Raw genomic sequence first — 57,671 nt, forward strand, 5'->3', positions numbered from 1 at the left:
AATCTCAATTATGATCACACAACAATTGCACTGCCAATTTCTCAAAAGCAACTGACTGACTGGCAAAAGTACCACAATCCTAATGCAACGCTTTTCACCCAGAATGCCTTTCTCTTTAACGGTCTATCGATTGATGAAACCGCCGCTGAAGCGTTATTGTAACATCCGCTTAATATTTCACTTAATATATACAAAATAGCCATCCTATCCGTTCAAACTTGATAGGGTGGCTATTTTCAACTTGTTTTCAATTTATATCCATGTTTGTACTACCAAAAATGCGTTGCTAAATTCTCATTTGCACAGTTTTTGCTCATTTATACGTAACATGTTTGTCATTTATCGCTTACATATTTCAATTCGTAACAGTCATATGACAAAATTTCAATTATATTTCCCATTTCTAAATTAATGTAGTGAGTTTGTTACTGAAAAGGTAATTTAGCATGTTATAGTAGCACTCGTGGCATGAATAACTAATAGTTTACTTATGCACACATTAACTCAATTCCTATGCTTCGGCATAAAATCGAAAGGTTGGAAATACACAATATGTTACAGAAAACATTTGTTACACGTAGTTTAGTCCTATTTGGTACCTTAATTGGTCTTGGTTTTGCTACTACCTCTGCATCCGCTAAAACATACACGATTAAGGCTGGCGACAGCCTTTGGAAGATTGCCGACGCCAATGACACAACGCCTAATGCCATTGCTAAGGCAAACGGAATGGGTTCGGTTAACGCTGTGATTTTACCAAACCACAAGCTCACTATTCCAACTAGCAGCAAGACTGCTAAAAACACGACTGTGAAGTCACTAACTGAAAGTGACACCAGCACGACAACCAAAACCACGAGTCAATCAACTGCCAAGAGTGGTTGGACGACAATGGTCGCAACTGCTTATGATCCACAAGTTGCTGCCGGTGGACAAGGTACTTCAATTCCTACTGGAACTGGCGTTGCTGCTGCTTTGGATCGTTATCCAAAGGGCACCCAGCTTGAAATCAAGTTCCAAGACGGGCATACTGAGAATCGGGTTGTCAACGATACCGGTACTTTTGCCGCAAGTAACCCTAACCAATTGGATATCTCAATGACAAATGCCGAAGCAATGCAATTCGGTCGTCAATCAATCCAAGTTCGCGTTGTCGGTTAATATGACACAGATGATCCGCTGACCAGCTCCACATTCCTCCCCTGATTACCGATGGTTAGGCGCGTCATCCTCATCCTTTAAAAATCAAACAGCGAGTGTGGGACAGAACTCGTTTAAGTCCCAGAATAGAAGTGAGAAAATCGTGGATTCCTGATTTGTAGGAATCCACGATTTTTTCGCTTCTATGACCGGGGCTTGAGTTCTGTCGCACGATTAGGCTAGATAATAGTCTTGAAATTAGTGAAAATTTTTAATTAACTTGAAGCTAAGAAACTAGTTCAATTTTTGACAATATAAACTTTTTTCCTCAGACTCACTGTTTTTTGAAAATATTACCTAATAGCTGATATCTCGTGCACCAATTTAGTCTCAATGCCAAAGACAACTCATCAACCTCACCCCGCACAAACCAGATTTACAAGAATTCTGCAAAAAAGTGCTACAATAGTATCATTATCTTTTTAGGAGGCACTACAATGGGAAAATACATCGTCCATTCAACCCTGCGGCCCGCAGGAACACAAGTCATGAACCGCACAGGTAGTCACAGCTACATTGCCGATGAGCCAATTGTCGCTCGTGGTACCGATGCCGGCCCCAACCCCGTTCAATATCTTTTAGGTGCCGTTGGCAGTTGCATGAGCGTTACAGCTCGTGATATCGAAAACGACGAAGCCAATTTAACGATCAAAAAATTTCAAGTGGATGTTTCGGGTGAAACAACCCATTATCAAGACGGCAGTTCCAAAGTAACCAACATTGATATCAAAATCACCGCTGAAACCAACCTTTCACCGGCTGACCACCAATTTTTCTTAAACGAAGTCGTTCGGAAGTGCACCGTTCACGAATCTCTGATCGGTTCGATTCCAATGACCATTAACTTCGTTTAATCGTAATTAAACGCCAAAGCCCCATCAAAGACGATTGTTCATCGTACTTTGATGGGGCTTTTTGAATTATAGCGCCATTTTGAGTGTTTCAAGGACCCCGCTATGGTTATTATCAAACTGTGTGACATGAGCAGCTGCGTTTTGAATCTTAGCGGCTGCATTTTTCATCGCATAACTATTTGGCGTCATTGTCAGCATACTTAAATCATTCTCATTATCACCAAACGTCATCAACTCATCGTCTGCCACTTGATAATGTTCTTGCAAGGCCCGGATACCGGACCGTTTATTCGCATTGGCAGAGCCGACTAGATCCGTGTTAAATCCCGAAGTTTCACTACTTAACTTCTGTGGTAATAACTTAGCCAAACGACTAGATGCCTGATCAAAATCAACTCCTGGTGTGAAACTGATTGCCAACTTAGTGAACTGATCCTTAACAGCTCTAGCGGCAATTTGGCGCAAACTCGTCACACCGATAACTGGTCGGTAGTAATATTTGACGATTTTAAGTGCCTCTGGATCCATATCTTGGTTAACGTATGTTGCATTTAAACCAGCCACAACTTCTTGATTAATCTCGCCTGGCGCAAATGTTTGACTCAACAATTGCAAAACATCGTGAACCTGGTCATCACTAATAGCCTCAATGTGTTGAAGGTCGTGACCACGATGAACAATTGCGCCATTTTGCGAGATGTAATCCATTTGATCAGCCACTTCAGCAAACTCGTGCCGGAGCCGTTGATACTGCGACCCGCTGGCGGCGACGAAGTGGACGTTGTTTTGTTTCATCCGTTTAAATAACGTTAGAAACGCCTGTTTATCATACGTCCGCTCGTCATTTAAGAACGTGCCATCCATATCGACCGCTACCATTTTAATCATCTGAATACCTCGCTTTGTATTTTTCTCAATACCATATATGATAGCGAAATTTCAGACAAATTGCATGTGCAAAATCAAAAACTTAAGCTTCTGGCCAGACTTTTTCGGCAATCGTTTTAACTAACGTCAATTTTGCCCACTGTTGGTCTTCCGTTAATTGGTTACCTTCTTCGGTAGAAGCAAAACCACACTGTGTTGACAACGCGAGGTTTTCTAGTGGTACAATCTTGGCCGCTTCCTTAATTCTGGCAATCACGGCATCCTGATCCTCTAATTCTGGGAACTTAGACGTCACCAGACCAAGTACTAGTCGCTTGTGTGCATCTTGATTCCAGATGCGTGCAAGGGATGCAAAACTACCTGCACGTTCGCTATCATACTCAAGAAACAGACCATCGTAGTGTAATTGTCCTAATTGATCAGCCACGTCATCATAACTACCTGAGAAAAGATACGTTGATTTAAAGTTGCCGCGACAAATATGGGTCGCAACGGTTAAATCAGCTGGTAAGCCTGCCAAAAAGGCGTTGATTACACGAACACCGTCATTAGCGAGTTGCTCGTATTTCGCGTGTTCTGCTGGCTGATCCTTAGTTTCATTTAGTTTACTAATCAAAAAGGCCCACGTCGTATCATCAATTTGTAAGTAACGACAACCTAAAGCATAGAAGTGTTCGGCCGTATCGTGATAAGCCTTAGCGACATCGTCCAAATAGGCATCCCAAGTTTCGTAAAATTCGTGCCAGCGGTCACTTCGATTATCGCGGAACAACATGGTTGGGGACGGAATCGTCTGTTTAACTAACACACCGTCAGGAACGATTGACTGAAGGTATTTGAAACTATCGTAGAAGGGATGATTGGGGTTCTCAGAAACGTGACCGGTCAGCTCAACATTATCGGTTCTGGTCGTGTCACCCTTGAACTTATAACTCTTATGGTAATCGTACTTATCCACACCAGTAAGGTTCCATAAGAAATCCAGATGCCACCAGCTACGGTTAAATTCACCATCTGTAACCGCCTTAAAACCGAGAGCGACTTGTTTTTCAACGATTCGTTTGGTTTCTTGACGCTGAATGCGAGTTAATTCTGCCTGATCAATTTTACCAGCAGCAAAATCTTGGTGGGCTTGTTTTAAATCTGCTGGCCGTAATAAACTGCCAACGACGTCGTAACGATATGGATACTGCGTTAAAGTAGATGCTGTCATAATTATATTTCCTCCTGAGCGTTAATGATTGAATAAAAAAAGCGCCCCTTGTTCAATTGAACAAGGGGCGACGAGTCGCGGTACCACCCTAATTTTACACTACTTACAGTGCCTTCCAGTACAATGACTGGACCGTTAACGGTGGCTACCCGGAAAGTCAGCCTGATGACCGACAATCAGCTACTCAGAGTTCATCTTTGCAGACCTTCTGAATGCTCCCTTTCAGCTACCGGAGTTCTCTGTAATCAGTCATTCTGCGCTCTTCTCTTCAAAGCAATCGATTAACAAATTAAAATTTAATGATAAATATAATCGCTTCTGTCCGGAATGTCAAGCCGGCAGCCAACTCAAATTAAACGCGTTTGGCCAAATCCATTAGATACCAAGTGTCACAAGCACCATGCCCTGACTGAGGCAGTGGCGCTGCCAAAGACTGAAACCCCACTTTTTGATAAAGTTGATTAGCCGCAGTCATCGTTGCAAACGTTTCTAGGTAAAGGGACTGATAGTGAGCCTTGGCATAATCAAAACACGGCGGCAGTAACTTGGTCGCCGTACCGTGGTGCCGAAAAGAAGGGTCAACGTAAAGCTTTTGGAGCTCTGCAATCCCATCATCAGGCGCAATCGGCCCAACCCCACAACCACCAACAACTCGTTGCTGATCGGTTACCGCTACGAAATAACGTGCTGCCGGTGTTTGACCATACCACTCACTCAAATGATCCACAAACGGATCAAAATACGCCGTTCCTGGTAAGTTGAGGTGTAATTGTTCCAGACAAGACCGTAATATTGTCGCCATCTGAGCGTCATCTCGTGATTGAATCTCTCGAATTTCCATATGTATATCATCTTCCTCTATGTTTGTTTCAGATTATAACAAACGCAGGAGAAGATGAACATCCTTTACGCCGTTGCCCGCCAATTTTGTTTATCCATCGCCATTTGCCAAAAAGCTAGCTCGTAAGCACTGCTTCGTACAAAGGCTGTTTGCATCTTATCACGACCGGCTGCATCGACCTGAGTGGCTGCCTCATTAGTTAACGCAATCATTTGATCCACACTTTGGGTATAGTCGTCACTATCGTACGTTTCAATCCAGCGCTGATACAGTTGATCAGGCGAGCCTTGAGCAACAAGTTGTTGCCCAATTTGATTATATAACCAGTAACATGGTAATAGCCCGGCAATCGCTTGTTGCGGTGTACCACGGTAAAGTTCCGCATACATATGATTCACGTAGTTGTAAGCTGTTGGCGCAATTGGTGTGCTGGCCAGTTCGTCATCCGTAATCCCAAGTTGCTCAAAGAAGCCTTCGCGCACCGCTATTTCACCATCTTTAAGGCCCTGTGCCCCCGCCAGCAAAAATGCCTTGTCCTGCGCGTTATCCACCTGCTGGGCGATCAATTCATGGAGCTTGCCAAACTCACTAAGGTAATAGCGGTCTTGGATCAAGTAATAACGAAAAACGTCAGCTGGTAACGTGCCAGCTTGTAATTCATGAATAAAAGGATGTTCAAAGCTCTTTTGCCATAGCGGTGCTGCACTTTGATGAATTTGATCGGTAAAGGTTGTCACAAGAATCCCTCCTGTTAGAGCACATATGACTTGAACTAGAAAAAACCGACCGGAGAAATTCCCCAGCCGGCAGTTTTAGACGTTATTTAACAACGTTAACTTTCCTACGCGAGGGTTAGCTCACAGGTTCAAAGGGTTCGGTCGGTCACCGTCTCAGCAATATGCGCCCCTAGTTAATTGATTTATTTAATCAAGTATACCACAGCTCAAATGATTCGTTCGGGAATTGTATTTGCCCTTTAGAGGATTCCGATGGCTTCTCCAGTCAGCGATTATTTCAAACCGTAATTCCTGAATTAGGGTAGCTTTTGGCGAAAATAGCTAGTATGATAAATTAAACTTTTCAAATAATTACATTAAATTCGTTTTAATTTTTCACAATAAACTGAAATTCGAATGAAAGCTGCTTATTAAATCGTATGATTTAATCGCTCACTTCCCATGAAAAAAGCTTTCATTCAGAATAGCTCGTTTATTCTTCCCGTTCAAAGTTCAACCGCTATCGCGTTGAACTTTTTTCCAAATGAAAACTATTTCAATCACACACTTACAATCCTTTAATTTTCATCCAGCCAATTATTTTTTCAATAAGACGTTGTAAATAACGTTGCTGGTGTGTTTTCAAGTCCAATTATTGTCATGAAAATAAATTGATATTATCAATTTTATAAGCTATACCATTTAGCAGTACATGTTTGACATATTGGCGCGATTACCTTATATTTTCAGGACATAGGAGCGTGATTTGAATGCAAAATAGTAACCTAGACCAAAGATCAATTAATGCCTTACGATTTTTGAGTGTTGATATGATTGAAAAGGCAAACTCGGGTCATCCCGGTTTACCACTTGGCGCCGCACCAATGGCGTACACCCTTTGGACAAAACATCTAAACATTAACCCAACTGATCAAAAATGGGTTAACCGCGACCGCTTCATTTTATCGGCTGGTCATGGTTCCGCTTTACTCTATAGTTTGTTACACCTTTCTGGCTTCCAGCTCTCCATTGAAGATCTGCAGAATTTCCGTCAATTAGGGAGTAAAACTCCAGGACATCCAGAATACGGTGTCGTTGACGGTGTTGAAGCAACCACCGGCCCACTGGGTCAAGGCTTCGGCATGGCTGTCGGGATGGCAATGGCTGAAAACCATTTAGGCGCGCAATATAATCGGCCTGGCTTCGACATTATGGACCACTATACTTACGCACTGGCTGGCGATGGTGACCTAATGGAAGGTATCTCTCACGAAGCTGCCAGTCTCGCTGGTCACCTTAAATTAGGTAAACTCATCGTGCTGTACGATGACAACAGTGTGTCACTTGATGGCCCAACTGATATGGCCTTCACCGAAGACATTACCAAGCGGTTTGAAGCCTATCATTGGCAAGTACTTCACGTTGCTGATGGTAACGATACCGCTGAAATCAGCGCAGCAATCGAATACGCCAAACAGCATACTGATCAACCAACCCTGATCGATATCAAAACGGTAATTGGATTTGGTGCACCAGACGCCGGTACCAACGCTGTCCATGGCAAGCCACTTGGTTCGGCCCACATGTCTTACGCCCGCGAAAAACTCGGCTGGGATTATGAACCATTTGAAATTCCTACTGACGTTCGTGAAGGCTTTGACATCAACGTTAAGCAACGCGGAATTGCAGCTGAAGATAAGTGGAACGCACTATTTGAAGCGTACACGGTTCAATTCCCAGAATTGGCAACCAAGTTCTTACAAGGCTTCCGTCCAGTTCACGCCAAACTTGATTTGCCCGTTAGCCACGTCGGTGAATCCGAATCAGGCCGTAATACCAGTCAACGTGTGATTGCCGCGCTTTCGGATCAATTGCCGAGTTTCTGGGGTGGTAGTGCTGATTTATTCGCTTCCAACAAGACGAACGTCAAAACAGCTGATGCGTATGAAGCTGACCAACCCCTTGGTAAAAACATCTGGTTTGGGGTTCGTGAATTCGCTGAAGCTGCCGCCGTTAATGGCATGATCCTCCATGGCGGGATCCACGCCTTTGGCAGTACCTTTTTCGTGTTCTCAGACTACATGCGTGCCGCCATTCGTTTGGCTGCCATTCAAAAAATTCCAGCAACCTATATCTTCACCCATGATTCAGTCGCTGTTGGTGAAGATGGGCCAACCCATGAGCCGATTGAGCACTTAATGAGTTTCCGTGCAATGCCAAACGTTAACGTGATTCGCCCTGCCGATATCAACGAAACAACGGCTGCCTGGAAAGCCGCTTTAGCCTCTGCTAAAACGCCAACCCTGCTCGTTTTGACCCGTCAAAACCTGCCAACACTGCCAGACACTGAGACACTCGCTGACGAGGGCGTTCAACGTGGTGGTTACGTCTTATCACCATCTCAAGGAGATACACCGGAAGGCATTCTTATTGCGACCGGTTCTGAAGTCAAAGTTGCACTGGCTGCACAAGCTCAGCTCCGCAAAACTGGCCAAGACGTCTCCGTGGTCTCACTACCGTCATTTGAACTATTTGACGCCCAGTCAGACGAATATCGCGAAGAAGTATTGCCAAGCCACGTTACCAACCGTGTTTCCATTGAAATGGGGGCAACCTTTGGCTGGGAACGCTATGTCGGCTTGAAGGGCAAGAAAGTGGGTATCACGAACCGCTTTGGTGAATCTGGTAACCCAGATCAAATCATCAAGCAATTTGGCATCACGGCTGAAAATGTGACGGCAACGTACCTAGATGCTTTCGTTGGTCAACGTGCTGATATTAAAGCTTAATTTGTTTCAAAAATAAATTTAGAGGTGACTCAATTTGGCTACACCAACATTTAAAACGAAAATTTACTCTGATGGCGCTGACTTAAACGACATGAAGGCCATCAACCAGAATGCATTTGTCACAGGTTTTACGACTAACCCAAGTTTACTCAAGAAGGCTGGCGTTACAGATTATTTAGCCTTTGCTAAAAAAGCCGTTGCAACATTCCCAGATGAATCCATTTCATTTGAGGTTTTCAGTAACGACCCCGCTACCATGCAAAAAGAGGCTGAACTGCTCCATGAATTAGGGCCAAACGTCTACGTTAAGGTGCCAATTCGGACCACGGCTGGCGAATCTACCGCCACCCTTATCCACGACTTAACCGCTGCCGGTATCCAAGTTAACATCACAGCCATTGCGACAACTGAACAGGTTAAGGAAAGTGTCGCTGCAATTGTGCCGGGTACACCAAGCATCGTTTCAATCTTCGTTGGTCGTGTTGCAGATACTGGTGCCGATCCAATGCCATTCGTCAAAGAAAGTGTCGCTTTAACAGCGGATCGCGACGAAATTGAGCTGTTGTGGGCCAGCACCCGGGAAATCTATAACATTACCCAAGCTGAAGCCTTGGGCGTTGACATTGTCACCGTGCCACCGACTATTTTGACCAAGTTGGTTTCAAAATACGGACAGACTGGTGATGAAGTCACCATGAACACTGTTAAGGGCTTTGAAGCTGATATTAAAGCGACTGGCCTTAATATTTTATAATCTTTTTATGGATTCTGACGTTTTTGCGTCAGGATCCTTTTTTTGCTTGTACTGCACGTTGTAATAGTCTGTCACTACCACTACGTGCTAGCGGGTTGTTTCAGCTGCTGTGGGACCGGCTTCAGCCACGCAGAACACGTGTCTTCCGCCTCGTTTCTGAGCCCCGCTAAGCCCGCGAGTCTCAGAAACGTCCAGTGCCACTAAACGCTAAAGCGTTAAGTGGCACTTATCACTGCAGCAGAAACAACCCGCTAACCCTCCGTTCCCGTTACATTTAAATGAAGTATCATCAATCAGTTTATTAAATATTCTTGTCAGCATTGAAGTAAACACTCTGTGTAATCCTGGTTGATAAAACTAGCCATTTTATTTCACTAGACGATTAACTTCTGGCACTAAACCTGGCTCATTTAACTTGAAGTGGTTTATGTTGTAAGGCACAGAAACACCACATCCTACAAATAGGCGTTCATGTCCTTTTAGTCACTTATCCTTTCACCACTATTTCAGCCGTAGCGCCACCGATGCTTTTTCGCCTGGTGGCAGTGATAAGTGGTAGTTGGCGCTTTAGCGCTTACTATCCACTGGACGGTTCTGAGACTGGACTTTAGGCTCAGAACCGCGGCGGAAGACGCGGAGCGGCTGCAGCCGGTCCCACAGCCTCCAGGTGAAAAACATCGGTGGTCGAAGGCGGCATGCTACCTTTAAATAGAGGCTATATAAATAACAAAAATAGGCTGGGACAAGAAACATCCCAACCTATTTTAATCAATCATGATTATTTATTAAAAGCACTAAATGGCTTCAAGTCTTGTGCGTCATACTTCTTAACGAAGGCAGCAATCTTGTCCTTATCTTGCCATGCAGGATCAAGGAACATATGCTCCGTCGTAAATGGCATGTCGTGTGTAAACTTAACGTCGATGACACTTGGCTTGTCAGACTTCTTAGCAGCTTCAATGGCATCCTTGAATTCTGCCTTAGTCCGAACAGTAAAGCCGTTTGCACCGTAGCCTTCACCAACTTTAGCCCAATCAGTATCTGGCAAATCAACACCAGAAAGTGGTTGATGCGTATCATCGGTTTGTTCTGCTTCAATGTAACCTAACGTTTCGTTTGAGAAGACGATGTTGATGATGTTCAAGCCGTACTTAACTTGCGTCAACAATTCTTCAGATAACATGGCAAAGCCACCATCACCGCTCAAACTGTAAACGTCGCGATCTGGGTAGTTGACCTTTGCTGACAAAGCAGCTGGTACACCAAAGCCCATCGTTGCGTAAATCCCTGAAGTAGCCCACTTTTGGTCGTCATGCATCTTGATCAAACGTGAGAAGTTAATGTTAACGTTACCAACGTCAATAGCCCAGACAGCTTTGTCACTGGCTTCTTGATTCAAAACATCAAAGATAGGTTCTGCACGGACGGGTGTTTCATCGCTATCCTTGAAGCTGTCTTGCCAAGCTTCCCAGTTTTGTTTGTCTGCTAAAGCAGCCTTGTAGAAGGTCGATTCTTCGCGGGCTTCACCAGCTTCAGTCAATGCAGCTAAGGCTTTCTTAGCATCAGCCAACATTGCAACGTCAGTGTGGTGACGCTTACCAAACTTTTCTGAGTTAACATCAATTTGGATAACCTTAGCCTTCTTGTTGAACAAGAAGATACTAAATGGCACGTTGTTGCCGACCCAAATAATCAAATCAGTACTAAAACCAATTTCAGCACCAGGTTTTGGTGCAACCCGGCCAGTTGAACCAAGGTATGCTGGGTAATCGTCTTCAACGACACCTTTAGCCAATACAGATGAAACAAGTGGCATCTTGAACTTTTCGGAAGCAGCCTTTAATTCGTCAGCTGCGTTCTTGGCACCAATCCCAAAGTAGATCATTGGTGACTTAGCAGCCTTGATCAACTTAACGGCTTCGTCAACTGATTCAGGCGTTGGTGCTGGATAGTTCACGGTGTGTAAGTCGGCGTTGGTCTCGAAGTTATCTTCAATTTTAGCCCAACCAAAGTCCTTAGGAATTGTCAAAACGGCAACACCCTTGTGTTCATAGGCTTGACGAATAGCTTCGTCAGTCAACATTGGCAAGCTTTCTGCAGTCATTGCAGTCCGGTTCCAAACTGACACGTCGTCAAAAATTGGTTCCTCATCCATCGCCTGGAAGAAGTCCATGTTCATGCGACTTGATGGTACTTGCGCCACGATGGCTAACATTGGAATACCATCTTCCTTAGCATCGTACAACCCGTTTAACAAGTGAACGGCACCAGGACCGGCTGAACCGAAACAAACACCGATCTTACCGGTTAATTTGTAGTCAGCTGAAGCGGCAATCGCACCAGCCTCTTCATGACGAACTTGCACGTACTGTAATTGATCCTTTTGGTTATGAATCGCGTTCATGGTTGAGTCAAACGAACCACCTGGTAAACCATAGATGTGTTTAACACCCCAATTTTCAATAACTTTCAAAACTGCGTCTGAACCACTAATTTCATTAGCCATATTCAGAAACGCCTCCTTATTTTTTAGCAATCATTTGCCTTTCGGTTGATTAGTATAAGAGCGACTTTGTGAAATGTAAACGCTTTATTTTGAATTTTATTTCGTGAAATAACAAATGAAAAAATGAACAACCGTGAAACAACTACGGCGCGTAGTGCGTAACATTTTTATTAAAAAATTTCAAAAAAGTAATAGAAATTTTCAATTTATCAAATTCAAGTATTTATTAATTCTTGAAAAGATGGTTAGTTTTCATGATGATTCTAAAAATGTCTAAAATGAAAGTTCCCACTGCTTGACCGTTCACAGTGAGGTTCAATCTATGGTATGCTAGTTAAACAGTAATAATTATCGTTTAATTGGAGGCTCAGGGATTCTATGAACAAGCAACACGCTAGATATTTCAGTTTAATTGTCATCATCGGGCTACTGTTGCTCACCTTGACCGGCTGCCAAACTCAGTCGGCTGCAACTAGGCATCCCCACCGAATCAATGTGGTGGCCTCACTAGATTTTTACGGTGAGGCGGCTACGGCCGTTTTGGGTAACAAGGGCACCGTCACTTCAATCATTGATAAACCAAGTATGGAGCCTCATGAATTTGAAGCCACAACCAACACTGCCAAAGCCGTTAGCAACGCAAGTGTCATCGTTTATAACGGCCTTGGTTATGATAGCTGGATGACACGCTTAGCAGCTGATAACACCGGTACGGCTAAAATCAATGTCGCAGGTGACATCTTACATAAGCGAGATGGTGACAATGAACACGTCTGGTATGACATGCAGACCATGCCAAAATTAGCGAATGCGCTCGCGAAACAATTTGCCAAGCAGCAACCACAAAACCGGGCCTACTTTGAAGCCAACGCAAAGCGTTACATCAAATCACTGGCACCGTTAAAAGCTGAAATTGCTAAGTTAAAAAAGGGTAGTCACCATGAGCGCGTCAACGTCAGTGAACCGGTTTTTGACTATGCACTCACCGCAATGGGCTACCGTCAAAACAATAACCACTACGCACAAGCCGTTCAAAATGATACGGATCCGTCACCTAAGGACATCAAACAAATGCAGGCTGACATTAAGCAGCGAAAAATTACCTTTTTCGTTGTGAACACCCAAGAAATTAGTAAAATGACGACAAACCTATTACAACTTGCCAAAAAAAGCCACGTACCAGTCGTGCGAGTAACCGAATCACAACCGGCTAACACCACTTACGAACAATGGATGATGCGGCAATTCAAACAAATTGAACGGATTCAGCAAAAATAATCTCAGTATTTTTTAATATTCTTTCGTTGTTTTGATTACTTACTGATACTTGATAATTGTAATTATCGTGTAATGACGGTATTATTGAGGAAAACAGAGCGATACATAAGGAGTATTGAAGAATGATAGATCTCGAAAACATTAAAAAAACATTAACAACCGCAATCAACGAATACTTTGATCAAGTCACTTTACCCACTAATGGCCTTTTTGTCTTGGGTTTTAGTTCTAGTGAAGTTATGGGCGACTGGATGGGCCAGAACTCTAATCAAGAAGTCGGTGAAGTCGTCATTAACACCCTGCTACCGCTTTTAACACAGCACCACGTTAATTTAGCGGTGCAAGGTTGCCAACATCTCAACCGGGCGTTACTCGTGGAGCGTGAAGTCGCTGATCGTCGTGGGTATGAAATTGTGTCAGTTGTGCCACAACTTCATGCTGGTGGTGCCGGTCAAGTAGCTGCGTATAAAGCATTCAAGGACCCCGTTGAAGTCGAGCACATCGTGGCTGAAGGCGGTATGGATATCGGTGATACACAAATCGGTATGCACGTAAAGTTTGTTCAAATTCCAGTCAAAACCAGTGTCAAAGAAATTGGTGATGCTCACACCACGTTCCTAACCTCTCGACCAAAGCTCATTGGTGGCGAACGGGCCATCTATAGTTGGCCTGAATAATGACTTCAAGTGATTAAAAACGGTACCAGCGTCAACTTCGTGAATGAAGTTGATGTTGGTACCGTTTTTGCTATTCAGAAAACATTCCCGTCTTAACGTCGTCCTCGTTATAGCTAACGTGGTAAGACTCAATGCCGTGAGCTTCAAAGGCCGTTTCTAAAATCTGCGCAATCTCAGTCATATCAACCGATTGAGGTAGCTGAATGCGAACCGATTGTTGTTGTGCCATTACCATCACTCCCGTTCATTAATTAACTTTTATTATACGAACATACATTCGATTTGGCAATCGTTATTTCCAGCTTTCTTCCTATTAGTAGAAAATATTGCCTGAATTGATGCGTTTTTACGTGTTTTTCTGTCAAATAAGTGTACAATAATACGTTGCATATGTGTTTTATCGTCAAGAAACTTAACAATTGAAAGGGGATTTTGCAATGTTAAAAATTGCCAAGGGTCGTGTCTCGTACCTCGCTGTCATCGGCGCCATACTATTCATGATCGTTCAGGTGATTGCCAACCTAAACCTCCCAAGCTTAACGTCAGATATCGTTAATAACGGGGTTGCAACTGGGAATATTAGTTACATTTGGAAAGTCGGCATGAAAATGATCGGCTTTTCACTGCTTAGTATCTGCGCAGCGATTTGCAACGTTTTCCTCGCTGCAAGAACCTCACAAAAACTAGGTCAAAATCTAAGAAGCGATATTTATCGCAAAGTGATGGGCTTTTCAACTGATGAATATAACCAGATTGAAACCTCATCCCTCATTACTCGAACAACCAATGATGTGGTCCAAATTCAAAACGTAGCCATCATGATGTTGCGGATGATGATTATGGCGCCAATTATGTTAATTGGTGCTAGCTTCTTAGCTTACAGCAAAGATCACACTTTAACGCTTGTGTTCGTGGTCTCACTGCCACTATTAGCTATTTTTATGGGCATCATGTTAAAGTTTGCCATGCCATTATTCCAAGCGATGCAAACTAAAACCGACCGGATCAACCGGATCTTTCGTGAGGGATTAACTGGCGTCCGTGTCATTCGGGCCTTCCGTCAAGATCAGTTTGAACAAGATCGGTTTGAAGACGCTAACGTTGACTACACAAAAAACGCCATCAACGTTAACACGATCATGGCGCTGGCACTTCCCGTCATGACGCTGGTCATGAGCGGCACAAACGTTGCCATTATCTTTTTTGGTGCTAAATTAATTGGCAGCCAAGCCATGCAAGTGGGTAATTTGATTGCCTTTATGACGTACGCCGTTCAGATTTTAATGAGTTTTATGATGCTTTCAATGGTCCTCATTTTCATCCCACGTGCACAAGCGTCAGCCAAACGAATTCAGGCCGTCTTCAATCTTAGATCAACGATGACCATCGCTGATAATCCCGAGACATTATCCGCAGACACGCACCACTCACTCAGTTTCGAGCACGTCACTTATCGTTATCGAAACGCTGAACAACCAGCTCTGACCGACATCGACTTCAGTGCTCAGAGTGGTCAAACTGTTGCAATTATCGGTGGGACTGGTTCGGGTAAAACGTCCCTGATCAACTTAATTCCACGTTTCTATGATATTGAAAAGGGTCAGATTAAATTGGATGGTACCGATATCACCAAGCTATCTCTCGCTGGCCTACGTGATGCCATTTCCCTAGTACCACAAAAAGCGACCCTCTTCACGGGAACGTTGCGGGAAAATATGAAGTACGGTAAGCCTGATGCGACCGACGATGAAATTTGGCATGCCTTGGAAATCGCACGAGCACGAGACTTTGTCGAAGCCGAACCCGAGGGCTTAGATCTCCATGTCGAACAAGGTGGGGGTAACTTCTCAGGCGGTCAACGGCAACGACTTGCGATTGCGCGTGCACTGGTTAAGCAATCTGCCGTCTACGTCTTTGATGATTCATTCTCAGCTCTCGACTTCAAAACTGATGCTGATTTAAGAGCTGCTTTGCGCCAAGATCCACATATTCAACAAAGTATCACCGTCATCGTAGCCCAGCGAATCGCAACTGTTGCCGATGCCGACCTTATTTTAGTTTTGGATAACGGTCATTTGGTTGGTAAAGGCACTCACGCCGAACTTCAAGCAAACAATGAAGTTTATCAACAAATTATTAACTCGCAAATTCGGAAGGGGGATAACGACTAATGGCTGAAAAAGAACGTAATTCTCGTCCTGCTGGTGGCCCCGGTCGTGGCGGTCACGGCGGTTTTCAGGGTGTCGTTGAAAAGCCCAAAAACTTCTGGCAAACCACTAAGCGGTTAATGAGCTATATGTCCGATCGGGTCGTTGGCCTGATTTTCGTGATGATTTTTGCGATTGCTAGTGTTGTCTTTCAAATCAGAACCCCAAAGATTTTAGGTCAAGCAACGACTGAAATCTTTAAGGGTGTGATGAAAGGTCAGTCTCAACAAAAGGCTGGGTTCAATATTGCGCACCTCCCCATCAATTATGACAAAATCGTCCACATTATTATTATTGTGGGTGTGATGTACCTTGCTTCAGGCGTTTTCAGTTTCTTACAGCAATGGATCATGACGCTGATTTCACAAAACACCGTCTACCGTTTACGTAAAAAAATGAAGCAAAAAATGCGTGTCGTCCCAATTAAGTACTACGACACCCATAGTAATGGTGACATTATGAGTCGTGCCATTAATGATATGGATAACATTGCCAATACGCTTCAGCAAAGCTTAACCCAAGCCGTTACGAGTACCGTCACCTTCATTGGGACACTTTGGATGATGCTGACAATCAGTTGGAAATTGACTTTGATTGCACTGGTCACGATCCCACTTAGTTTAATTATTGTGGGCATCGTTGCCCCCCGCTCCCAAAAATTCTTCGCAGCACAACAAAAGAGTCTGGGGTTAATGAACGATCAAGTCGAAGAAAACTATACCGGCCAACAAGTGTTAAAGAGTTTCAATAAAGAAGCCGATACGATTGAAGACTTCGAAGAACAAAACAAGAACTACTATCAAGCTGCCTGGAAAGCCCAATTCATTTCTGGTGTTATCATGCCATTAATGATGTTTTTAAATAACATCGGTTACGTGTTCGTTGCCATTATCGGTGGTATTTCGGTGGCCAATGGGACCGTTACCCTTGGGAACGTTCAGGCCTTCTTACAATATACCAACCAGTTCTCACAACCCATCTCACAACTGGCCAACTTGATGAACACCATCCAGTCCACGATTGCCTCCGCTGAACGGGTTTTTGAAGTGCTTGACGAAACTGACATGCCCGACACCAAGCAGGATCGACCAGCAGTCAAGACCGACAACTTGTTGGAGTTATCCCACGTAAAATTTGGCTATAACGATAATGACCTCTTAATGACCGACTATAACCTTGCCGTTAAATCAGGCCAACAAGTCGCCATTGTCGGGCCAACTGGTGCTGGGAAAACGACCATTATTAATCTGTTGGAACGCTTTTACGATGTTAAGGGCGGTGCAATCTTACTAAATGGTCAAGACACCCGTGATTTGGATCGCGAAACGCTGCGGTCGCACTTCGCGATGGTGCTACAAGACACCTGGTTATTTACAGGCACCATCTTTGATAACATTAAGTATGGTCGTGAAGATGCCTCCCATGACGAAATTATTGCTGCCGCTCAAGCTGCTCACGTTGATGAATTCGTTCGCAAGTTGCCTGATGGTTACGACACGATTTTGAACGAAGATGCTTCTAATATTTCTCAAGGACAACGACAATTGGTCACCATTGCGCGGGCCTTTGTTGCTAACCCTGAAATTTTGATTTTAGATGAAGCAACCAGTTCGGTTGATACTCGGACCGAAGTTCAGATCCAACACGCCATGAGCGAGTTGTTGAAAAACCGAACCAGTTTCGTGGTGGCTCACCGACTATCGACCATTCAAAATGCTGATAACATCATCGTGATGAATCACGGTTCAATTGTTGAAACGGGTACACATAATGAATTGCTGGACAAGGGTGGCTTTTATGCCGATCTTTACAACAGTCAATTCGCTGACGGCGTATCATTTGGCTAGGAGGACGCTATGCATAAGAAAATCAGTTTAATCGTATCGGCCACCCTACTTAGCCTCGTGTTAGTAGGCTGTGGCAAAGCCAGTCTCACGGTAGCGCATAAAACCTATTCTCCAAGTGGTATGACCGCTATCGTTAAAGGCCACAGCAACCAAAAAAAGGTGACCTATCAAGTAAACGGCGCAAAAGCTAAAACTCAGACTGTTAACGGTGGTGGCTATGCCATTACCTTACCCGCAAAGCCTTATCAACAACGTGTCAAAATTAGTGCTGGTAGTCAACACGTGACGACAGTTGTTAAAAAGAGTCCAGCTATTAAGTCGTACACCGATTTTAAAACTGCGTATAATCAAGTTTTAATGGTCACGGCACTTTCCAAAAAAAATCAAACTGCTGTGACCCAATTACAGGCTCAAGCAGCTAAGCTCAAGCAACAGCAAGCTCAAATTACGACGGCAATGAAATCAGCAGAAGCTAAGTTGAAGGCTGGTGACACGTCAGCAACGGCGACGATTACCGCTGAAACACAAAAAGCCACCCAGCTCAAGGCAAGCGCTGCTAAATTACAGCAGGCTCAAGCTAAATTGGCACCTGCCCTAAAAAAGGCAAAGGCTCAAGTGGCTGACCAAACGATCACTGCAACCGGTAAAACGGGAATTTATAATTTAAAAAAGACGTCAACTGCAACGGTTCGCGGTAACATCGACCATGGCAACGTAATTGGACTCACGTTGATGGTACCAACATCTGCGTTGAAATCAACGAAAGCAGCCAAGTCGTTCATGACTGAATTAGCCGTCTTAACCAACAGTGTTGGGGCTAACACCAAAACCGTTTTAAACGGCTTTAAAAATAAAGCCAACAAGAAGAACAGTAACCAAACCACAACCAGCACGATTCGTTCAAATCACATTGATTTTGATCTGGGTTACTCAACTTCAACACTTTATATTTACATCACGCACCATTAAGGAACCCTTTGAACGTCAGGCAAAAATCTAGGTTGGTAAATATCGAACTCATTTCGTAATACCAAACGAGTTAAAATTCACAATTAACTTTTAAACTATTATCTAGTCTAAACCTGTGATAAAACTTAGGTTCCGGCCATATAAGCAGATGCCCCCGCAAATTCCAGAATCAGGAATTTACGGGGGCATTTGCTTATTTTCTGGGACCTAACCGAGTTTTTAGCTCACTTTTTGTAAAAAGCCATTACCCCAGCGTTCACTCTGGTGTAATGGCTTTATTCATACCTCTTAATAATAACGTCTTAAAAGTTCACAACGCCAACTTCAAAGTCAGCGGTAATCTCAGTTAGTCCCTCTTCAAGGATGGCCGCTTTACGGTCGGCGGCCTGCCAAGTTAACGGCGTCATTTCAAACAAAGCGCGAAACAGCGCTGGCGTTAAGTGGAACGATTGACGTACTGAAGTGAAGGCTACTTCGCCATAATGTTCAATAAAGTGCTGTTTAACTGGTGAATTATCGTAGGTAGCATGTTGTCCTTCTGGATAAACTAAAGCCCGTAATTCTTTTAAATAGTCACTATTTGGAATGACTTTGATCAAACGACCACCAGGCTGAATAACACGGTCAAATTCTTGGTAATTAGCTGGTGAGAGGATGTTTACGATTGACGTGACCTGTTGATCACCAAACGGCAATTTAGCCAAATCACCCACCATAAACAGCGGTTGGGGGTCGTTCAGCAAACCAGAACCAGCAATATTAATTGCGGGCTTCGAGATATCTAATCCGACATAGTGGTCATTACGATTTTGACTGGCAAGCCACTTCGTAGTAGTGCCCTCACCGCAGCCTGCATCAAGAACAAGGCCACCGTGCTTAATGTGACGGTAAACTTCCGTCAACATTGGCTCGAAAAAGCCGGCCGTCAAGACCTGTTGACGATACTTAAGCATCTCATCAGTGTACTCGGTTTTAACCGGCGCATTAATCAAAAAGAGGGTCCCCTTCTTGGCAATATCAAAGGTGTGCCCCTGATCACAATAAATGGTTTGATCAACAACTGACACCATCTCAGCGCCACACACCGGACATTGGAACTGGTTTAAATGCTGGGCGATAAACTGACTTGCGATTTCTGATTTCTTCAAAATACCCTCCATTACGCGATGTGGTGTGCCTTAATTTTAACAGCAAAGGTCAACAAATACGAGGCTGCTAAGAAAACCGACACAACAACGTATGGGTAGTGCGTATTCATATCAAGCAAGGCACCTGACATCAGCGGCCCAATCACGTTCCCAACGCTGGTCAGTGACATGTTTAACCCATTGATCAAGCCTTGGTTCTTTGCACTTAACTTGGTTAGCAGCGTTGTGATTGCTGGCCGAAGTAGGTCAAACGCAGTGAAAACAAACAGTGTCGCAATAATGACTTCAATCTTAGAATGAGCAAAGATGATCCAAATGGTTCCCGCGAAGGCGAGAAAGAAACAGTACCGTATTAACTTGGTCTCGTGTAAGCGAACGACTAATCGATCGAATAGCATCACTTGGAAGAACAGCGAAATTAAACCATTTAAGGTCAAAACTAACGCAATGTTGCCAATACTAAAGTGGAAAACTTCGTTCACAAACAAACTGTAGATACTTTCAAATCCTTGGAGGCCAAAGGATGAAACTAAAATCAGCACAAATAGTAAAATCACGGGTTTGATCAACAAATCGTGCCAATCACCCTTCATCGTACTAATGTCATGTTGCATCTGAGCCACATCGTGATTCGGTTGCTCAATATCATCATCCTTGGGTAGCATCGTTAAGAGTGCAATCGTACTTAATAAGCCTAACGCACCAGCAATCCAGAATGGTGCTTTATAGTTAATCCCTGCTAAAATACCACCGATACCGGGGCCTAAAATCAACCCACCACTAAACGCTGCTGACAACCAGCCAATCACTTTAGCTCGTTGCCGTTTGGTTGTGATATCAGCCGCTAACGCCATCCCTGTGGGTGTTACCATTGCGGCTGAAATACCGCCAATAACCCGGGAAATATCAAACATGGCTAAGTAATTTGTTAGCGCAAATAACACTTCTGAAACCGCGTAGAGTGCCAAGCCAATCGCCAAAATCGGCTTACGACCAACTCGGTCTGAGATACGACCAATAATTGGCGAGGTGATAAACTGCGCAAAGGCAAATAGTGATGTCATAATTCCCATATCAAAAGCTGATAGATGGAGTTCGGTTTTTAAAAACGGCATAACGGGTATGACTAACCCAATCCCGAGACAAACCAAAAACTCACTGAGAATTAAAATGAAGATGGCGCGTTTCACTTTAGTTGACATATATTCATACCTCCACGTAATTTTTTAATCGACAAATAACAAGTATATCAGGTCTGAAATAAGTTTGCACCTACTGTGACTTTAAGGTCAACCTTGTTTCAGAATTATGGCCGGCTTATTTGTCGATTTTGCCACTTAAAAAACGTTTCACTGCTTGCCTCCGGCCAGCGGTGGTTTGCACCTGAAGTGGGGACCGGGACGAGCCAAAGAGCGGTCTCGTCCCTCGCATTTGAGCCTCACCGAGAACCATTGTGAGTCTCAAATGTCGTCCCGTGATATCAGGAATACCACCTGATATCACCGCCACCACAGGTGCAAAACCACCGCTGGCGCTCGGCTTCAAATCGACCATAATTTTTAACTTGTGCTAATTAGTTAAATTGAATTAAAGTCGGCGCCAAACCTAATCAACGATAATAGACTGATTGCAAAAAATTCAATTTGTCATACGTATCACTGACTTAATAACCACATTTAATTTCTTAATCACGCGTAGTCGGAAGTTACCAGAAATCGGGGGCTTGCCGTGAAATGACTGGTGGGTTATACCAGTCAGGGTCGAATTGAAGACTCGCACGATTTTTAGCGAGGCTTGAATTCGAGGTTCGAGACCGCACTCTGGCTCGGACCGACCCCACGGCAACGCCGCCCCCGATTTCTGGTAACTGGAGACGGCAATGTCAGCATCTAAATTCAATCATCAAGCAAAGCGTTAATCCTCAATCCAACAAAAAAACCGGCACAATGGCCGGTTTCGTAATTAATTGATGTTATTCCTGACTTTCAGCAAACTTAGTCTTGATGTAGTCAGCTGAAATCTGAAGCTTCTTGAGTTCCTCTTCAGTTAAATCAAGCTGCAACTGTTCCTGAACCCCGTCACGACCAACGATGGCTGGATATGAGAGGTAAGTCCCATATTCTTCACGGTAGTTTGAAACTGGTAATTCAGTTTCTGAACCACTTAAAATAACGTTCGCTAAACGGACAGCTGCGGTAGCAACACCGTAGTTCGTGTACTTCTTACCATGGAACACTGTGTGACCACCAACACGGGCAACATGGTCAAGATCATCCAAATCGAGGCCTTTCTTTTCGGCAATTTCAGTAATTGGTTTGCCTAAAACTCGAACAGTCGACCATGCGGTAAATTGTGAGTTACCGTGTTCGCCTAAGTTATAACCAAGAACCGAACGTGAATCAATATTTAATTCATCCGCTACGGCACGCTTCATACGAGCTGAATCAAGTAACGTCCCCGTACCCACAACGTGGTTCTTAGGTAAGCCAGTGACTTGTTGATAGATAGAAGTAATCACATCAACTGGGTTGGTAATAACCACCATCTTACCGTGGAAGCCAGAAGCTTTAATCTGTTGGCCCACTTCACGAGCGGCCTTACTTGTAAATGGTAATTCAGCAAAACGGTCATCGTTAGCATTATCCTGTAACTTAATGTTACCAACGGCTGAAATAATGACATCGGCATCAGCTAAAGCTGAGTAGTCGTTCACCGTAATGTTTGTATGTACTGGTAGGTTAGGCATTGCATCTTGGAAATCAAGTGCGTCCGCTTTGACTTTGTCTTCGCGAATATCAATTAAAACTAAGTCATCGGCAAAGCCATTTGCCACAATATAATGGGCTGCGGTTGCGCCAACATTACCCATTCCAATAACACCAATTTTTCGAGTCATGAAAAAAACACCTCATTTTTTAATATTTGCTTCATCAAGCTGTTATTATCTTAACATTTTTTAATCAAATAAAAAAGCAAATCGGAAATTATTGAAATAGTTTAAACTATTCTAATAATTACTGACTTGCTATCGTTTAATTCTGTCTAGGTTCTTGGTAATACGTGATAATGCCCCAAATACCTGGGATCAAGTACAAAAAGCCGCCGAGAAATGTCAAAACAATCAATAACACCGGCCAAGTTAAATTAGTTCGATCATCCAGATGTCGAATTGCAATATACGCCACGATTTGGATGACAACTCGCCAGAGTAACCAAAAGCCTCCAGCTAACATGCCTAAGCCAAACAGCCATGAGCTGCCAGACATCATCGAACCACCAAACCACTGATGGCCCATCATGCCGCCCATGCCACTCATCATGGCAGAGCCAAACCAAGTTAAGCCCATACCGCCTACCATTAAAACGGTTTCGACCCACCAAATAATCCAACCCACTAATTTAATCGGATCTTGCTTATTCATTTTGAACACCCCCATTGTTGTACTTTTATTCTACCCGTTTAGGCCGAAAATACAATTCGCTGAACCACGTTTTTTTAATCAGTACTCAGTACCCAGCTAACCTTTCAAGAGCGTTCCTAAGCATTCAATTTGAACGCCAATAGCGTCTAAAAAAATCGCATCAAGAACGTTGTTTAGCGTTCTTGATGCGATTTTAAGTTTAACTGCTCAAACTACATTTTTTCCAATCGTGCGATGCGCTCATCCATCGGCGGGTGCGTATCAAATAAATGCGTTAACGACCGTTTCTTTTTAAAGGGATCTGAGATATACAGTGACGCACTGCTTGGATCAGCCGCCTTCATTGGGTCAGCGGTTGAAATCTTCTCCAATGCTGAAATCAGCCCTTGTGGATTACGGGTCAATTCAACACTCCCAGCATCCGCTAAATACTCCCGGTTACGAGACAGTGCCATTTGAGCAATCGTGGCCGCAATCGGCCCTAAAATGACCAAGACAATGGATACCACCATCATGATAATCTGTAGCGGACCGCTCCCATCGTTGTCATTACTGCGTCGACGACCACCGCCCCACCAAAAATAATTGGAGGCCAAGTTTACTAACCCGGTAACCGCAGCAGCTAAAGCTAACGCAATGGTTTGTAGCCGAATATCGTAATTACGCACGTGGGTCATCTCGTGACCCATGACGCCTTCGAGTTCTTCTCGGTTAAGCCGTTCCAAAATACCAGTTGTGGCTGCCACTGCCGCATGCTCTGGGTTATTGCCAGTCGCAAAAGCATTTGGGCTAGGATCATCAATAATGAACACCCGTGGCATTGGGACTCTAGCAACAAGTGCCATATCTTCAACAATGTGCCATAATTCAGGCGCCTGTTCCGCAGCCGTAATTTCACGACCATGGTTCATTGACATCACAATATTGGTTGAATTGCCAATCATAATCATGGCGTACACACCTGCAAAAACCACCGCTAATGCAAGGCCTGCCCAATAACTATTCCAAAAAACATAGCCAATTGCGGCACCAACTGCCAGCACCAACAGGACAAAACCAGTTAAAACGTAGACGGTTCGTCGTTTATTTTGTGCAATCTGCTCATATAACATCCACCGTCACCTGCACTTATTTATCAAACGAAACTTTTGGCGCCGCTTTTTCTTCCTCAGGCACTTGCAGATATTCGCTTAACTTGAAGTGGTGAATCGAGGCCACGATGTTACTTGGAAACGACTGAATTTTCAAATTAAAGCTGGCTACACTAGAGTTATAAAGTTGACGGGAGTACGCCAATTTATTCTCAGTGTTAGTTAACTCTTCCATTAACTTCGTGTATTCTTGATCGGCCTTTAGGTCCGGATAAGCTTCCGCTACGGCAAAGATACTCTTTAATGAATTACTCAGCTGATCTGAAACGGCCATCGTTGCTTGATGGTCACTCTCCGAACCGTTCACCAACTGGTTACGGAGACCAACGACCTTTTCAAGGGTACTTTGTTCATAGTGGCTGTACCCCTTCACCGTTTCAATCAAATTAGGGATCAAATCATTACGACGCTTCAATTGGACGTCAATTTGGCTCCATGATTCTTGAACGTAGGTCCGGCCCTTGATCAAACCGTTATACGCGCTGATATAAGCAATAATCAAGATAACAACGACTACTGCAACGATAATTCCTGCAATCATATTTACTCTCCTCCAATTAACTGTCTAGACTACCCTCATTCTAACAGAACTAGTCCGGCCCGCCTACCTGTTGCACGTAACTTAATGGCTCCCTAAAACATTAAAAGTTTTATCATTATTTTCTCATTTATCACTTGAAACAATTGCCACACGGTCGTATACTACGAGTAATACATATAGATCAGGGGATGTTAATTTGAGTTTTAACTTTTATCGTAAACTTCGGTTAACCGCTATGGTAACGGGTGCCGTAGTCGCAGGCCTTAGCATTGTTTTTTAACTGAATAACCCGCGTGGGACAGTTAAAGTCCCGTTAAATGATTAAATCGTGGCTTCCATTTTCTGGAAGCCACGATTTTTTGCGTCACGCTGTATTCATCTCAAAAACGACCAACACCAAAACCAGCGTACCAGTCAGCCGGGAAAAACTGATCAGTACGCTGGTGTATTTTTACAGGAGTGTGTGTGAAAATTAGGATTACTGCATGATTAAGCTTGGTTCAATTCATTGTCTAGCGACCAACCGCCTCCATTTCCGTTTCAGTTTGTGCACTAGCTTCAACTTGGGTCACTGCTCGGTGCACGTTAACGCCATTTTGATAAACGTCTTTTTCACGTTGAATGACTGAGATATCATCCATTGGATTTTCAGTCATGGCAATGAAGTCGGCGTACTTGCCTACCGCAATTTCGCCGTATTCTTGATCAACGTGCATGGCACGGGCGCAGTTAATGGTAGCTGTGTCGATTGCCTGTGCAGGTGTCATGCCGGCCTTATCAACGTATAGTTGGATCTCGTATGCACTTTCGCTTTGGAATCCATTGTAAGGTGTCCCAGCATCCGTCCCCATTGCGATTGGAATCCCCGCAGCAGCGGCTTTCGTGATGCTAGCAAAGTGTTTTTCAATGTTAACGATTACCTTTCGGCGTGCCCATTCTGGAACTGTTTTTTCACCGTATTTATAAATGGCGTACATGGCATTCATCGTTGGTACAACTGTTGTGCCGTGTTCTCTGAAAATTTTGATGGTCTCGTCATCAATGTTAAAGGCGTGTTCTACAGTGTCGACACCGGCACGAGCGGCCTCCTTAACACCTTCTGCCCCTTGAACGTGGGCTGCAACAGTTTTGCCCTTGTGGTGTGCCTCAACAACGGCGGCACGGACTTCATCTTCATTGAATTGAATATCATCCGGTGTTTCACCGTTTTTAAGGACACCACCAGTCACCATGAGTTTAATATTGTCGACGCCTTTCTTCATGGCGGTCCGTACGCCTTTGACAATTTCGTCGACGCCGTCTACTTCATGTCCACTGCCAGAACCATGCCCCCCAGTCATGGTAAAGGCACGCCCTGAAGTCATCACTTTCGGGCCTTTGATCATACCCTTTTCTTGCATTTTTTTAATTTCAATGTCAATGTCATACGCTGCACCAACGTTACGAATATATGTAATCCCGTTATCAATGGCATCTTTCATGTTTTGGATCGCGTACATCGTGTTAAATTCACGCGAATCTGAATGACGATCTTCTTCACCATCGTGCCACCAGTACGTTGGAATGCTCGTAATATGTGTATGGGCGTTCATGATGCCTGGCATCACATACTTGCCTTTCATATCGACAGTTTCGTCAACTTGAACGGCGTTGCTAACGTTTCCTTCACCAGTTTCAATGACCTTACCTGTTTGCGTATCGACGACAACATAGTGGTTAGCTTCAAAGTCTTGGGCGTCATGGTTGTAGATTGCTGCGTTGGTATAGTTGATTTTTGTCATAATAATTTCTCCTTCTATTATAAAGCGTTAATAACTGTAACGGACCATCATCTGCTGTGCTGACTAACTGATATGACATGATCCTCACCACCTTTCCTGAATGTGCTGGCTATTTTTTATTTCCAATAAGCGTATTGTAGTTGACCTGATGCCCCTGACAGGGTATCCCACTTCAGACCGCCAACTTTGCTGTTGACCAAGTGGGCTTGTGCAGTTTGGAACGTTGGTGCAACTGCGGTAATTGACATCAACCGCTTGTCGGCCTGCTTTTCAAATTCGTAACGTTGCGCTGCGGTGTACTTGGTTGTTTCGTTGACCTTTGCCATCAAGGCATCGTACTGAGCGTCCTTGGTTTTAGCAAAGTTGATGGAGTTACTGCTCTGCATACCGTCCAAGAAGTTTTGAGCATCTGGATAATCTGGACCCCAACCAACAGTTGTGATATCAAAATCAGTGGTGAAGTCGCGTGAAACGTGAGTAGCGTGTGGCACTGACACGATGTTGACGGTGACACCCTTCAGGTTCTTCTCAACTGTTCCTTGAACGTATTCAGCAACCTTCTTTTCGGTGTCAACATCATCTACCAAGAAATCAATTGATACTTTTTGTTTACCGATTTCTTTTTGTGCCTTAGCCCAGTATGCTTTGGCCTTTGTGACATCAGTTGGCGCAAGATCACCAACTTCGTCAACAAAATCCTTACCGTTAGTTGGGTTCTTGGCATAATCTTTTGGCACAATGTTCGTTGATGCCGTTGAGCCATCTTGCAACACATTGTTGGCAAGTGTCTTACGATCGATTACCATGCTGACGGCCTTGCGGAAGTTTTCGTTGGCAGTCGTCGTATGTTTTGAATTGAAGTAGATATAGTTATTTCGACCGTTCTTAGAAACAACTTCTTCCTTATTATTGGCATTGGCCTTAACGTACTGACCACTGATACTTGTCAGTTGAACGGTTCCGCTCTTAAACAAGTTTTGCGCGGTGTTATCATCCTTAACGACTTGAACATCAATGTTTGAAATCTTAACGTTCTTGGCATCCCAATAGTATGGGTTTTTGACGTAGTGCCATGAATCGTTGGAACCAGTCCAGCCTTTCATGACGTAAGCACCATTTGCAACCGTTGTCGCTGAACTTGAACCGTACTTGCTACCATATTTTTTAACGGCTGCTGTATTCAGTGGCCGGTATCTGACGAATTCATAGTTCATGTAAGGTACTGGTCGAGACAACTTGATGTAGAAGGTTCGGTCGTTAACGGCATGAACCCCAAGCTTACTCTTGTCCATCTTGCCACTATTAACGGCATCAAAATTTTCAATGTACTGGGTATCGGTTGTTGCTTGTGACTTAGTTGCTGGATCTGCGTTGCGTTGCATCGACGTTACAAAATCCTGTGAGGTGATAGCTTTACCATTTTGCCACTTGGCATTCTTTTTGATTGTAAACGTGTACTTTGTGCCGTTTTCTGTTGGCTTAACGATTTTCTCTACAACCCCCGGCACAATTTTATTATCTGCGTTGCGACGGTAAATCCCTTCGCTAATCTGATCAATCACTGCGGCCCCATTAGTTTCAATTGACTTGTTCGGGTCAACGGTCATCGGCTCGCCGGGAATAGTTACGCTGAGCGTTTTACTGGCATTGCCGGCTCCACCGACAACGGTCGACGCGCAGCCACCTAATAAGGCACTCATCATCCCCATTGCGATACTTACGATGACGATCATTCCTTTATGTGTGCTCATTGCTATTCCTCCTAGTAGCGCGTGTGGCGAAAAATGTTTAACGATTAATTGAAGTCGTCGCACCCAATCGCCATAACGCTTAAAATTTTTATTTCATATCGATGAGAGGCCCGCTACCGCTTTTTTCTCGGCCAAGAAAAAAGCGTCCTTTTAGAAAGTTTTCACTTTCTAAAAGGACGCTTAAGCGCGGTACCACCTTTTTTGTTGTGCAACTGCACAACCACTCACGTACGGCCGGTCGACTCGGCATAACGTTGGCGCTATATTGGGCGCACCCTAATCACTCTTTACAAGTGATCTTGCTCGGACTTAACTTTTGAAAAATAAGACGTTACGTCATCGCAGTCCCTGACGCTCTCTGAAAACCTCTTATTTCCGACTCCTTAAATCGTCTCAGCAATTTCTCATCGATATTTAATGATGCTAACTATAATCACTTTTTCAACTTCTGTCAACAGTTTCTAAAAAGTTTTTTCCAATTCACCAACATCATGAAAATTAACTTCTATAAGACATGACTAAAATTGTTTGACCATTTTTTCTGTTATAAAATTACGCTATAATTAAGCAAATATCAAAAGGGGGAGCGATCTTGCAAGGCGATTATCTGTTTTACCTACAAATCGGCTGGTTAATGGCCGGCATCTTTTTTATTATTTTTAATTTGAGCTACTGGTATGACCGAACGTGGTTACGTAACGGCATTTGGTTTAGCCTGTTCTTCTATACCTTCTGGGCGGACGTTGGGTTGACCATCATCGCCTCCGGCAACAATGCTATTATTTTCCCAGTCGGCTTTTTGTTTTTATTTTTACTCTTCTGTATTGCTGCGATTTTTTCGCTTCAGGCGATCTTACTGCTTTGGAATGCCGCCATTGTTTGGCGCCGAGAAAGTCATTCGCTTGCTAATTCTCTGACACTTTACTTAGGTATTTTGATTGTCATCATGCCGTTTGTCGTCAGTTTGATCAATCAACATTTACCAACTTTTTGGGCGGCGTTATTGATCACTTTTCCAGGCCTATGTGTGTTGTATGCCATCTTTTGGTTTTATAACTACCTCACTGTGTTAGTGTTGTATCAAGCTTACTGGCCCCGACACAACAAGGACTTCATCATTGTGCTGGGCGCTGGACTGATGAATGGTGATCAGGTCACACCATTACTGGCGCAACGAATTGATAAAGGCATCCAGTTTTATCAGAAACAACGGCAAAAAAACGGCAAAACACCAACTATTATTTTATCCGGTGGTCAAGGTGGCGACGAAACTGTCCCCGAGGGTGAAGCTATGCGTCGTTACGCCGTTTCACATGGCGTTGCTGAATCAGACGCAGTGGCTGAATCGGCCTCACGGAACACACTGGAAAACATGGCTTTTTCCAAGAAAATCATTGATGCATCAGGCGTTAACAAACCAAAAACTATCTTTGTCACCAATAACTACCACACCTTCCGAGCCGCAATGTTTGCGAAGGCCGCTCACCTCAAAGCCTCTGGCATTGGTTCTAGAACGGCCCGGTTCTTCTTGCCGAACGCCATCATGCGTGAATACATTGCAATCGTTATGCGTCAGCGTAAATTACACCTGATCATGGTCGTTTTAATGTTTATCTTCGCCCTATTCTGGGCAATTTTAACGGCCCATTCAGATTGGGTTGCCGGCTGGTTAAGAGCTTTTCAAAATTTCTTAAATAACCTGTAGCAAACATCAAAAAGCAGTTACTGTTGAGTTAAATTAACTCAGTAGTAACTGCTTTTTTGGCCCATTAAGTAACCTTATTTTTCTGTCACAATCTTAACACTGAAGCCATTACCCGCCAGAATTCGAGTGGCATTGTATGGCCCAAGCCCCTTTCGATACAAAATATAGATTGTTCGGTCTTTCGGTAGTTCATCAAGCAGATCCCGCAGCGTTGTCAGCGGAATCACCACGTCTGGTTTTAAGGATCCCGAAGCCTGCCGCCCAGATTCGCGAATATCAAGAAAGACACCGTTTTCCCTGTCAGAATCGGTTAAGTCACCATAACTCACTGTCGTTTCGGCCTGGTTACGTTGATTGATGCCAACATACCCTGCCATGTTAAGTGGGTCTCTCGGCGCAGAATATGGTGGCGAATATGGTAATTCAATGCCAGGCAAATCGTTAATGGTCAAGCCACCTGCAATCGCAGCCGAAAGTTCACCAGCTCGTTTATCCACACCATTCTCACCGACAAATTGGCCACCAAGAATTTTACCGGTGCTTGGGACATAAATGAGTTTAATGTTTAACCGTTTAGCATTGGGGTAAAAATAAGCATGGTCAAACGGGGTAATGAATAGCGACTCATAGTCGGTAATTCCAGCTGCTTGTAACGACTGTTCCGTATACCCTACCATGCTAGCGGTTAAGTCATAAACTTTCACTGCGCTTACGCCGGTAAAACCAGGATACTTCAGTGACTCACCGTTCAAAATATCGGCTAAGAGGTGTCCCTGTCGGTTAGCAGCACTTGATAACATACTTGGAATTGGTAAGCCCGTGATTCTGCTCGTCGTTTCAATCACATCACCGATGGCATAGATGTTTGGGACATTAGTTGCGAGCTGATCATCCACAATGATATGACCATCATCAGCAAGTGCAATGCCCGCGCTGGCAGCCAGTTCATTATTAGGTTGGACGCCCGTTACGACAATCAACATATCCGTGTTGACCTCACTACCATCATCGAGCTTAACCACTTGACCCTGCTGTGTCACTTCTGTCACGTTAGTTTCAAGCAACACCTTAATCCCATGCTTAGTCAATTCAGTCGTTAAAAATGGTGCTAATTCATGATCATAGGGGGCTAATACCTGTTTTTCACGATCAATCAACGTCACTTGCATCCCGCCACCCTGCAAGTTTTCAGCGAGTTCAACACCGGCAGCGCCAGCACCTAAAATGGTGACGGTCTTGGGCTGATTTTCTAACATATAATCTTTGATATAATCGCCATCTGACATACTCCGCAACACAAATTTATTGGTGGCATCCGCCAGTCCGGCAATATCCGGCCAAACCGGCCGAGCCCCCGTTGACAGCACTAGCCGATCATAGCTTTCCTCATACGCTTCACCAGAAACTGCGTTGGTCACTTGTAAAATTTGGCGTTGCGGGTCGATTGCCGTAACTTCATTTCGCACCCGGACGTCAATATTATTTTTACGTTTTAAAGTTGCTGGCGTTCGCTCGATCAGTGATTCCCGATCCGTGATGACATCCCCCAAATAATACGGTAATGCACAACTAGCAAAGGAAATATGTGCCCCGCGTTCAAACAAGATAATCTCATTTTGCTCATTTAACCGTCGAAAACGCGTTGCAAACGACGGTCCGCCTGCCACGCCACCAACTACAACAACTTTCATGCTAGTTCCTCCTTCAATGTAAGCGCTCACTTATTTATTTTAGAGTACAGATTCATGCTCGCAGACGCAAGTATTTTACCCTACACATTGTTATATTTGACACTTTGTTAGTCCCACTACTACTCCGACTAGGGGCGTTTTCGTTACAAAATGGTGACTAATTACAAAGCAATTTTCCCAAGTTAAGCAAACTACAACGTATAGAGGGACCGATGATAAACTGACAACGGTCACATAAATCACCAACGGTAAAACCGCATTTACCAACTTCCCACCATCACAAAAAAGCGCCAGCCTCCGAGAATATCGGAAACTGACGCTTTTCAAATCATTAAGCTGTTTGCGTAACCCGTTCGCTAATTTGAATCTGATCATCTACCAAAGTAGCCTGAAGTTCAGTCACGTCCAAGTGATCGAGGTAAAAATCAGTGACCTTGTCACGAATTTGCTGCTCAATAACCCGGCGGAGTGGTCGAGCACCCATTGCTTCATCGTAACCTTCTTCCATCAACCAGTTCTTAGCGTCATCGGAGACCGTTAAAGTAATCCCTTTCTTAGCTAAGGTCGTGTTGACGTCGCTTAACAATAGGTCAACGATTTGGCTTAAATCATCCTTATCGAGGTGACTGAATTCGACAATACCATTAAACCGGTTTAAGAATTCTGGTCTGAAGTATGGTGCCAAACGCTCTGACAACTTCTTATCAGCCGCCTGATCACCAGTCAACGCTTCGTTACCAAAGCCGGCGTTAGAGGTTGCAATGATAATCGTGTTCTTAAAGTTAACCACATTACCTTGACCGTCCGTTAATCGGCCATCGTCCATCACCTGTAACAATAACGTCAAGACTTGTGGATTGGCCTTTTCAATTTCATCGAGTAACACAATTGAGTATGGGTTACGACGAACTTGTTCAGTCAACGTGTTACCGTTATCTTCGTAACCAACGTAACCAGCACTGGTTCCAATTAACTTAGAAACGGCAGTTCGATCACTATATTCACTCATATCTAAGCGGATAATCGCGTCTTTGTTGCCAAACATGTCTTTCGCTAATTGTTTAGCCAATTCCGTTTTACCGACCCCGGTTGGACCGACAAATAAGAAACTGCCAATTGGCCGATTACCTTCATCAAAACCGGCACGGTTACGACGGATTGCCCGTGCAACCATATCAACGGCTTCGTCTTGTCCAATCACCTTTGACTTTAACCGATCGGCAATACCCTTGAGTCGTTCAATGTCGTTACTGCCCATTTTAGCAACGGGAATGCCAGTCAAACGTTCAACGGATTCTGCAACGTCGTTTGGTGTTGCAACGACTTCAGTTGCGGTCTGGTCATTGGTTTGCTTCAACTTCTCTTCCAGCTGTTCAACCTGCTTTTTAGCCTGAGCCGCTTTTTCAAAGTTTTCGGCTTTCGCAGCCGTCTCCTTTTCCTGCTTAGCAGCCTTCAGTTGCTCCTTCAGACTAGTTTCATCCGTGCCTGAGTGACTGGCAGCTAAGTGTGCTGCCGTCATATCCAACAGGTCAATTGCCTTATCTGGCAAGGTTCGTTGAGGCATGTATTGAACCGAATAATCGACAGCTGCCTTTAAAACATCATCCGGTAACGTAACGTGGTGGTGCTTTTCGTATAACGCTTTGATACCTTTCAAAATGGCCAAAGTGGTCTCAGGTGTTGGTTCGTTAATGACAACATCGTTAAATCGACGTGCCAGCGCCGTATCTTTCAAAATCGTGTTACGGTACTCGTCTTGTGTCGTCGCACCAATCACAGTAATATCACCACGCGAAAGCGCTGGCTTAATAATATCAGCTAAGCCCTTACCGCCGTCTTCGCCACCGGTTGATCCGATACCTAAAATCTGGTGAATTTCATCAAAGAACAAGATGACGTTACCAGCTGCTTTAACTTCCTTCACTAAGTTCTTAATATTATCTTCGAAGGAACCACGCAACTGCGTTCCGGCTTCAAGTGAGGATAAATCAATGGAATAAATTTCCTTACCCTGCACCGTTTCAGGCACCTTACCATCAACGATGGCTTGCGCTAAGCCTTCAACAACCGCCGTTTTACCAACGCCGGCATCACCAACCAAAATTGGGTTATTTTTAATCCGTCGACTCAAAATTTCGGCGGTTTCTTGAATTTCTTTGTCACGGCCAATAACTGGATCAAGCAGACCATCTCTGGCTTCTTGGGTTAAGTTACGACCTAATTTTTCTAGAATACCGCCCTTTTTAACAGCGTGGTCGCCAGCATCATTCACTTCGATTTCATGCTCACGATCGGGTAACTTACCAGTTGCACGGTATTGTGCGAATTCATCTGGCGTTAATTCGTGTCCGTTAACTTCATAACGGGCCGTTTCGCCATTCCCCATCTGACGAAAAACTTGATTAAATAAATCATCCATATTGTTGTTGAAAAATGGATCGTTAAAATGATTTGCCATAGACATGCACTCCCATCCTATTTTTATGCCAATGCAACGCAAAGGCACCGTCTAGTCGACGATGCCCCGCTGATTGCTATTGAGTTAGTTGTTTTAGTCAGTCAAGGCGGATAGGCTAGCTATATAAAACATACGTCTTATAAAGTCTTACTATCCTCGTCAACAATTATATAATACCACCTTTTTAGCACTCGTGCAAGTAGAGTGCTAAAATATTTTGAGGTTTCTTTTCAACGGGTAATCCGGGTATAATAGGGGTGTTAAATCAAACGCTTACAAGGAGGAATCGTCATGTCGAATACAGTTCAAATTGGCAAATCAGAAGTTAACGCAGTCCCACTTGGTCTTGGCACGAACGCCGTGGGTGGCTACAACCTCTTCCCTGATCTCAGTGATCAAGATGGGTTGCAGCTTGTCAAAGCCGGTCTTGAAAGTGGTATTACGTTACTTGATACCGCCTATGTTTACGGGCTGGGTCACTCTGAAGAACTAGTGGGTCAAGCCATTAAAGACTTCAACCGCCACGATTTAGTGATTGCAACTAAGGGCGCCCAAGACTTTACTACTGGTGAACAAGTCATTCGCAACGATCCCGATTTTATTACCCAACAGGTTGAGGCTAGTTTAAAACGCCTCAATACTGACTACATTGATATTTACTATCTGCACTTTCCAGACCACGACACACCTAAAGCAGAAGCGGTTGGTGCCTTACAGCGTCTAAGAGAACAAGGTAAGATTCGCGCCATCGGTGTTTCAAACTTTAGCCTGGACCAAATCAAAGAAGCCAACGCAGACGGTTACTTGGATGTGGTTGAAGACGAATTCAGCCTACTTCATCAAGATCACGGTGCGGACATGTTACCCTACCTAAAGGAAAACAACATTAGTTTTGTTCCATACTTCCCACTTGCCAGTGGCTTGCTCACAGGTAAGTACACTCAAGACGTTACTTTTCCAGCTGACGATATTCGCAGTCAAATTGCAGATTTTCAAGAACCACGTTATAGTGCAATTTTAAAAGCCGTAGATCACGTTCGACCAATTGCAGACGCTCATCATGCAACGGTTGCACAAACGGTGTTGGCATGGTACTTGCATAATCCACTGATTTCAGTTGTGATTCCTGGTGCCAAGAAACCCGAACAGGTTAGCGCCAATGCGAAGGCTCTGACCGTCACACTAGATGAACTTGAATATCAGGCCATTGATGATGCTTTCGAGGCCTTTAAACACACCACCAGTGGCAAGTCGCTCGCAGATCCTGAATAATGGTCGAGGTTCTGAAATTTTTCAGTACTGTTCAGCACTGATAGTCAAGGTGACCGATTAGTAATTCATAATCAAAAATAACGAAGGATCTCCAGTGCTTGGAGTTACCTTCGCTATTTTACCCAAATCGTTTCAGCTTTTAGTCGTAGCGCACCACTTCAGAAATGAAAATTGTCTACTAATCGCGGCTAAGGCGGCTGTGACGGCAACGTTGGCTTACTTGTTTCAATAGTGATTTATAAAATAATGGTTTATTTTTATACTAAATTTAAATACCGTTGATTTAGTTTTAGAATAGTTTATAATAAAGTTCGTAAACGTTTTCACTCACTGTTTCAAATCGAACAACTATGCCCGATAACGGTAATCACCGTTTAGTCACCCACTTTCTGGTGTTGCAAGAACGGGCCAACTAAAAACAGCGCTTTAAGTCATCTACTCGATAACTTAAAGCGCTGTTTTTGATTGATGTCCGTTACCGTCTATGAAGGCAACGTGGCGAATGTTTTCCATGACAACTTCATGCTGATCTAAGTAGATCAGCTCGTCTTGATACCCTCTCACTTTACCGACTAAATCAGGCTGATATTGGCCATTTACATCCCGCGTTCCCATTTGAATGCTCACGGTAAGGTGATTAGCGAAGGCCTGATTCAACCGCCGTGAAATTTCAGCGAGGGATTGATGAGGCTTAGCCGGGTATCGTTGGGCCTCCTGCTTAGCCTGCTTTTTTAGTGCTGCAGTGTGATCAGATAAATAGAACCCTTGCCACTTAACGATGCCTCGGTCACGATAATCATGATCAAAAAAGCGTTGCACCACTTGGTCGTCATCAATCTGGTGTAGTCTACTCATCACCTAATCGCCGCCTTTGAATGAATTGTTGGTTGCTGGGCCACCGTTGACCAGTGAACCCAACAAATAAAAACGTGAGCTGGGTATGCTTACGTAGTTGTTCTAACAGGGCCTCCAAATACGCTAATCGATACGTTGTCACTGAATGTAGCGGCAATGACTTTTGCCATTGGTTACGCCGTTGCGAATTTAAAAAGAAGTTGAACGTTTGATCATATGGATCATTGGTCACCATTATCTGATACCGCGTCTGCATCCGTCGAGTGAACCCGGCATCCAGTCGCTCTTCAATGTAGCGTAAATCCTCATTCATACGCGTTACCCCCATTATGACCACCAACCAATGACGCCCGATTAATGGCCGTGCCACCCCTCATCAAACTATTCGCATAGACGAGCTGGGTGAACCCAAACCGATCCCGAATCCCGTCCACCACGTGATCAGTTGCTGCTCGCCTAACCTGTTGGCCTGTCGGTTCAAAAAAGTTCAGTTGTTGACTGGTAGCTGGACTCAGACGCGACGTATAGACGGCAACGTTCCGAATTGCCTGCCCGGCCCAATTTTGGTTAAATAATTTCAAGATTGCTGCGACAATTTCACTGTTTTGGTCCGTTGGGCTGATCCGCATTTCTTGGTGAAAGCCACTGCGGCCATCAACAGATGTGGCAGCGTACGCAAACCCGATACTGAGCGAAACACACGCAGCCAAGCGGTGGTGATGCCGCAACCTGGAGGCCACTTGTTCACCCACTTCTTTGATGACCACTTCAATCTCGTTTTGATTAACGTAATCGCGCGGTAGCACCTGGGAGTTACCTAGGCTAGCGTTCTTGGGCCCACGCCGCTGACGCAACTGGGACCGATCGATGCCCCAAGCAAGAGCGTACAGTTGCTGTCCAATTAAGCCCATTTCGGCCTTTAACTCATACGGATCAACGTGGGCTAACTCACCCATATTATGGATACCCAAACGTTGCAGATGGGCCTCAGTTCGATGACCGATGCCCCAGATATCAGTTAAATGCTCAATTGGCCAAATTTTTTCAGGGACTGTCTCGTAATGGATCTCACTAATTAAATCCGGATCGTGCTTAGCGTATAAGTCTAATGCTAACTTAGCCTGAACCGGATTATCACCAATTCCAACGGTTGTGTAGAGTCCCAACTCCCGCCGAACGGTATGTTGAATCCGCATGGCAACCTCTTTTGGTGTATTGCCAAATAAGCGCCATGAATGGGTTAAGTCAAGGATCGACTCATCGATTGAATATGGCATTAAATCTTCGTCAGCCACGAAGCGCCGAAAAATATCATTGATCTGCAAATTTCGTTTAATATATAGATTCATCCGTGGTGGCACCACCGATAACTGTGGATCATGGGGCACATCGCGAGCTCTTGAAACGTTGGCTTGAAGATGGTACCGCTTCTTAGCATCAGGTGAAGTTGCCAGAACTAAACCACCATTGGTATTATCAGCTTCACTCATCACAACGATTCGGGCCTTAAGTGGGTTCATTCCCCTCGCAACGGCCTCGACACTCGCATAAAACGACTTATTGTCAATTAAGAAAAAGACGCCATGTGGTTCATGTTCATAGTTCATCTTACTCACCTCGATGCTACTTTCTTTTTTAAATTATACAAACATACGTTCCCTTTTGGCAAGTGATTTATTTGAAATCTTGTTACGTTATTTTTAATACCGTTTTTTGCGAATGTGAATTTACGGCTAATCGCGACTTTGCCCAGCACTCCCATTCGCGTTATACTAGTAGAAACACTATTAAGTTAGCGATTGTGGAGGATGAGCCAATGTCACGTGATGAACCTTATGTAAAAGACGCCTATATCAATTTTCCAACTGGAACATTATCGTTTACTCAAATTCAACAGATTTTTAGCACCATGCCATTTGAAATTGATTTAATTGATGCAACGGATCACTTTGCTTGGTTTTCTAATAACCCAAAACGTGAACATGAACGTCACGTCGACCAGCTTGGTCAAACCTTGGCGCAATTTCATCCAGCTAAAGTTCTGCCGATTGTCCAAGGCATTATTCAAAGTTTTAGAGACGGAACACGTGACGTTGTCTCAGCACCAATGGTTAAGAACGGCCATCCCGTTTTCACACAGTACTATGCTGTTCGAGACACTGACGGCACGTACCTCGGCACGATGGAATTCACCGGCAACGTGGAACAGATTATTCGCTTCTTTGAAAATGGTGCGTTTGATGCCATGAGCAGCGCGTCTCAATCTGGGGCGGACGCCACGACCAGTGCTTCAACCACAGCAACGCCTACTAAAGCGCAAGCCCCTTCAACTCAGGATGCCACGACTGGCGCTTCTGAAACCGAAGCAGCCCCTGCCACACCTAAGGCTGAACCACAATCAAATGACACTTCTGCGGACGCAACAACTGGTGCTTCTGAAGCTTAAACGCCGACCATTTTAAATTTAATCGCAACAGTGCACACTGAGGATTTCAATACAGGCCTTTAGTGTGCATTTTGGGTTCGGCTCATTTTTAATCGTTAAACAGACTGTGAATTTACGCCGATTATCTACCATCGCTAACACCCGAACAGGACAATCGCGCAAAAGAAGCCTATACTAGAGGTAATGTCAAAATTAGAAAGCGGAGGTCACCCATGGATAAACAGACTAAAATTGATATCCTAACGCACTTAGTACAAATTGACTCGGCAAATGATCATGAACAGCGAGTTGCAGATTACCTACAACAATTGTTATCGGATCACGGCATTACAGCAAAACAGATTGAAACTGCCACCGGCCGAACGAACTTAGTTGCGGAAATTGGTGACTCAAAATCCACAAAAGTTTTTGCCTTGGCTGGACACCTCGACACCGTTAGCTTCGGTAATTTATCTGACTGGGCTCACGATCCGTTGTCTGCTGAAATCCACGGTGACCGTCTTTACGGACGTGGTAGTGCGGACATGAAGGGCAGCGTTGCCGCGATGATCATCACCCTGGTTGAGCTAAAGGAAAGTGGCCAATCCCTACCTGGTCGAATTCGGTTCATTGGGACCGTTGGTGAAGAATACGGCGCCATGGGCTCCAGACAACTAACTGAACAAGGTGTTATTGACGACGTTGATGGTATGATCATTGGTGAACCAACTAGTGGCGACGTCGTTTATGCCCATAATGGCTCACTGAACTACACCGTCAGTTCCGAAGGCAAACCGATTCACAGCTCCATGCCCGAAAATGGTGTGAATGCGCTGACCAACATGGTTAAGTTTATTAACGCCGAAGCTGATCTTTTTAACGACGTTAAGCCAAGTAAAGAAGTTGGCCCATTAGTTCATAGTATTACCGTTTTCAATAGTGGTGACCAAGTTAATACGATTCCTGGACACGCAACTTTGCAAGGTAATATCCGTGCGACACCAGAATTTGGTAACGGCGCTGTTATCAAACGTTTGAACATGATTGTTCGTGGTTTAAGTTCTGCCCCTGGGGTTGACCTTTCCTTTAACGTTGATCATGCCTTTGACCCGGTTGTAACGGACGCTGAAGATCCGTTGGTGACCCTAGCACAGTCGGTTTCTTCTTCTGTGCTCAAACGTGACGTTGATTTAAAGGTTATTCACGGTGCCACGGATGCTTCTGAATATCGAAAAGCTGAGCACCAATTTCCAATCGTCGTTCTCGGCGCTGGTGACTGGGAGAACGCCCATAAAATGAATGAATACGTTGAACTCAGTCAATTTTTGGTCATGAGTGATATTTACCAAAAGATTGCCTTAGATTATCTTCGAAAATAAGTATTTCTGTATCACTTCAAAAAGCCCTGGCATTTTTTGTCAGGGCTTTTTGATTACTTGTTATAGGTTTGATGATGCCCGTCAATAGCTAAGCAAGGTCACTACCACTACGTGCTAGCGGGCTTTTTCGGTTGCTGTGGGATCAGCTTCAGCCACGAAAGATTCGTGTCTTACGCTTCGCTTCTGAGCCTCACCAAACCCGTGAGTCTCAGAAACGTCCAGTACCACTAAACGCTAAAGCGTTAAATGATACTTGTCACTGCAACCGAAAAAGCCCGCTAGCCCTCCGTTCTCGTTACATTTGTGTAATCTGCAACAATGAGACTGTGAAAAACTGCAACGACATTGAGTACTCTCGTTGATATCCCTAATATGCGTTAGATTTAGAATTCACCATTAGGTCATACTGAACATTTAGCCACTAGATAGAAGATAATTAACCCGGTTTGCACAATTCGAACTAGCTTATAAAGAAATCGTATATGATTTCTAATCAAACAGAAACCGGACAACCTTTTCTTATTGAAGCTCATCTCCCACCATATCAGCCGTAGTGTCGCTCAGTCTTTTTCGCCTGGTGGTAGTGACAAGTGGCAGTTGGCGCTTTAGCGCTTACTGCCCACTGGACGGTTATGAGACTGGTCTTTAGGCTCATAACCGAGGCGGAAGACGCGTAGCGGCTGCAGCCGGTCCCACAGCCACTAGGCGAAAAGGACTGAGCGGCCGAAGGCGGCATCGAGCAAAAATCTGAATCCTTATCTATTTAAAAGACACCTCACAATAGTTACTTGTGAGGTGTCTCATTGTTATAGATCTAAGTCTAAATAAGTAATGTCTGGTCGAACTTTAAAGCCGACATGCTCCCAAAATGCACGACCGTCAGGGTTATCGTTAGTTGTAAATAACCCAATTTTAACAATGTTTTGGTCCTTGAAGCCCTTTAAAACGGCTTGAACCAACTGACTACCAATATGTTGACCACGATGAGCTTCAGCAATGGCCATGTGATAAAAATAACCTTTACGGCCGTCAGTGCCGCCTAGCAGAGTTCCAACCAACTGACCTGCATCCTCTGCAACAAAACAAGTTGTTGGGTTATGATCAATAATCGCTTTGATGCCGTCGTAGCTGTTATTAAGCGACTTTAGGTTCATCCCTGGTGTCTGCGACCACAGCGCATACGCGGCCTCATAGTCGTCTGGTTTCATCAACCGAATTTCCAACTGTCTCACTCCTTTATTCTAATGAAATGCCTGATTAATCGCTTGTTCCAAATCATGAATTAAATCTGTCGCACTCTCCAAGCCAAGCGACAGCCGGATGACGCGGTCATTTAACGCGTGTTTAGCTCGAATAGCCGCTGGAATTTCACGGTGCGTGGTTTTAGTTGGGTTCACAATGAGCGACTTGGCGTCCCCAACGTTGGGTAGGTAACTGAATACCTTAACGTGATCCAACAACGTCGCAACCTGTTCAGCGGTGCCATCTAGTTCAAAGGCCAAGATAGCGCCAATGCCCTTTGGTAAGTACTTCGTCACCAACGGATTGGCTGACTCAATGCCTGAATAATAAACCCGTTTCACGTGTGGGTTTTGACTTAAATACTTCGCCACCGCAGTCGCATTGGCAACTTCCTTGGTTAACCGCTCCGAAATCGTTTCTAAGCCCAGTAACACAAGGTAGGCGTCAAAGGGGCTCAGTAGCCCACCAAACAAGCGCACGTACTTAACTTGAATTCGAGCTGCAAACGCACTCGCACCAAATTTTTCAACAAAGCTGGCCTGTTGACCAGTGGCTTCATCACCCAGCGTAAACTCTGGCTCCGTAAATTGCGGAAACTTACCATTTGTCCAATCGAATTGACCATGATCGACAACTAGCCCAGAAATAACGTTGCCATGACCATTGATGCCTTTGGTTGAAGAGTACACCACAATGTCCGCGCCAAATTCAAATGGCCGTAATAGGTATGGTGTTGGGAAGGTATTGTCAACAATGAGGGGGATCTGGTGAGCATGGGCAATTTCAGCAAGTGCCTCAATGTCGGTCACTTCAGTGCTGGGATTGGCCACACTTTCAACGTAAATTGCCTTGGTATCTGGTTTAATAGCCGCCTTAACGGTCTCCAAATCATTCACGTCATCGTAAAAATCAAAGTTGATATTGAACTTTGGAAATAACGTTCGAAATTCATCCAGACTAGCACCATAGATATTAGTCGGTGCTAGTATCCGGCCACCGCCCTCAGCGACGTTTAATATCGTATAAGTAATGGCAGCCATCCCAGAACCGACCGCCACGGCGTCGACCCCGCCTTCCAGGGCCGCAATCCTGTCCTCCAATACCTTAGTCGTCGGATTACCGTTTCGTGTATAACTATACCCTGATATGGTGCCGCCAATGATGCCCTCTGCTCGTGCCTCCGTGCCAAAACCGAAAGCTGCTGATTCATAAATTGGCACCGATGACGCATATTGGTGGTCTTCTGGCCGATAACCCGCATGTAATCGTTTTGTATCAAAATCTTCTTCAGTCACTCATCTCACGCTTTCTTTAAACTAAATCCATCTTAATGTTTAAGCTATCCGTAACCCGTTTTAGCATCGCCACGGTAGCTGGTTCTAACACAATACCGCGTTGGCGATTAACGTCAACAGCTGCCCATTCATGATCACCGGCGACGCTAACCTGTGAGACGCCGTTTACGGGTAATTGTCGTAACCGCAGTAACAGTTCTGATACCCGCTGTTTAATGGCCGTGGCATCCCCAAACCAGGCTGGATCAATTGCCATAAAGAAATGACTGATCCCAACGACTTGCCCGCGACCAAGGTCTGCAGAAAACGGTCCCTGTGCTAACCCCGCAGTCAGTAGCTCAACAATCAACGCTAGACCATACCCCTTATAGCCAGCATCCGTTTCACCAACACCCCCAATTGGCAAAACGCCGCCATCTCGCTGCGGTTGGTTCATATTCTGTAAAAGCCGGCCCGCATCATGAGTCACTTCACCGTGCTCATCTAACGCCCAGGTACCTGGTATCGGTCGGTCTAACTGCTTTAGCATCTCAAATTTACCTAACGAAACCGTCGACATGGCAGCATCAAAGATAAAATCATGCGGTGTTGCCGGCACAGCCACCGCAATTGGGTTACTACCTAGAAATGCATCGTGACCATGAGTTGGCACCGTAAGCGGATTTGTATTGGTCATGGCAACACCAATCATACCAACCGCACTTGCAAGTCGCGCGTAATAGCCAGCTGCACCAAAGTGGTTTGATTGTCGAACGCTAACGATGCCAACACCAGTAGCCTGCGCTTTTTCAATCGCCAATTTCATGGCAGTTATGGCGACGTGTTGGCCGACGCCAAAGTGTCCGTCAATGACGGCAACTGCCCCCTCATTGCGCACAACTTCCAGTGATTGGTCGGGTTTGATTTGTCCTGACCGTAACTTTTTCACGTACATCCCAGTTCGCTGAACACCGTGAGACCTGATACCACGTAAGTCGGCGTCAATTAAACTGGTCGTGAGTTGTTGACTCTCATCGGGTGCGACACCTAGTCGCTCAAAAATTTGGGTCAGTAGTTGCGTTAGTACTGATACCTGGTAACGTTTTGACACGATGTCACTTCCTTACGTTTATAAAACCCAATCAGTTTATTTGTAGTAAGCCTGTTGCACTAATTGTTTGACGTTAGTATCCTTCTTCAAATAACCCGCTTGTTTCAATTCCTTGGCATAGTAAGCCACGTCAGCCTTACCGGAACTCTTCTTTAACCCAAAGTGATACTGCTTGATCAAAGAAGTAACGGTCGTTTCGTTGACAAATTTTGACTTAGCAACGTACTTTTTACTGAGTAAAATATGTGCCGTTTCCTTCGGGTGTTCATTGATCCATTTCGCAGCTTCAGCGTAGGATTTAACAATGGCATCGGCCTTAGATTTATTCTGCTTCGTTAACTTGTTTGAGAGGTATAAGTAGCAGCAAGAGCCACTCTTTTTCATGCCCATATCGGCCATTTTTTGACTGTTGTTGCTGTTATTGTTGTCCACAATGGTTCTGAAGTGGTCTTCTTTAACCGCTTGATAGGCATACGGATCAACCGTTCCAATTGCGTCCACTTGCCCCTTCTGTGCGGCCTTGGTTAACAAATCAAAATCGTACGTCTTCCACGTCACACCGGTTTTAGGGTTAATGCCCGCGTGCTGTAACGCGATACTTGCAACGTACTGTGGTGTTGAGCCTTCCCCCGGCGTTGCAATGGTTTTACCCTTTAGATCCTTCACAGATTTAATCGGTGAATTTTTGGGAACCAAAACACTGATACAGCCTTGGTGAATCCCGCCAGCCGCTTGAATTTGAGCACCGTTTTGAATGGCTGGCAAATACTGAAAATCACCGTTTAAGGCATCGTACTTACCACTGGTAAAACCAGCTTCCAGATCAGTAATGTTCGTTGGTTTAGCAACTAGTTTGGCCTTGAGACCGTTTTTCTTGAAGAAACCTTTTTCATATGCGATGTAATTCGGGGCCCCACAGATCGTCCCGTTTTTAGCTGGAATGGTAATCGAGCCATACTTATAAGTCTTCGTAGCAGCCTGCTTACCGTTACCACACCCAGCCAGACCAACTGTCACTAATAGTGTTGCTAAGAGTCCCAATGTTAATTGCCAACGTTTCATTCACAACATCTCCCTTAAAATAATTCCCATAAAATTTGTTAAAGTGATTACTTAGCAGCGAAAGTACTTAACCCGTGTGCTGCATCAACGAAGTACTGAATGCCAACGGGTAAAGTTTCATCTAACCCGATAAAATGCGGGTCGTGCCAATCTGCAGCGTCAGGCGCACCATTTGACCCAATAAAGGCGAATACACCTGGAATTTGCTGTTGGAAAGTCGCAAAATCTTCACCGGCCATCGAAACGGTCGGCGTCACGACCGTTGCGTTAGCTGACACTAACGGTCGAATTGCTTCAACCAATTGGGCATCATTTTGAATTGGATAGGCACCGATTGCCCATTCAAAATCAGCGGTTTGATCAAAAGCGGCCGCAATTTGTTTAACCAGTTTAGTCATTCGTTGCTTCACCAAGACGGTTGCCTCATCCGTAAAGGTCCGCACCGTACCGCCCAAAGTAACCGTTTCTGGTAGAACATTCCACGTTTCGCCACCATGCACCTGCGTAACACTCACCACTGCAGCATCCAGTGGTGATACATTACGACTCACCACCGTTTGAAGCTGCGACACAATGGCCGCCTGAGCTACAATGGGGTCGCGACCCTTTTCTGGCGCAGCACCATGTGACCCAGCACCGTGTAAGGTAATATCAAAATGATAACAGCCAGCCATCAAACTACCGGCCTTTAAACCGATCGTACCAACTGGTAAGTTAGGGTTGTTATGAAATCCTGCCATCGCAACTGTATTGTCCAATACATGGGCGTCTAGCACTTGTTCAGCACCATGATCTTGCTCTTCAGCGGGCTGGAATAAAAGTTGAATCGTGCCGCTCAAGTTGGCTCGATCCTGTTGTAGCAGGAAGGCTGCTCCTAAGAGACTGCAAAAGTGAATGTCGTGCCCGCAAGCGTGCATGACGCCAGTGTTTTGAGAAGCCCATGGGAGTCCCGTTGCTTCTGTAACCGGTAATGCGTCAATATCAGCTCGTAGCGTAATTTCTTTACCCGGATGGCCACCTTGAATTTCGGCAACCACACCAGTGTTAAGGGCCGTTTGTTTAACGGTGATCCCCCAATCCTGCAAAATTTTGGTGATTCGCGCCGTGGTCTTGACTTCATGATTTGATAATTCTGGTTGCTGATGAAATTGGTGGCGTAACGCCGTAATTTCTTCAATTAATGATGCGGAAATGACCATTTTAATGCCTCCTAACCCGAATTTTTGGTAAACGAAAAGCGGTCGCATCCCGGGGACGACAACCGCTCTGGGTAACTGAACTAAATCTCAATTTAAACTTTCAATACTGTTGACCAATCTCGATTATTGATTGGCTTGGATTCCGGTCGCAACTGACTGCCGATTACTGATCACTTTGAAACGGTGCTGGTTAGTTGGCGTATGCCCTTCAACCACGTTAGCCGTCTCAGGTTGACCGCGATTTTCCAAGGAGTTCACGAAGTCGGCAATTCGACCAGAGCCAGTTGACGATAAAATTTCGTTTGCTGGTCCTTGGGCGAGGATCTCGCCATCTTCAACGAAAATCGCTTGGTCGGCAATTTGACGTGCAAATTCAATTTCATGGGTCACAATCACCATCGTAATGTGCTGTTTTGCAAGCTTAGCAATCGCGTTGAGCACACCTGAAACCATTTCCGGGTCAAGGGCTGATGTTGGTTCATCAAACAATACAACCTTGGGCTTTGAAACGATTGCCCGAGCGATTGAAACCCGCTGTTGCTGGCCACCAGACAAAGTAACTGGGTACTGGTCAGCAATTTTTTCAAGGTCAAAGTCGCGCAACACTTTCAATGCTTGTGCCTTCGCCTCATCGAAAGTGGCCACTTTGTTGTAAATTAAGGGTGACATGACGTTTTCGAGCGCAGTTAAGTTTTTAAACAGGTTAAACTGTTGAAAAACCATGGTTGATTGGGCTCTGATCTGACGGGTGACTGCCTTATTTAACTTATTGGCTTCCACCTGGACCCCAGCAACTTCAACGGAACCTTCGGAAGGTGTCTGAAGCAAGTTTAACGTTCGTAACAACGTGGTCTTCCCAGAACCACTCGGGCCAACGATTGCGGTCACACTACCTTCTTCAACGGTCAGATTGATGTTTTTTAAAACTTTTCGTTTGCTAAACTGCACTGCTAGATTGTTCACTTGAATTAATGGCATCAGCAACTACCCTCCTATAAGGTCGACTCAATCGTTCTTCAACACGTTTTTGTAGCCAAGTATAGATGATGATCATGACCCAATAAATTAGGCCAACTGCAACGTAAACCTCAAAGAATCTTAACGAGGCACTGGCCAGTAATTTACCATCCGCAAAGATTTCAGTAACTCCCAACGCGAAGGCCAGTGACGTTTCCTTTAATAGGGAAACAAACGTATTACCAGTTGCGGGTAAGGCATTCAAAGCAGCCTGTGGTAGCACGATACTGGTGAAAATCCGAACGAAACTAAAGTTTAAAGCTTCACCCGCCTCAATTTGCCCCTGATCGACCGACGCAATCCCAGCTCTGAAAATTTCAATCAGATAAGCTGATTCTTTAACGCCAAGTCCTGCAATCGCTGCTGTAAGTGCAGAAACACCCTTAAACACCGGTGAAATTTCCGGTAATCCATAGTAGACAATAAACAGTAAGACCAACGTTGGAATGCCTCTGAAAAATGACACGTATAACTTGACCAACAGTTGGAAGGGACGCGCTGCGTATAGTTGAACCAGTGTCAGCAAGCCACCAAGGACCACTGAGATCAGCATCGCCACGACCGCCATGATCAGTGTTAACGGAATGTATTTAATCAATTGTGGAAATAAGCCAATGAAGTAGGACCAACTAAACGTCATCGCTCCAAACCTCCTTATTTAATCTCGTTTGTGATGTCGTAACCGAAGTACTTGTTTGAAATCTTGTTTAACGTACCGTTCTTCTTGATCTTAGCTAAGCCTTTGTTAAACACCTTACGAAGCTTCTTGCCATTGGCATCATTCTTGAATGGGTAAGCAACAAGCGCCTGACCGGCATTACCGTTAACCACGTGCCAGTTTAAGTTTTGCTTCTTGATGATGGCACTCAACGTCGAACGTGAATAAAGTAAGCCATCAACACGACCGGTAATCAGCGCTTGAGTGGCTTGATCACGCGTTTCGTAAACTTTGATCTTGATCTTTGAATCATACTTTTGAAGTGAAGTGATGAAGTTGTTACCGGCACCACTGGTGGCCACCGTCTTGCCTTCAAAGTCCTTCAAGTTCTTGTAACTGGTTCCCTTCTTAGCTGCAATGTTGGTTGTTTCATTGTTGTATGGCGTTGAGAAGATGTATTTTTGCTTCCGTTCTGGTGTTGCGCCGATATCGTTGGCAACTGTGTCTACCCGCCCAGAATCAACTTGACCAAAGATACCGTCAAAATCAGTTACGGTAAACTTAGTCTTGTAACCTTCAGCCTTGGCAACCGCCTTAGCGACATCAACGTCATAACCGGTTAACTTGTGATTTTGCTGGAAGGCATTGGGGAAAATCGTTCCCGCCGTCGCAATTTTGATGGTTGGCTTAGTTGTTGATTTAGCCGATTTTTTACTGCTAGTAAACCAAAATGCCCCACCAATCACTAAAATAACGATAATAATAACTGCCCATAATCCATAACGATGTTTTTTCATATCAATTCTCTCCCTAATTTTTCTCTACAGTTTAAATTCATGGTCACTGTGACCACCCGTAATAATGGCTAAGGTATCATCTAAAGACTGCATGACCATGTTTTTAACAGCATGATCAGTAAAGAATGCGATGTGCGGTGTTAACAATACGTTTGTAAACTGTTTGAGCTGGTTGTAATGATCCACCGGCGTTTGGCCCTCAAACCGTTGATTGAAAATTTTGGTTTCATCCTCAACCACATCAAGCGCGGCCCCGGCCAGCTGTTTAGCATTCAAAGCATCAATCAACGCTTGCGTATCAACCACCGGCCCACGTGAATCATTAATGAAGAAGGCGGTTGGCTTTAATTGTGCAAATTCAGCTTGCCCAATCAAATGTCGGTTCTCAGTACTACCCCAAACGTGAACGGAAACAACGTCAGCTCGTTTGAGCAACTCTTCCTTGCTAACGTAGGTCAAGACGCCCCTTAGATCTTCACGTGGTCCGCGTAAATCATTGCCGATCACTGTGGCCCCTAACGCATGGAAGATTCGAGCAAGTGTTCCGCCAATCCGACCAACACCGATAATCCCAACTGTCAGTTCCGTTAATTCTCTTGATCGTAGTCCTAAGACCACGTAATCATTTCGACTCAACCGGTCGTTGAATTGAGGAATGTGACGAATTAGCTGCAATGCTTGTGTTAACGCCAGTTCGGCAACCGCTTCAGGTGAATATGACGGCACGTTCGTGACCCGCAGGCCATTATCCTTAGCCCATTGCAGGTTGACCGTATCGATACCAGCTGAACGCGCGGAAAGCTGTGTGATGCCATAATCATGCAGCCGTTTATAGAAGTTCGGCGTCTGCGTAATGATAGTCCGTTGCTTAAAATCAACGCCGTCATATCCTTTGGCCAAGTCAACTGTGTCATCGTGCAACTCTTGACTGACGCTGTCGACTTGAACACCATGTTCCTTTGACCACTGTTCGACGAACGGTTGTTCATCTTCACGTACGTTGTAAGCAATAATTTTTGTCATGTCTAACTGCTCCCCTACCAAAATTTATTCAACGGTTCTGCGTTACCAACTTAATCTGTGGTAAACAAAAACGTCCTTTCTCATTCAATCACTTGAACGAAAAAGGACGTTTGCACGCGGTACCACCTTTATTCCATGTCAACTGCCTAAAAACAATTGCCATGACACTTCAGCTACAGCACAAGTGCTATAACCTACCACTGTAACGGGCGGACCCGATATCACCTAACCCCTAGGCTCAGCGATACGACTTGATTGAGACCATCTTCAACTGTTATCTTCGATCGCTTTTCACCAAGCAGCGACTCTCTGAGCGAAAACTGCAGTTTACTCATCTCAACGTTTAGTTGTTCGATTAAGTTGTCATAATTATTAAGCAGAAATGAGTGAGTGTCAATACTAAATTAAAAAATAATTTGTATTTTATTAAAACTTACTCATGTTTTTGAAGAATGCACAATTCGCATTAACGTTGATATGAAACGGGTGGCTTTAATCATCAGACCGGTTGAGCGCTGGTTCTGATTATTCCCGATTCGTCCTCAGTTTGATCGGCTCACGTTGCTTTTCGAGTTGATCAGGCTGATTGATTGGCAAGGTCATCACCTTAGTCGGGTGATGAATCATCCGAGCTGGATTACCCACTGCCGTATCACCCGCCGAAACATCCTGTAATACAACAGCCCCGGCCCCAACCTTGGCGCCCTCACCAATGGTCACCGTGCCGAGAATTTGGGCATTCGCCCCAATAAAAGCGCCCCGTTTCACGATAGGATGGCGACGGCCAGTTTTCGTAACGTTATGACGTGCACCCAGTGTCACGCCGTGCAATAACGTGACATCATCTTCAATAACTGCTGTGGCACCAATCACGACACCAATGCCATGATCGATAAAAACCCGTTGTCCGATTTGTGCTGCTGGCGCGATGCTGATTCCGGTCACTTTAGCAGCATGCTGACTAATTAAACCAGCCACTAAATAGTGGTGCCGCTGGTCTAACGCGTGTGCAAGTCGATGCCAAAACAGCGCGCGGAATCCTGGATAGGTCAAAACGACCGCCAGCAAACTATGGGCAGCAGGATCACGCTTGAGGATGGCCCGTGCTGTCTGTAACATGTTTGTCGCTCCCTTGAACGGCCATAAAGCCGCGATCTAAGTCGGCCAATAAGTCCTTGCTGTCTTCAACCCCAACTGACAGGCGGATCAACTCGTCCTTGATGCCATTTTTCAAGCGAATATCGCGTGGAATTGCGCCGTGCGTCATCAGTGCCGGAATTTCAATCAATGATTCCAGTGCGCCGAGACTTTCAGCCAAGGTGATCATCTGCAGATTTTCAACAAACGCCTTTGGATCTAACCCCGGTTGTAATTCAAACGAAATCATTGCACCAAAGCCGTGATGCATCTGCTTTTTAGCGACTTCATAATCTGGATTATTTGGATCACCTGGATAATAAATTTTGGCGACAGATGGTTGATCAGAAAGGTAGTTGAAGACCGTCTGTGCATTGGCCAAATGTGCTTGCATCCGCACGGCAAGCGTCTTCATACCACGTTGCAATAGCCAGCTTTCTTGAGGGGCCAAAATGCCACCAATTGCGTTTTGGAGGTAGCCAATCTTTTCGCCCAACTTATCATCCTTGGTAACGATCACACCACCAATCACATCGGAGTGGCCACCCAAGTATTTAGATGCCGAATGTAAGACAATATCAACGCCTTGTTCGAGTGGTCGCTGAACGTATGGCGAACTGAACGTGTTGTCGATGATACTGAGTAAGTTATGATCACGGGCAACGTTAGCGACGGCCTCAATATCCGTCACACGTAACAACGGATTCGTTGGCGTTTCGAGGTAAATGGCTTTGGTAGCTGGGGTAATTGCTGCCTCGACCGCTTTTAAATCACGGGTATCCACGACACTAAACGTCATGCCAAACCGCTTCAACACTGTATCGATCAACCGGAACGTCCCACCGTAGACATCGTCACCAACAATGAAGTGGTCACCAGCGCTGAACATTGAGAAGACCGTATCAATGGCTGCCGAACCTGACGCAAACGCGAAGCCGCGAGTGCCACCCTCTAAGTCAGCGATTAAGGCTTCAACTGCCTCTCGAGTGGGGTTACCTGAGCGAGAATATTCATACTTTGATTCACCAATTTTCTTTTGGTGGAAAGTTGAGGCCATGTAGATTGGCATTGACGTTGCGCCTGTGTATGGATCTTCACTGATACCACCGTGGATCAATTTCGTTTCAAATTTCATGAGCGTTACCTGCCTTTATATTTAAATTTTTTGATTGGGAAATTTGTCATTTTATTTTGCCGAATTGGGCTTCTCCACGCAGATAGCTGCATGTAAGGCCTGACCGGCACAAATCCAAAACCGGGATTTATGCGTTCGTTACTTTTACCGTGTCGAATTGGGCTTCTCCACGCAGATAGCTGCATGTAAGGCCAGACCGGCACAAATCCAAAACCGGGATTTATGCCGGTCTGGCCTTACACTCCGCTATCTAACCGCGTGGTTCCGCACCTTAGTCATAAATATTCTCACTCATATATCGCTCTGAGCTGTCCGGGAATACCGTTACGATGGTGCTATTGGCTGGTAATTGTTCAGCCACTTTTAGACTTGCTGCTAAGGCTGCACCCGATGAGCTACCGATGAAGAGGCCCTGTTGTGCCGCCATTAATTTCACTTGTTCGAAGGCGTCCTTATCTGCAATCGTGAGGGTTTGATCAATCTGCACATCCTCGAAAAACGGTGGGATGAATTCGACGCCGATGCCCTCCGTCTTGTGGGCGTGTGCCGGGCCACCATTTAAAATGGAGCCTTCTGGTTCGACCACGATTGCTTGCGTTTGTGGCCGTTGTTCTTTCAAATACTTAGCGATTCCCGCAAAGGTGCCACCCGAACCGGCACCGGCAACAAAAGCATCAATTGGTTGCTGCAAATCAGCCGTCAGCTCAGGTGCTAACGTATGGTAATACGTCGCCGGATTCGCCGGGTTTTCAAATTGCATTGGTACATAACTATTAGTGATTTGTTGTTCAAGTTCTCGCGCCTTTTTGATGGCACCCTTGATACCATCCGCTGATGGCGTGTTAATTAAAGTTGCCCCCAACGCTTTCATCAATGTCTGCTTCTCATAACTGAACTTCTCCGGCACCACCAAAATAGTCGGTAAATGATGTTGCTGCGCTGCTAACGCAACACCGATACCCGTATTGCCGGCAGTTGGTTCAATGATGGTTGTTGTTTCATTGATTTTGCCGCGCTCAATACCATCTTGAATTAAATATTGTCCCAAACGATCCTTGATGCTACCGCCTGGATTAAACATTTCCAACTTAGCATAGATATGCGACTGATTTGGAACTTCGATTTGTAAGTCGATCAACGGGGTGTGACCGATAAGTTCCTGAACTGACTTAATAATCATCTTGATTTTCCTTTCCTCGCTGCTGTTAGCTTTGGTTGGTCGGGATAATTGTTGGGGGTCGCTGTGAAATGAGCTAAGTCACTTGGTCTGCATACTTTTCACCAGACTTACTCAACTCATCTGGTATACGCAAAACGTAGTCTTCAACTCATTTTTTCTAACAAAAAAGGGGCACGGAATTCTTCACAGAATTCGCGTGCCCCACTCTCCGTTCCACCTGGAACAGAGACTTTAAGGTCAACAATTACCCTTCAAAAGTCAATGCTTAACAGGCCGAACATCGTAGTACACGCGATGTCCGACAACAAGTGTTTTGTAACTTGGCATTGATTGAATGGGTTGTCATGTTGTTGCCTCCTCTTGTTTGGTTGTGGCTAATATACCTTCTACGAAATTACTTGTCAAATCATTTTTATCACTGCGGTATTCAAAGTAGTCCAATGAAAGCTGGCTACGACTGGCTTTGCTTGTGATTAATTTATTTTTTAATTGGGTCACTTGATGCGTTGCTGATTTGAATCAGTGGACCTTCACTAGTTTGATCTTCGATGCCATGGGCAAAATCAACTATACCAATTCCAATTTATTTTCAAAATCAAACTATACTTACAATGCTAAAACAGCTCACTTTTTGAATAATGTGCTAAAATGAGCATTAAATAAAGTCATGAGGGGGATATTTTATGACAATCAAAAACAAAGTCGTCGTCATTACCGGTGCTTCCAGCGGTATTGGTCAGGCAACCGCCCACAAATTAGCCAGTGAGGGTGCTAAATTAGCGTTAGGCGCTCGTCGTTCAGATCGACTTAAGGCAATTGCAGATGCCTTTCCGGCTGGACAAGTTGTGTACCAGACCACTGATGTGAAGGATAAGCAAAGCGTTGCCAGCCTTGTTAACCTGGCAAATGACACCTTTGGACGTGTTGACGTTTTATACAATAACGCTGGTGTCATGCCAATTTCAGAGCTTGCTGAATTAAAGGTCGACGAATGGGAAAATATGATCGATACTAACGTTAAGGGTGTTCTCTACGGTATCGCTGCTGCCCTGCCAATCATGATCAAACAACAACAGGGCCACATTATTACGACTGATTCAGTCGCTGGACACCTAGTTCACCCTGGGACTGCCGTTTATGCCAGCACGAAGTACGCGGTACAAGCCATCATGGATGGCCTTCGTCAGGAACAAGTGGACAACCACATCAAGACGACCATGATTTCACCAGGTGTGGTTAATACTGAGCTATACACCAGCATTAGTGGCGCTGAACAACGGGCTAAAACCGAAAAAGCGGAAAAGGGTATCGGTATCGCACCAGAGGATATCGCTAATGCCGTAGCCTATGCAATCGACCAACCCGAAAGCGTCGGCATTAACGAAATTTTACTACGCCCGATTTCACAACAGCTTTAATTGATCACCAAATTTAATGACCGGATTTAAAAAATCACAGTAAAACTTCCTATACCAATTTGGAAGTTTTACTGTGATTTACTTTTTTCATACGTCATTGTAGTTAGAACACCATCAGGAATGGCTTGTTGATAACGGTGCTTGCTCCGCTTGAATCCCAATTGTTCATAAAAGTGCTGGGCGTCCACGTTTGTCTCCAACACCGCCAAATAATAATGTTCATATTGCGTGGCCAGGTCCTTCATTGCAGCTTTCATCAATCGTTCACCAATTCGTTGCCGTTGATATTGTGGCAATAGGTAAATCGAATACACTTCACCCCAACCAGTGTAATCTGAATTTCTTGCAGCCCCATAACTGCAGACACCAACAATCTCGCCGTTAGCAGTAACTGCTAACCAAGTCGTTTGCCAGCGTGTTTCGGGATGCCACTGCTGCCGATTTAATTGGGCTAAATACGTTGCCGGCAGCTGATCTGCATAAGTCGCCTGCCAACTTTGGTAGTAAACTTCTCGAATGGCGTCAAAATCAGTTGTTGGTGTTGCTCTGATTAATTTGATTGTCACGTTTATCGCCCTCTCTGTTTAGTTTTTATCACTATCTCACAAATTGGCCAGAAACATAAGCCATGCTGGATTTTGAACATGAAACCATCGCTTTGTGGTTAATCATAATGCAGGTACTTACGTAATGAAACCCGTCGAACGCTTACAAAATATTCAGACTTATTTGATTTATCTTTCAAGACTACAATAATCATTAAGAGCACTTATCAGTCAGCCTTGCAAAGTTAGGAGGAAATTACATGATTCAATTAACTAATAAAGTCGCTATCGTCACAGGTGGTTCCTCTGGTATTGGTTTAGCAACCGCACAGGGAATCATCGCGCGTGGCGGCGTCGCTATTTCCGCTGATGTTAACGCACCAACTGATTCCAACGTTGACTTCGTTGAAACGGACGTCACTGATCCAATTTCGCTAAAACATCTGGTCGATGTCGTCACCGATAAATATAGTCACATTGACATTCTGGTCGCCAACGCGGGTGTCGCCGAAAAGAAGGCCGCCGTTTCAGAGCTAGATGAGGATAATTGGACCAAAGTAATCAGCATTGATTTAACTGGTGTCGTCCTCACCAACAAGTATGTTGTTCAACAGATGGAAAAACAGCCATCTGGTGGTAGTGTGATTAACATGAGCTCAATTTTAGGCATCGTTGGTGGGCCAAAGTCACAGGCTTACTCAGCTGCCAAAGCGGGTGTTTCAAACTACACCAAGTCACAAGCCATCACCTACGCCTCCAAGGGCATCCGTTTAAATGCGGTCGCTCCAGGTTACGTTAATACGCCACTACTTAAAACCTTGCCTAAAGAAACCACAGATGCCATGATCAGCAAGATGCCAATTGGTCGACTGGGTGAGCCCGAAGAAATTGCCAACGTCATTGCCTTTTTAGCAAGCGACGAAGCATCATTCATGACGGGCGCAGTAGTCAGTGTTGATGGTGGTTATACAGCAATTTAATGAATCTATCTTAGCTTAAATGGCCAGTACTATCAGCATCGTACTGGTCATTTTTTAGACTAATCGGCCATTGTCACACGGTTTAACCGATAATTAACCAGCAGCTCAAAGGGGCCAAAGCGATGCGCCTGTAGTGTAAGAACAACACTGGTTTGCCGTCGATTTTGTAAATATAACGTACTCAAGAAACTCACCTGACTACTTTTAGCCGCTAAACGATCAACCACTTCAACGTCGCGACCACGCTTTAACTCAGACAGACATTTTGAATCACCGCGTGTGATTTCGCGCAATTGCTTATCATCTTGTCCTCGAAGGAGCGTGTCTAATTGATGCATGCCTGAATTTTGTGATCGAACCTCATTGTTATAGAAATTAAACCCACTGATGCCTAGAACGATGATTGTCAGTATGAGCGGCCATCTAAGTTGTTGAAGTCGTGGCAATGCCATTGCGGGTCGATGCAACAGCGACCTCACAATCAGTAAAAATGTCCAGGCCAGTGTTGTCACCAACCACGCAATTACAGCCAGTCCGATCACTTCAACAGGATCGATATTAAATAGACCATTGGCAAACTCATTGCTTTGAAAGATCCCTGGTAAACTCAAGTATGTGATGCCAATTAATAGGACAATGATGTAAATTACACTGAATCGGTTCTTTAGCACACTTCGCCATATTTTTACCATTGTTGCATTCCAACGTTGGTATGTTGTTCGTAGATCGTTTTTCTTTCTACGTTCAGCATAGCGTTCTTAGAAAGCCTGTCAAAAGTTCATTGATATTGTAAGTTTTTACATATCCGACAAAAGACGGTGTCCTCACATTTTAGGGACACCGTCTTTTGCCTTTAATTTGTCTAAAAAAGTACCAGTCATTCTTCATTACTGACAAATTGTTTATATTTTTCAAGGCTAAACTAACATCATAATGACAATAACCGCAAACGGAAATATTAGGATACTTTCGGTCAAAATTCGAGTTGGAAAAACGACATCGAGATGTGCTTGCTCGGCCAGTACTGGTAGCGCCGTTAACATTGGTGTTGCTGCCTGAACAATCAATGTTTTAACGAACATCGAGTTCATCGATACAATATTATAATGTTGTGCCACCACAATAACTAAAAACATTACCAGTGGCGAAACCACAAATTTACCAACTTGAGCCACTACATCAATCTTTGTTAGTTTCAAATCTGTAAGTTTTGTTCTGGCAAGTTGCAACCCCAAAAAGATTAACGCAAGTGGCGTCACTAGATTCGAAAGATAAACGAAGGATTGTTGCAAAAAGCCTCGTACCTGAAGATTAATAACAAAGAATATCAAACCGACTACAAATCCCCACATTGGTGGTGTAAGTAAATTCAAAAAACGTTTTATCTTCGATGCAGTTGGTTCAGGTTTCAAATTTTCAGGTGTATCTCGATAAATGAATTTCACGCCAATTCCCCATGTTGCAATGGTATTTGCGATGAAATAACATAAGAAATATGGCAGACTCTGGTTACCAAAGAGTGCCAAGTTTAGCGGAAGTCCCACAAACAGTGTGTTTGAATTAACGAAACCATTA

The 57,671-nt window shown here is 44.5% G+C and carries 50 protein-coding genes, 1 riboswitch and 1 other annotated feature (2 of these 52 only partly in view); of the genes, 16 read left to right on the forward strand and 34 right to left on the reverse strand.

What is annotated here, in order from left to right:
• From FD04_RS08840 to FD04_RS08850, 3 genes are all read left to right on the forward strand, one after another.
• Positions 1–162, forward strand: partial view of a hypothetical protein gene (locus tag FD04_RS08840; protein ID WP_054700312.1) — the end only. Its footprint begins 318 nt before the window's first position; only the last 162 of its 480 coding nucleotides appear in the window; its start codon lies beyond the left edge, outside the window; the stop codon is at positions 160–162.
• Positions 163–552: 390 nt separating this feature from the next.
• Positions 553–1,161: a LysM peptidoglycan-binding domain-containing protein gene (locus FD04_RS08845; RefSeq protein ID WP_054700311.1), complete on the forward strand. Its 609-nt coding sequence runs from the start codon at positions 553–555 to the stop codon at positions 1,159–1,161.
• Between the two features lie 476 nt (positions 1,162–1,637).
• Entirely contained in the window at positions 1,638–2,054 is a 417-nt protein-coding gene (locus tag FD04_RS08850; protein ID WP_054700310.1) for an OsmC family protein, read from the forward strand.
• A gap of 66 nt (positions 2,055–2,120) precedes the next feature.
• On the opposite strand, the gene FD04_RS08855 is transcribed toward FD04_RS08850, so the two are convergent.
• The 4 genes from FD04_RS08855 to tenA all read right to left on the reverse strand — a co-directional run bounded on the left by FD04_RS08855 (position 2,121) and on the right by tenA (position 5,733).
• A complete protein-coding gene (locus tag FD04_RS08855) occupies positions 2,121–2,942 on the reverse strand; it encodes an HAD-IIB family hydrolase (RefSeq protein ID WP_054700309.1) in 822 nt (273 codons plus the stop codon).
• Between the two features lie 82 nt (positions 2,943–3,024).
• On the reverse strand, positions 3,025–4,155 hold the full coding sequence (locus FD04_RS08860; protein ID WP_056948363.1) for a vitamin B12 independent methionine synthase: 1,131 nt from the start codon (positions 4,153–4,155) through the stop codon (positions 3,025–3,027).
• 352 nt (positions 4,156–4,507) lie between these two features.
• Entirely contained in the window at positions 4,508–4,996 is a 489-nt protein-coding gene (locus tag FD04_RS08865) for a GNAT family N-acetyltransferase (RefSeq protein ID WP_054700307.1), read from the reverse strand.
• 65 nt (positions 4,997–5,061) lie between these two features.
• Positions 5,062–5,733 (reverse strand): thiaminase II, encoded by a 672-nt coding sequence (gene tenA, locus FD04_RS08870; protein ID WP_054700306.1) that lies wholly within the window; start codon positions 5,731–5,733, stop codon positions 5,062–5,064.
• An 84-nt stretch (positions 5,734–5,817) separates the two neighbouring features.
• A riboswitch (TPP riboswitch) is annotated at positions 5,818–5,914 on the reverse strand.
• A gap of 568 nt (positions 5,915–6,482) precedes the next feature.
• Between tenA and tkt the strand changes: the two genes are divergently transcribed.
• On the forward strand, positions 6,483–8,501 hold the full coding sequence (gene tkt / locus FD04_RS08875) for a transketolase (RefSeq protein ID WP_056948365.1): 2,019 nt from the start codon (positions 6,483–6,485) through the stop codon (positions 8,499–8,501).
• A 34-nt stretch (positions 8,502–8,535) separates the two neighbouring features.
• Positions 8,536–9,255: a transaldolase gene (locus tag FD04_RS08880; protein ID WP_082603194.1), complete on the forward strand. Its 720-nt coding sequence runs from the start codon at positions 8,536–8,538 to the stop codon at positions 9,253–9,255.
• Positions 9,256–10,033: 778 nt separating this feature from the next.
• On the opposite strand, the gene spxB is transcribed toward FD04_RS08880, so the two are convergent.
• On the reverse strand, positions 10,034–11,761 hold the full coding sequence (gene spxB / locus FD04_RS08885; RefSeq protein WP_054700305.1) for a pyruvate oxidase: 1,728 nt from the start codon (positions 11,759–11,761) through the stop codon (positions 10,034–10,036).
• Between the two features lie 378 nt (positions 11,762–12,139).
• Here spxB and FD04_RS08890 point away from each other — a divergent pair, with 378 nt between their 5' ends.
• Positions 12,140–13,039, forward strand: a complete 900-nt coding sequence (locus FD04_RS08890) for a metal ABC transporter solute-binding protein, Zn/Mn family (protein ID WP_056948367.1) — start codon at positions 12,140–12,142, stop codon at positions 13,037–13,039.
• 122 nt (positions 13,040–13,161) lie between these two features.
• Positions 13,162–13,716 (forward strand): TIGR01440 family protein, encoded by a 555-nt coding sequence (locus FD04_RS08895; protein WP_056948369.1) that lies wholly within the window; start codon positions 13,162–13,164, stop codon positions 13,714–13,716.
• A 70-nt stretch (positions 13,717–13,786) separates the two neighbouring features.
• On the opposite strand, the gene FD04_RS12470 is transcribed toward FD04_RS08895, so the two are convergent.
• On the reverse strand, positions 13,787–13,945 hold the full coding sequence (locus tag FD04_RS12470) for a hypothetical protein (protein WP_156660433.1): 159 nt from the start codon (positions 13,943–13,945) through the stop codon (positions 13,787–13,789).
• A 208-nt stretch (positions 13,946–14,153) separates the two neighbouring features.
• On the opposite strand from FD04_RS12470, the gene FD04_RS08900 reads away from it, so the two are divergent.
• The 3 genes from FD04_RS08900 to FD04_RS08910 are packed head-to-tail and all read left to right on the forward strand — an operon-like array spanning position 14,154 to position 18,739.
• A complete protein-coding gene (locus FD04_RS08900) occupies positions 14,154–15,887 on the forward strand; it encodes an ABC transporter ATP-binding protein (RefSeq protein WP_056948371.1) in 1,734 nt (577 codons plus the stop codon).
• Complete coding sequence (locus FD04_RS08905) at positions 15,887–17,770, forward strand: ABC transporter ATP-binding protein (protein ID WP_056948374.1); 1,884 nt, start codon at positions 15,887–15,889, stop codon at positions 17,768–17,770. The genes FD04_RS08900 and FD04_RS08905 overlap by 1 nt, the downstream gene beginning before the upstream one ends.
• A gap of 9 nt (positions 17,771–17,779) precedes the next feature.
• Positions 17,780–18,739 carry a hypothetical protein gene (locus FD04_RS08910; RefSeq protein ID WP_056948376.1) on the forward strand — a complete coding sequence of 320 codons (960 nt, stop codon included), beginning with the start codon at positions 17,780–17,782 and terminating at the stop codon, positions 18,737–18,739.
• Between the two features lie 302 nt (positions 18,740–19,041).
• On the opposite strand, the gene FD04_RS08915 is transcribed toward FD04_RS08910, so the two are convergent.
• From FD04_RS08915 to FD04_RS08950, 8 genes are all read right to left on the reverse strand, one after another.
• The gene (locus FD04_RS08915; protein ID WP_056948378.1) at positions 19,042–19,887 is read right to left on the reverse strand and encodes a methyltransferase domain-containing protein; all 846 of its coding nucleotides are present in this window, start codon (positions 19,885–19,887) and stop codon (positions 19,042–19,044) included.
• An 11-nt stretch (positions 19,888–19,898) separates the two neighbouring features.
• Positions 19,899–21,089: an MFS transporter gene (locus FD04_RS08920; protein ID WP_054700296.1), complete on the reverse strand. Its 1,191-nt coding sequence runs from the start codon at positions 21,087–21,089 to the stop codon at positions 19,899–19,901.
• A 770-nt stretch (positions 21,090–21,859) separates the two neighbouring features.
• Positions 21,860–22,783 (reverse strand): L-lactate dehydrogenase, encoded by a 924-nt coding sequence (locus FD04_RS08925; protein WP_054700293.1) that lies wholly within the window; start codon positions 22,781–22,783, stop codon positions 21,860–21,862.
• 136 nt (positions 22,784–22,919) lie between these two features.
• On the reverse strand, positions 22,920–23,309 hold the full coding sequence (locus FD04_RS08930; protein ID WP_054700291.1) for a hypothetical protein: 390 nt from the start codon (positions 23,307–23,309) through the stop codon (positions 22,920–22,922).
• A gap of 212 nt (positions 23,310–23,521) precedes the next feature.
• The gene (htpX, locus tag FD04_RS08935) at positions 23,522–24,421 is read right to left on the reverse strand and encodes a zinc metalloprotease HtpX (RefSeq protein ID WP_056948380.1); all 900 of its coding nucleotides are present in this window, start codon (positions 24,419–24,421) and stop codon (positions 23,522–23,524) included.
• A 16-nt stretch (positions 24,422–24,437) separates the two neighbouring features.
• Positions 24,438–25,001: a LemA family protein gene (locus FD04_RS08940; protein WP_054700287.1), complete on the reverse strand. Its 564-nt coding sequence runs from the start codon at positions 24,999–25,001 to the stop codon at positions 24,438–24,440.
• 512 nt (positions 25,002–25,513) lie between these two features.
• Positions 25,514–26,782, reverse strand: a complete 1,269-nt coding sequence (locus FD04_RS08945) for a metal-dependent hydrolase family protein (protein WP_056948381.1) — start codon at positions 26,780–26,782, stop codon at positions 25,514–25,516.
• Between the two features lie 116 nt (positions 26,783–26,898).
• The gene (locus tag FD04_RS08950; RefSeq protein WP_056948383.1) at positions 26,899–28,533 is read right to left on the reverse strand and encodes a peptide ABC transporter substrate-binding protein; all 1,635 of its coding nucleotides are present in this window, start codon (positions 28,531–28,533) and stop codon (positions 26,899–26,901) included.
• A 592-nt stretch (positions 28,534–29,125) separates the two neighbouring features.
• Between FD04_RS08950 and FD04_RS08955 the strand changes: the two genes are divergently transcribed.
• A complete protein-coding gene (locus tag FD04_RS08955) occupies positions 29,126–30,238 on the forward strand; it encodes a YdcF family protein (RefSeq protein ID WP_235805680.1) in 1,113 nt (370 codons plus the stop codon).
• 74 nt (positions 30,239–30,312) lie between these two features.
• Here FD04_RS08955 and FD04_RS08960 read toward each other — a convergent pair whose 3' ends face one another.
• Complete coding sequence (locus FD04_RS08960; RefSeq protein ID WP_056948385.1) at positions 30,313–31,929, reverse strand: FAD-dependent oxidoreductase; 1,617 nt, start codon at positions 31,927–31,929, stop codon at positions 30,313–30,315.
• Positions 31,930–32,260: 331 nt separating this feature from the next.
• Positions 32,261–34,387, reverse strand: coding sequence for an ATP-dependent Clp protease ATP-binding subunit (locus FD04_RS08965; protein ID WP_054700283.1), 2,127 nt, complete (start codon positions 34,385–34,387; stop codon positions 32,261–32,263).
• 291 nt (positions 34,388–34,678) lie between these two features.
• Between FD04_RS08965 and FD04_RS08970 the strand changes: the two genes are divergently transcribed.
• The gene (locus FD04_RS08970) at positions 34,679–35,659 is read left to right on the forward strand and encodes an aldo/keto reductase (protein ID WP_054700281.1); all 981 of its coding nucleotides are present in this window, start codon (positions 34,679–34,681) and stop codon (positions 35,657–35,659) included.
• A gap of 447 nt (positions 35,660–36,106) precedes the next feature.
• On the opposite strand, the gene FD04_RS08975 is transcribed toward FD04_RS08970, so the two are convergent.
• The 3 genes from FD04_RS08975 to FD04_RS08985 are packed head-to-tail and all read right to left on the reverse strand — an operon-like array spanning position 36,107 to position 38,121.
• Positions 36,107–36,514 (reverse strand): hypothetical protein, encoded by a 408-nt coding sequence (locus FD04_RS08975; RefSeq protein WP_054700279.1) that lies wholly within the window; start codon positions 36,512–36,514, stop codon positions 36,107–36,109.
• Positions 36,507–36,827 (reverse strand): hypothetical protein, encoded by a 321-nt coding sequence (locus FD04_RS08980; protein WP_054700278.1) that lies wholly within the window; start codon positions 36,825–36,827, stop codon positions 36,507–36,509. Before FD04_RS08980 ends, FD04_RS08975 begins: the two co-directional genes overlap by 8 nt.
• Positions 36,820–38,121 (reverse strand): Y-family DNA polymerase, encoded by a 1,302-nt coding sequence (locus FD04_RS08985; protein ID WP_056948387.1) that lies wholly within the window; start codon positions 38,119–38,121, stop codon positions 36,820–36,822. The genes FD04_RS08980 and FD04_RS08985 overlap by 8 nt, the downstream gene beginning before the upstream one ends.
• A 209-nt stretch (positions 38,122–38,330) precedes the next feature.
• Here FD04_RS08985 and FD04_RS08990 point away from each other — a divergent pair, with 209 nt between their 5' ends.
• Both FD04_RS08990 and FD04_RS08995 read left to right on the forward strand, forming a co-directional pair.
• Entirely contained in the window at positions 38,331–38,960 is a 630-nt protein-coding gene (locus tag FD04_RS08990; RefSeq protein ID WP_054700276.1) for a PAS domain-containing protein, read from the forward strand.
• A gap of 212 nt (positions 38,961–39,172) precedes the next feature.
• Positions 39,173–40,318, forward strand: a complete 1,146-nt coding sequence (locus tag FD04_RS08995) for an ArgE/DapE family deacylase (protein WP_054700274.1) — start codon at positions 39,173–39,175, stop codon at positions 40,316–40,318.
• An 806-nt stretch (positions 40,319–41,124) separates the two neighbouring features.
• Here the strand turns inward: FD04_RS08995 and FD04_RS09000 are convergent.
• The 12 genes from FD04_RS09000 to FD04_RS09055 all read right to left on the reverse strand — a co-directional run bounded on the left by FD04_RS09000 (position 41,125) and on the right by FD04_RS09055 (position 53,153).
• A complete protein-coding gene (locus FD04_RS09000; protein ID WP_235805681.1) occupies positions 41,125–41,541 on the reverse strand; it encodes a GNAT family N-acetyltransferase in 417 nt (138 codons plus the stop codon).
• An 18-nt stretch (positions 41,542–41,559) separates the two neighbouring features.
• On the reverse strand, positions 41,560–42,855 hold the full coding sequence (locus tag FD04_RS09005; protein ID WP_056948389.1) for an O-acetylhomoserine aminocarboxypropyltransferase/cysteine synthase family protein: 1,296 nt from the start codon (positions 42,853–42,855) through the stop codon (positions 41,560–41,562).
• A gap of 16 nt (positions 42,856–42,871) precedes the next feature.
• Positions 42,872–43,945: an Ldh family oxidoreductase gene (locus tag FD04_RS09010; protein WP_054700272.1), complete on the reverse strand. Its 1,074-nt coding sequence runs from the start codon at positions 43,943–43,945 to the stop codon at positions 42,872–42,874.
• Between the two features lie 36 nt (positions 43,946–43,981).
• Positions 43,982–45,007, reverse strand: a complete 1,026-nt coding sequence (locus tag FD04_RS09015; RefSeq protein WP_056948391.1) for an ABC transporter substrate-binding protein — start codon at positions 45,005–45,007, stop codon at positions 43,982–43,984.
• 47 nt (positions 45,008–45,054) lie between these two features.
• A complete protein-coding gene (locus tag FD04_RS09020; protein ID WP_056948393.1) occupies positions 45,055–46,206 on the reverse strand; it encodes an amidohydrolase in 1,152 nt (383 codons plus the stop codon).
• 123 nt (positions 46,207–46,329) lie between these two features.
• Positions 46,330–47,184: an amino acid ABC transporter ATP-binding protein gene (locus FD04_RS09025; RefSeq protein WP_082603196.1), complete on the reverse strand. Its 855-nt coding sequence runs from the start codon at positions 47,182–47,184 to the stop codon at positions 46,330–46,332.
• Positions 47,144–47,863, reverse strand: coding sequence for an amino acid ABC transporter permease (locus FD04_RS09030; protein ID WP_054700270.1), 720 nt, complete (start codon positions 47,861–47,863; stop codon positions 47,144–47,146). Before FD04_RS09030 ends, FD04_RS09025 begins: the two co-directional genes overlap by 41 nt.
• 14 nt (positions 47,864–47,877) lie before the next feature.
• The gene (locus FD04_RS09035) at positions 47,878–48,678 is read right to left on the reverse strand and encodes a transporter substrate-binding domain-containing protein (protein ID WP_056948394.1); all 801 of its coding nucleotides are present in this window, start codon (positions 48,676–48,678) and stop codon (positions 47,878–47,880) included.
• A 24-nt stretch (positions 48,679–48,702) separates the two neighbouring features.
• Positions 48,703–49,701: a D-2-hydroxyacid dehydrogenase gene (locus FD04_RS09040; protein WP_056948396.1), complete on the reverse strand. Its 999-nt coding sequence runs from the start codon at positions 49,699–49,701 to the stop codon at positions 48,703–48,705.
• Between the two features lie 99 nt (positions 49,702–49,800).
• Positions 49,801–50,048, reverse strand: a binding site (T-box leader).
• A 178-nt stretch (positions 50,049–50,226) separates the two neighbouring features.
• Positions 50,227–50,820 carry a serine O-acetyltransferase EpsC gene (epsC, locus tag FD04_RS09045; RefSeq protein ID WP_054700262.1) on the reverse strand — a complete coding sequence of 198 codons (594 nt, stop codon included), beginning with the start codon at positions 50,818–50,820 and terminating at the stop codon, positions 50,227–50,229.
• Positions 50,786–51,973 (reverse strand): trans-sulfuration enzyme family protein, encoded by a 1,188-nt coding sequence (locus FD04_RS09050; protein WP_054700260.1) that lies wholly within the window; start codon positions 51,971–51,973, stop codon positions 50,786–50,788. The genes epsC and FD04_RS09050 overlap by 35 nt, the downstream gene beginning before the upstream one ends.
• A gap of 271 nt (positions 51,974–52,244) precedes the next feature.
• On the reverse strand, positions 52,245–53,153 hold the full coding sequence (locus FD04_RS09055) for a PLP-dependent cysteine synthase family protein (protein WP_054700258.1): 909 nt from the start codon (positions 53,151–53,153) through the stop codon (positions 52,245–52,247).
• A gap of 683 nt (positions 53,154–53,836) precedes the next feature.
• Between FD04_RS09055 and FD04_RS09060 the strand changes: the two genes are divergently transcribed.
• Positions 53,837–54,571, forward strand: a complete 735-nt coding sequence (locus FD04_RS09060) for an SDR family oxidoreductase (protein WP_054700256.1) — start codon at positions 53,837–53,839, stop codon at positions 54,569–54,571.
• 68 nt (positions 54,572–54,639) lie between these two features.
• On the opposite strand, the gene FD04_RS09065 is transcribed toward FD04_RS09060, so the two are convergent.
• The gene (locus FD04_RS09065; RefSeq protein ID WP_054700254.1) at positions 54,640–55,137 is read right to left on the reverse strand and encodes a GNAT family N-acetyltransferase; all 498 of its coding nucleotides are present in this window, start codon (positions 55,135–55,137) and stop codon (positions 54,640–54,642) included.
• Positions 55,138–55,376: 239 nt separating this feature from the next.
• Between FD04_RS09065 and FD04_RS09070 the strand changes: the two genes are divergently transcribed.
• Positions 55,377–56,096: an SDR family NAD(P)-dependent oxidoreductase gene (locus FD04_RS09070; RefSeq protein WP_054700252.1), complete on the forward strand. Its 720-nt coding sequence runs from the start codon at positions 55,377–55,379 to the stop codon at positions 56,094–56,096.
• Between the two features lie 59 nt (positions 56,097–56,155).
• Here the strand turns inward: FD04_RS09070 and FD04_RS09075 are convergent, their stop codons facing one another.
• Both FD04_RS09075 and FD04_RS09080 read right to left on the reverse strand, forming a co-directional pair.
• Complete coding sequence (locus tag FD04_RS09075; RefSeq protein WP_056948398.1) at positions 56,156–56,788, reverse strand: hypothetical protein; 633 nt, start codon at positions 56,786–56,788, stop codon at positions 56,156–56,158.
• A 225-nt stretch (positions 56,789–57,013) separates the two neighbouring features.
• Positions 57,014–57,671, reverse strand: the 3' portion of a protein-coding gene (locus FD04_RS09080; protein WP_056948401.1) for an AEC family transporter. It continues 311 nt past the right edge of the window; 658 of the gene's 969 nt are visible here — the last part of the coding sequence; the start codon falls outside the window, past its right edge — the gene reads right to left on this strand; it ends in the stop codon at positions 57,014–57,016.

This window comes from Secundilactobacillus odoratitofui DSM 19909 = JCM 15043, assembly GCF_001434895.1.
Lineage (GTDB): Bacteria > Bacillota > Bacilli > Lactobacillales > Lactobacillaceae > Secundilactobacillus > Secundilactobacillus odoratitofui.

What these genes read in the sequence shown, in the direction of transcription:
- epsC (WP_054700262.1), bottom strand. Translation starts at nt 50,820, where the DNA reads ATGTTACAGACAGCACGGGCCATCCTCAAGCGTGATCCTGCTGCCCAT.
- FD04_RS08895 (WP_056948369.1), top strand. Translation starts at nt 13,162, where the DNA reads ATGATAGATCTCGAAAACATTAAAAAAACATTAACAACCGCAATCAAC.
- FD04_RS08860 (WP_056948363.1), bottom strand. Translation starts at nt 4,155, where the DNA reads ATGACAGCATCTACTTTAACGCAGTATCCATATCGTTACGACGTCGTT.
- FD04_RS08855 (WP_054700309.1), bottom strand. Translation starts at nt 2,942, where the DNA reads ATGATTAAAATGGTAGCGGTCGATATGGATGGCACGTTCTTAAATGAC.
- FD04_RS08975 (WP_054700279.1), bottom strand. Translation starts at nt 36,514, where the DNA reads ATGAGTAGACTACACCAGATTGATGACGACCAAGTGGTGCAACGCTTT.
- FD04_RS08930 (WP_054700291.1), bottom strand. Translation starts at nt 23,309, where the DNA reads ATGAATAAGCAAGATCCGATTAAATTAGTGGGTTGGATTATTTGGTGG.
- FD04_RS12470 (WP_156660433.1), bottom strand. Translation starts at nt 13,945, where the DNA reads ATGGCACAACAACAATCGGTTCGCATTCAGCTACCTCAATCGGTTGAT.
- FD04_RS08970 (WP_054700281.1), top strand. Translation starts at nt 34,679, where the DNA reads ATGTCGAATACAGTTCAAATTGGCAAATCAGAAGTTAACGCAGTCCCA.
- FD04_RS08900 (WP_056948371.1), top strand. Translation starts at nt 14,154, where the DNA reads ATGTTAAAAATTGCCAAGGGTCGTGTCTCGTACCTCGCTGTCATCGGC.
- FD04_RS08950 (WP_056948383.1), bottom strand. Translation starts at nt 28,533, where the DNA reads ATGAGCACACATAAAGGAATGATCGTCATCGTAAGTATCGCAATGGGG.
- FD04_RS09035 (WP_056948394.1), bottom strand. Translation starts at nt 48,678, where the DNA reads ATGAAAAAACATCGTTATGGATTATGGGCAGTTATTATTATCGTTATT.
- FD04_RS09025 (WP_082603196.1), bottom strand. Translation starts at nt 47,184, where the DNA reads ATGCCATTAATTCAAGTGAACAATCTAGCAGTGCAGTTTAGCAAACGA.
- FD04_RS09030 (WP_054700270.1), bottom strand. Translation starts at nt 47,863, where the DNA reads ATGACGTTTAGTTGGTCCTACTTCATTGGCTTATTTCCACAATTGATT.
- FD04_RS08850 (WP_054700310.1), top strand. Translation starts at nt 1,638, where the DNA reads ATGGGAAAATACATCGTCCATTCAACCCTGCGGCCCGCAGGAACACAA.
- FD04_RS09050 (WP_054700260.1), bottom strand. Translation starts at nt 51,973, where the DNA reads ATGAAATTTGAAACGAAATTGATCCACGGTGGTATCAGTGAAGATCCA.
- FD04_RS09020 (WP_056948393.1), bottom strand. Translation starts at nt 46,206, where the DNA reads ATGGTCATTTCCGCATCATTAATTGAAGAAATTACGGCGTTACGCCAC.
- FD04_RS08865 (WP_054700307.1), bottom strand. Translation starts at nt 4,996, where the DNA reads ATGGAAATTCGAGAGATTCAATCACGAGATGACGCTCAGATGGCGACA.
- FD04_RS08995 (WP_054700274.1), top strand. Translation starts at nt 39,173, where the DNA reads ATGGATAAACAGACTAAAATTGATATCCTAACGCACTTAGTACAAATT.
- FD04_RS08905 (WP_056948374.1), top strand. Translation starts at nt 15,887, where the DNA reads ATGGCTGAAAAAGAACGTAATTCTCGTCCTGCTGGTGGCCCCGGTCGT.
- tkt (WP_056948365.1), top strand. Translation starts at nt 6,483, where the DNA reads ATGCAAAATAGTAACCTAGACCAAAGATCAATTAATGCCTTACGATTT.
- FD04_RS08890 (WP_056948367.1), top strand. Translation starts at nt 12,140, where the DNA reads ATGAACAAGCAACACGCTAGATATTTCAGTTTAATTGTCATCATCGGG.
- FD04_RS08925 (WP_054700293.1), bottom strand. Translation starts at nt 22,783, where the DNA reads ATGACTCGAAAAATTGGTGTTATTGGAATGGGTAATGTTGGCGCAACC.
- spxB (WP_054700305.1), bottom strand. Translation starts at nt 11,761, where the DNA reads ATGGCTAATGAAATTAGTGGTTCAGACGCAGTTTTGAAAGTTATTGAA.
- FD04_RS08960 (WP_056948385.1), bottom strand. Translation starts at nt 31,929, where the DNA reads ATGAAAGTTGTTGTAGTTGGTGGCGTGGCAGGCGGACCGTCGTTTGCA.
- FD04_RS08990 (WP_054700276.1), top strand. Translation starts at nt 38,331, where the DNA reads ATGTCACGTGATGAACCTTATGTAAAAGACGCCTATATCAATTTTCCA.
- FD04_RS08985 (WP_056948387.1), bottom strand. Translation starts at nt 38,121, where the DNA reads ATGAACTATGAACATGAACCACATGGCGTCTTTTTCTTAATTGACAAT.
- FD04_RS08910 (WP_056948376.1), top strand. Translation starts at nt 17,780, where the DNA reads ATGCATAAGAAAATCAGTTTAATCGTATCGGCCACCCTACTTAGCCTC.
- htpX (WP_056948380.1), bottom strand. Translation starts at nt 24,421, where the DNA reads ATGTTATATGAGCAGATTGCACAAAATAAACGACGAACCGTCTACGTT.
- FD04_RS09015 (WP_056948391.1), bottom strand. Translation starts at nt 45,007, where the DNA reads ATGAAACGTTGGCAATTAACATTGGGACTCTTAGCAACACTATTAGTG.
- FD04_RS09055 (WP_054700258.1), bottom strand. Translation starts at nt 53,153, where the DNA reads ATGATTATTAAGTCAGTTCAGGAACTTATCGGTCACACCCCGTTGATC.
- FD04_RS08845 (WP_054700311.1), top strand. Translation starts at nt 553, where the DNA reads ATGTTACAGAAAACATTTGTTACACGTAGTTTAGTCCTATTTGGTACC.
- FD04_RS08965 (WP_054700283.1), bottom strand. Translation starts at nt 34,387, where the DNA reads ATGGCAAATCATTTTAACGATCCATTTTTCAACAACAATATGGATGAT.
- FD04_RS08980 (WP_054700278.1), bottom strand. Translation starts at nt 36,827, where the DNA reads ATGAATGAGGATTTACGCTACATTGAAGAGCGACTGGATGCCGGGTTC.
- FD04_RS08920 (WP_054700296.1), bottom strand. Translation starts at nt 21,089, where the DNA reads ATGTCAACTAAAGTGAAACGCGCCATCTTCATTTTAATTCTCAGTGAG.
- FD04_RS09040 (WP_056948396.1), bottom strand. Translation starts at nt 49,701, where the DNA reads ATGACAAAAATTATTGCTTACAACGTACGTGAAGATGAACAACCGTTC.
- FD04_RS08940 (WP_054700287.1), bottom strand. Translation starts at nt 25,001, where the DNA reads ATGATTGCAGGAATTATCGTTGCAGTAGTCGTTGTTATCTTGATTATT.
- FD04_RS09070 (WP_054700252.1), top strand. Translation starts at nt 55,377, where the DNA reads ATGATTCAATTAACTAATAAAGTCGCTATCGTCACAGGTGGTTCCTCT.
- FD04_RS08945 (WP_056948381.1), bottom strand. Translation starts at nt 26,782, where the DNA reads ATGACAAAAATCAACTATACCAACGCAGCAATCTACAACCATGACGCC.
- FD04_RS09075 (WP_056948398.1), bottom strand. Translation starts at nt 56,788, where the DNA reads ATGGTAAAAATATGGCGAAGTGTGCTAAAGAACCGATTCAGTGTAATT.
- FD04_RS09060 (WP_054700256.1), top strand. Translation starts at nt 53,837, where the DNA reads ATGACAATCAAAAACAAAGTCGTCGTCATTACCGGTGCTTCCAGCGGT.